We start from the raw sequence: 57,671 nt of genomic DNA, 5'->3' as shown, positions 1-57,671 counted from the left end.
GGACTCGGGGTAAACGGATCTTCCAGATGATATCGACGAATGAACCGGAAGACAGGTCATGGATGTCTCCGATTTGAATGCTGGTGATGTGGTAGAGCAGAATCCGGTAGGATTGTGAGAAGGGGATGGCCACCTGTCCAAAGGAAACGGCTGCGCCAACAGACAATACAGCAATAATCAGCAGGACAGCAATTATTGCCATAAAACCGGAACGGGAATGAATCATGGATTGCTTAGGTTTTGGTTCTGATGGTGGTACTAGAGCAGTTTGCATGGCACGCAACATTCTCCTTAATGTGTTTAATTTTAACTATATTTCATAATGAGAATGATTGTCAATGATAATTATTCTCATTGACAGACTATCCAACCTTCTATATTCTTACGAGTGTAATCCAGTGAGCAAACTTACATAACGAAAAGGGGTTTGGAATGATGAAGAATGTATTTAGTAAATATGTGCCGCTGACAGCGGTTTTGTTAATGGCAGTTATGATAGCAGCCTGTTCGTCGAACACGCAGAATCAGAATGAAGCTGCAAACTCAACAGCGGGTGCGGACAGTAATACACAGGCAGAGGAAGCTGCTCCAAGCAGCAAGACGGTATATCCACTCACGGTTGAGAACTTTACGAACAACGGCGAAGGAACGGAATGGAAGGCCAAATCGCAAATTTTTGACAAGGCTCCTGAAAAGGTAGTGGCCAATACTCAGGGAGCTGCTGAGCTGCTGATCAAGCTGGGACTGACCGACAAAATGGTAGGGGTAGCCGCACTATACGGTGAGGGAGATCCGGCTGTGGCAGAGGAATTTAAGAAGATTCCGGTAATCTCCAAAGAATATGCCAGTAAAGAGCTGGTTGTTGGTGCAAGTCCTGATCTGGTGCTGGGACGAAGTGATCTGTATGCGGATGCGGATTGGGGTGTCGGGACTGTAGAAGGGCTAAACGAGTTGGGCATTAAGACGTTCGTACAGAACACCAGCGTCAAGGGAGCTACACTTGAAAGTCTGTACAAAGATATTGAACAGCTCGGCCAGATCTTTGACGTACAGGAGAAGGCATCTGCCTATATTGAGGAATTGAACAAGCGCGCACAAACACTTAAGGATGCTACAGCAGCCAGTGGAGAGAAGACCTTTGCGTATGTTTCGGATGGCGGAGAGGGGGCAATCGCGATTTACAGTGGGAATACAGACACTTTTGCGGGCGATGTGCTTGGTCTACTTGGACTCAAAAACAGCTTCGGCACGGTTACAGGTGACATCAGCAAGGAGCAGCTAATCGCGACCAACCCAGATGTTCTGTTGCTCTCATCGTATACCGGAGGACCTGATTCGGAGCAGACACTGGGGGCTTTCTACGCAGATGCTTCACTACAAAGTCTGAATGCTATCAAGAACAAAACGATTTACGTGATCGATTTCAACCAGTTCTGGGGGTACAGCTACTCCATATTTGACGGAGCGGACAAGCTGGCATCTGAACTGGTTACTAAACCATAAGACGAGTAGAGGGGAACGTTAACAGAAGAAGCAGATTGAGGGTCACTTGGGTGATCAATCAATCTGCTTTTATACTTTCTCATCATATAGATCCCAGCACTACTCCCAGGCATTTGTGTTTGATTGCTCGGGTGTATATAGTACTCTATAATAAAAGGGCTTACAGGTGTAGGGAATACACTAATCCAATGAACGGAAGCTGGTGATGGGGTATGGAGGACAAATATTGTGCATTCCTACGTGGGATTAATGTAAACGGAATAAATATTAAAATGGATGCCTTGAAAGAGGCTTTTATCAAGATGGGTTTTAGAGACGCTAAAACTATACTTGCCACAGGCAATGTGATTTTCACTATAGCTGAAGGGATAAATGGAGGACAGGATTCTAAGTCTTTTATTGAAGAAGAGCTGAGTAAGTATTTTTCTTATGAGGCCCATGTGATTATCCGCAGCAGCAGAGACATTCAGGATATAGTTATTGCCGCGCAAACCATGGATGTTGCGGAGGAATGCCACAATTACCTCTTGCTGTGTGATGATAAGGAAATGGTTTTGGATTTAAAAGAGCTTTTTGATTCCATGCCCCAAACGCCACAGGAGCAACTAAGGGTACTAGAATGCGGAGTCTTTTGGACGGTTCCAAAAGGCTCTACACTCAGTTCTGATTTTGGTTCCAAAGTATTGGGGAACAAAAAATATAAAAGTAAACTGACTTCAAGAAACATCAATACCATTCAGAAAATCCATAAACTCATGCTGGATTAGCGTTGATCAAGGTCAACCAGTTCAGAGCTGACCTCCCATAAGCGTGCTGCCAATTTTGGATCATAGGTCATTGATTTTGATTTTTTTTTTCGGTTTTTGAAATATTTTCCGGTTACACCTTGAACATCTGGTGATAAAGCTAAGTAAACGGATGTATCCGCTGCCGCCTCCGGTGTTTTTAACAAGGGTTGAAAGAGACGAGTTATAAATTGTGCCAACCCTCCTTCCGTATATACGCTAATATTGGTCTTAGTCTCGCCGGGATTGAGGCAATTCGCTGTAACCTTGGTATCTTTCAAACGACGAGCCAGTTCATAGGTGAACAAAATATTAGCGAGTTTGGATTGCGCATAAGCTTTGAAAAAACGATATTTTTTAGAAAAGTGCAAATCATTGAAAAAAATCTTACCATATACATGATACATGGCCAAGAGAGGATACCGTTACGATTCGTCCGGCTTTACTTCTTTGGAGTGATTCCAACAATAAGTTGGTTAATAAAAATGGGGCCAGATGATTGACGCCAAATTGCATTTCAAAGCCTTCCTTTGTCAAAAGCCGCTCCCGTGTGATCACTCCTGCATTATTAATCAGGACATCTAACCGATCGTATTTTTCATTGTACAGTTGTGCAAATCTCTTAATATTATCCAACCCGGAAAAATCGCAAATATGCAAATCCACATGCGGATTTCCGCTTTCCCTCATAATGTCTTTTCTTGCCAGTTCCCCTCTGTTCCGATCCCGACAGACCATCACGACATGTGCGTTTTGCTTCGCTAAAGTAAGGGCGGTTGCTTTACCTAATCCGGAATTTGCTCCAGTGACCATAACAATTACCCTTTGATCTGAATGATCCATGCTGCACTCACCTCTCGTATTTTATTGAACATCAATGTTGATTATTTCTCTAGTTGAATCATATAATAGGGGTAAAATGAACTCAATAATCAGAATTGTGGAGAGTTGTACTGTAATGAATACAAATTCGGAAAGATGTTGATTATCTTCAAAAAAATTATGGGGAGTAGAATAGATGTCGGAAAAAATAGACCGTCGAAAGGTAAGAACGAAGAAGCTTTTGCGTAAAGCCTTGATTGAGGTGATGGAGAGAAAGGGCGCCGAGCGGATAACGGTCAGTGATTTAACGAAGGAAGCGGATATCAACCGGGGGACCTTTTATTTGCATTATATGGATTCCATGGATATGCTCAAACAGGTTAAGGAAGAGATCTGGGAAGGTCTGAGACAGCGGATGGACAAGCTCGATTCTCATGAATATCTTCAATATGCTGAAAAAAGAGAGCCCTATCCCGCCATGGTGAAGGTTGTAGAGTATTTTGGAGAAAACGCTGATTTCTTTCGAGTTATTCTAGGCCCGAAAGGTGACCCATCCTTTGCTATTCGAATCAAGGAATTCCTGAAAACTCAGCATTTATCCAAGGTACTCCAGATAGACTTGGATATATCGAATACGATTATTCCATATGACTATATGGTCACCTCCATTGCTTCAGCAAATCTTAGCATCCTGCAGCATTGGATTGAAACCGGCAGGCAACAACCCCCAAGTGCAATTGCTTTAATGATTACGCATATCGTAGGCAACGCGGCGTTTCAATTGCTTGATACCTGAACGGGTTTGTCCCAGGAGAATTTGGCAGAGGTTATGGGTGTATCACGGCAAGCCGTATCAAAGTGGGAATCGGGGCAATCCTATCCTGAAATGGATAAGTTGATTGGGTTAAGCGAGTTGTTTCAAGTAAGTGTGGATCATCTGGTCAAGGACGTTCCCAACAATATTGGAATAGCTGACCCTACTGTAAGCCTCACATCGTAGATTTGAAATCCATGTTTCGTTATGAATACAAAAGCAAGAGAATCTTGTTCGGTGTTCCGTTGATTTATGTTAATATCGGACGTGGCTTTTACGTAGCCAGAGGAATTCTGGCCATTGGCAATGTTGCTGTTGGTGCCTTGTCAATCGGAGTCGTTGCTTTGGGGAATCAACAATATTCCGGTAAACAATACCGTTTCACCGCGCACCTGCTGATAATATAAGGGGAGAAGGAGCAAGGCTCCGTTCATGACCATGCCGGCAAGAAAGACCGTAACATTTGAAGCGAAAAAAGTGCGCGATTTGAACAAACGCAGGTCAAGCAGGGGTGCTTTTGTGGTACGTAAGGCGTGGAAGATAAACGCGGCCATGAGGGCCAGACCAACCACCAGCGAAACTACCACTCTACTACTATTTAAACCGCCATATTTGCTGATCTGGGCAATGCCATAAATGAGTAGGGCGAAGGCAGGAGACAGCAGCAGGAGGCCAGTAACGTCGAGAGACTGTTTACTCGTTGCAGCTTTATCCGCCGGGAATCGCCGCACGGGCAAAGACAAATAAAACAGCGAGAACCGAAGACAAGTTGGCAACGGCGACGATGGAGATTTTGAAAAACGCTGAGAAGCGCGGAGAGGTAAGCCTGGAGAAAATGAATCCCCAAGTGATTTCACTTCCCTTTGACTTACTGATGTATAAATTACTTACTACCCATGAGCCGATATCTGATTATACGGTCATAGGGATTGTTGATGACATTTTTTTACCACTTGTCCTTATGTAACTTATTAACTAAAATAGCTTATGTCACCTTAAGTGTTGGGTGGTATGATAGTAAACGGAGGGATTTATTATGAATAAAGAGATAGTAAATGACGAAGAGAGTAGTACCCCAGTTGAAATGACTGAAGAGAAGATGGCTGAACTAGTAAATAATGTTTACCATAACGGCCTCGCAGCTATGAAATTGCATTTTCAATATGTTGAGGGACAAGTATTGAACTTGGAGGCCTATGGTCCGGTTTTTATTTATCATGTAAAGGCTGATTCAGATGATGTATATTCCTGCGGGTTTTTTCTGCGCGAGTTGCTCACAAGATTCCAGTCAGGCAATGATCCTACAGTTTGGATGGCTTCGTTCTTCGTTGATCTGATGAAGAACAAGGGAGGTCAACCCCTTCCAAAACCAGTTGCCAGTGAAGAGGAAGCCAAAGCGATGATAGACAATGTGTTAGTTCCGCAATGTATAGCTGCAATTCGTGAAGAATTTGCCCCAGAGCAAATACATGCGGATCTAGCTTTGAATCAAGAACACGGACCTGTCCTCGAAGCTGGATTTCCAGCGATAACGGAAGGGAATAACGTGTGTGCTGTTCCTTTACATCTATTGTTGACACATCTGCAGTTGAATCGCGATCCTGCGGAGCTTTTGATTCAAGGTATGTACAATATCCGTAAAGAACATGGAATCGAATAAATACGAATTAGGAGGAACCGAAAAGTGGAACTTGGTGTAAGCACCTTTGTCGAGACAACACCTGATGTGGAGACGGGTGAGACGATGAGTCACGCAACGCGATTACGTGAAGTGGTGGAAGAAATCGTGCTCGCTGATCAGGTAGGACTGGATGTATTCGGCGTGGGTGAACATCATCGGCATGATTTCGGTGCTTCCTCTCCAGCGGTTTTATTGGCTGCAGCTGCATCACAGACGACTAGAATACGGTTGACCAGTGCGGTAATGATCCTATCGTCAGCCGATCCAGTGCGTGTATTTCAGGATTTCGCTACGCTAGACGGAATTTCGAACGGACGTGCAGAGATCATGGTAGGTCGTGGTTCGTTTACAGAGTCGTTTCCGTTATTCGGATATGATCTAAAAGACTATGAAGAGTTGTTCGAGGAGAAATTGGCTTTGTTGTTAAAAATCCAGGAGTCGGAGAAAGTAACTTGGAGTGGTAAACACAGACCTGCAATACATAATCTTGGCGTTTATCCACGCTCTGTGCAAACTCCCTTACCGGTATGGATTGCTAGTGCCGGGAGTCCGGCGTCTGCGGTCCGTGCGGGGGCCTTAGGATTGCCTTTTGCTCTTGCTATTATCGGAAATGTGAATCCATCCCATTATGAGTCGCAGGTGCGTCTCTACAAGGAATCAGCGCTTAAGGCCGGTTATGATGTTTCACAGCTGCCCATAGCGTCGCACTCCCATGGTTTTATAGCAGAGAATAAACAAACGGCTGAAGAGAAGTTTTTCCCTTCAACTCATGCTAGAACGAATGTGCGGGCATTGGAGAAAGGTCTGCCTCCCTATCATCGCTCAGACTATGATGCAGCTTGCAGCTTTGATGGTGCCTTGTATGTAGGAGATCCAGAGACGGTGGCTAACAAAATCATTCATTTGCGCAAGCATGTGGGAATTACGAGATTCTTACTGCACGTGCCACATGGCACGATGCCTCATGCGGATGTTATGCAGGCGATTAGACTTCTCGGAACAGAAGTAGCCCCTCGGGTGCGAGAAGAAGTAGCCCGTTGGGAAAAAAATAATCAATAATCACAAAACGACCCCGAGCTTTCCACAGCTCGGGGTCGTTCTATAATTCCCTTTATTTAATGGAGGCTTCGTAGATGTCCTGAGTAGATTTTGCGAGCATTGCATTGAATTCGTCGTCCGTAAGTTGGTCGGTCAATCCCTGTGATAAGGCGCGTGAGAAACTGGCGATTAGGCCGTGATTATGAGCCAGCTTTTCATTGGCTTCTGCTTGAGTATAGCCTCCTGATAAAGCGACGACCCGTACTACATGTGGTTCCCCAATTAAATCACTGTAGAAATTGTCTTCTGTCGGTATGGACAGCTTGAGCATAACTTTTACGTCTTTGCCAAGGGCAGATAACTGAGTGGAAAGCTCGTCTCTTAATAGCTTTTCCGATTGTTCCTTGTCTGCGCTGAGGATATCCACTTCTGGTTCGATAATCGGTACCAGACCATACCCAGCGATTTGTTTAGCGATGGCAAACTGTTGCTCAACGATTTTTTTGATGCCAATAGGGTTGGCTTCTTTAATTAGCGAACGCATCTTGGTACCAAAGATGTTTCTCTTAACCGCCTGCTTCAAAAGGTCGTCCAGACCGGGAATGGGTTTCATCAGTTGAACCCCGTCTTCAAGTTCGGCCAGCCCTTGATCGATTTTTAGAAAAGGCACGATGCCTTTCTCTTCCCACAGATAATCGGCGGTTAATCGACCATCTATGAAACGATCCATCGTGTTCTCAAATAAGATGGAACCCAGAATATGCTTGGAATTGAAGGCAGGACTCTTGATAATACGTGTTCTCATGCCGTGCACTAATCCATACATCTCTTCCTCATTGGAATAACGATCTTCCTTAATGCCATACTGCAGTAAAGCTTTTGGAGTGCTTCCACCGCTTTGATCCAAAGCAGCGATAAAGCCCTTTCCTGTGCGGATTCGTTCCAATTGTTCCATATTCATGAATGTTGTTCCTTTCTCTATTGTGAACTGGAGTATAATCTGTATCTTTTTATTATAGCACCATTGCAAGCAAGCATACATTCGCTCAACAGCGTACTTATGTAATCTCAGATATAGAATGGACAATAGGAGATGTTGTAAATAATATAGTCCAATAGTAGCAAACAGATGTCTGTTTTTAGTTAAGAGGGTTTAGTAACGGTTAAGCATATCCCACATGGCATGACGCTGTGCACGATTATGAGGATTGACTCGGCTTGCATCAGCCATTGTGTTGCATTCTCCCTTTGTTCTGGAGTAACTGGGACACCAAGGGCGCCAGATAATTGGTCCACGGCTCCGTAGGCACCATGTTTAGTTCCTAATTCCTCCGCTCGATAAGATTGCATTATACGACAAACGTTCCAAAAGCAAGCTGGGTTTTTAATTCTTTTGTTTAGGGAGTATCTCAAGAATATTATTTGAAAAATAGACAAAATTTAGGCTATGAGCAGAATCGAAACCGGTTTATAATAGGTATGCAATGAATGGTAGCGCTATCATTTGAATCATGAAAAGGAGAGGAAGATGATGTTGAAAAGAGGAAAAGTGCTAAGTTTACTTATGTTGTTTACACTTTTAATTTCTCTGATCCCCCCTGCGAGTTCAAGTGCAGCTTCAAGCTGGAATCTGGCATGGAGCGACGAATTCGATGGGACTTCTCTGAATACTGGAAATTGGTCTGCTGAAATCGGAACCGGCAGCGGTGGCTGGGGAAACAATGAGCTGCAGTACTATACCAATCGTACGCAGAACCTGCAGGTTACGGGTGGGAATCTCGTGATTACCGCGCAAAAAGAATCCTATGGTGGTATGAATTATACCTCTGCACGGATCAAGACACAGGGATTAAAGAGCTTTACATATGGGAAAATCGAAGCAAGAATCAAGCTGCCTTCGGGGCAAGGACTATGGCCGGCATTCTGGATGCTGGGAACGAATATTAATCCGCTCGGTTGGCCTTTCTGCGGGGAAACGGACATCATGGAACGCGTAAATAACAACGCTTTTGTCAATGGGACTGTGCACTGGGATGCTAATGGCCATGCCGAATACGGGCAGGTATCTGCAAATCTTGATTTTTCCCAATATCATGTGTACAGCATTGAGTGGGATGCGAATTATATAAAATGGTTTGTAGATGGTACGCAGTTTAACGCTTTCTATATTGAGAACGGAACCGGAAATACGGAGGAATTTCAGAAGCCATTCTTCATTCTGCTGAATCTTGCCGTGGGTGGAAATTGGCCTGGAAGTCCTAACAGCTCAACTGCTTTTCCGGCGCAAATGTTGGTTGACTATGTACGGGTGTATCAGGCTTCTGCGGCCACCAGTATCGTCAGCGGTGGTATTTACACCTTAACCGATAAAGCTAGCGGAAAGGTAATGGATGTAGCAGATGTATCTACAGCGAGCGGGGCAAAAATGCAGCAGTGGACTAATTACACAGCGAGTAATCAGCAGTTCAAGGTGGAGAGCACGGGAGACGGATACTACAAACTAACGGCAATACACAGTGGAAAAGTGCTGGATGTGCCAAACTCATCAACATCCACAGGAGTACAATTGCAGCAGTGGGATGACAATGGAACTAGTGCCCAAAGGTGGAGCATCGTGGACGCAGGTGGGGGCTACTACAAACTTATTTCTAAAGTGAGTGGATTGGCTATGGACGTATCTGGATCTTCTGCGGCAGATGGCGCGGCAGTACAGCAATGGACCGACAACGGAACGGATGCACAGAAGTGGTTATTTACCAAAGTTAACTAATGGGTTAATGAATCAGCCGTCTGGATTGAGGATTCTTCCAATCCAGACGGCTTTTGCTTTTGATTCTTGAATTAAATTTGAGCGGCTCCGCCATCTACGAACAATTCTGTTCCAGTAATATAACTGCTTTCATTAGAGGCCAAGAACATTACAGCATCTGCGATTTCTTCAGCTGTTCCTATTCTGCCTAAGGGAGTTGTAGCCTTCATATTTTCCAGAACGTTGTCGAGCTCTGCTCCAAATAAGTCATCATAAGCGGGTGTCAGAATGTTTCCAGGGCTCACAACATTCAACCTAATTTGAGAACCTTTCAGATCTAGCGCCCAACTGCGAATTAACTGTCTAATGGCTGCTTTTGTCGCGCTGTAGACGCTGAATGCGGGCATGCCCCTTGAACCTGCCGTGGACCCAGTTAGGATAATCGAACCTCCATTGTTTGGGAACAAAGGTAATGCCTTTTGAACCGTAAAGATCGTTCCTTTTACGTTAACGTCGAAGGTTTGGTAATATTGCTCTTCCGTAATCTCCCCCAGTGGGAGTAATGATCCCAGTCCAGCATTAGCAAACAGAATGTCCAGGTGACCTTTCTCTTGCTTCACAGCTTCGTAGAGCTTATCCAAATCCGCCAAATTCGACACGTCGCCTTGAATACCCGTTACATTCTCACCAATCAGTTTCACTGCTGCATCTAGCTCGCTTTGTCTGCGTCCGGTAATAAAGACATGTGCCCCTTCTTTTACAAATTGCTGTGCTGCTGCAAGACCGATCCCGCTAGTACCTCCTGTTACCACTGCTACTTTACCCGTAAACTTTCCCATGGTATGACTCTCCTTTTAAAAAAATATTTTGATTCCTTCTTATAAGTGTTATTATGTATCATAAGTAATTTTAATGTAAGTACCCACTTATTTGTTACATAGTAACCAAAAAGAGATAATTGTATATGAAAGGGGTTCTATAACATGAAAGTTTATTATTGTAACTTAGAAGTGACCCTGGAGGTCATCGGGGGGAAGTGGAAAGGGCTAGTTCTCTACTACCTGATCAAAGGTCCGAAACGAACGAGCGAATTAAAGCGACTGGTGCATAGTATCACACAAAAAATGCTTATCCAAACGCTCAGAGAATTGGAGGCTAGTGGACTTATTAGCCGGAAAATGTTCAATCAGGTCCCTCCAAAGGTTGAATATTCAACTACAGAGTTAGGCCAATCGCTTGAACCCATTCTAAGATCACTTTGTGAATGGGGCGACGATTATGCGGAGCAAACTTTCGCTGAAGGCGAAGTGCAAATTCTGATATCTGATCAGTAATATGGGATGTGATGGAATGATAGGGAAGTTGATTGGCAAAGGAAATACAGCTGAAGTTATTGCAGTAGGCGATGGCAAGGTGGTTAAGCTTTTTAATAGGGGTTATCCATTAGATAGTGTGTGTAAAGAGTTTGAAAATTCAAAATTACTTCATGGTTTAGAACTTCCAACCGTCAAAAGCTATGAAATGGTTACATACGAAGGAAGAAATGGCATCCTATATGACAGGATAGATGGGGAGTCTATGCTGGATATCCTACTGCATACCGAGGATTATGAAAAATACGCAAATACTTTAGCCAAATTGCAAAAACAGATGCTGGCCTGCAAATTGGGCGGCGCCGTTAGTTTAAAGTTTATTTTAAAGAGAAATATTGAATATACGGATCATTTAAGTATGCCAAACAAAGCAAAGCTTATTAATATGCTTGATAGCTTGCCGGATGGCGACTGTTTTTGCCATGGGGATTTTCACTTCGGCAATGTTATTATCGAGCAAGAACAGAATTATATCATTGACTACATGAATGTTTGTCGTGGGCATGAATATGGAGATATTGCCAGAACCGTATACTTAATCGAAATGACGCCTGTGCCAGCAGCCCAAATTCATAATACCGAACGTATTCTTTTTATGAAAAAACAGGCAACTGATATTTATCTGCAGGAAATAGGTGTTAATCGAGAGTGTTTGTCCGAGTGGTTATTAGTAACCGCTGCTGCCAGACTTTCAGAATTAAGCAATGAGCAAACAGATGAGAAAAATTCGGTGTTGGAGTATCTATCGAAACAAGGATTATAGTCAAAGGATTTTTCAATAAAGAAATACAATAGCATCAACTAAGATGAAACGGCTTCGTCGTCCTTTTAGGGATGGCATCCATTTCTACGAGAAATATAAGGATAAGTTATTGCGTGAAGCATATAAATTCTTATATTTGAGCAAAAAAACCGTTTTACACGGCAGATTTCTGTCGCGCAAAACGGTTTTTCAATCTGTTCCTATTTGTTCTACTTCTATTACATAAACATTTTGCTGGCTTCCAAGTGCTCTGCACTTTTGGCATCCCCTACGGTTTTGGGTTTCTTAAGCAGAACCCCTAAGACCACACCTACAATGGCGATGTACACCAGTACTTCAAATGTACCTGAGAAAGAATTCGTCCATGTTTCAATAGTAGGTATGCCATCGGCAGGCATGAATCCTTTCATGTTACTGGTGAGGATCGTCATCAGACCCGCAATAGCGAATGAACTCATTACTTGTTGAGCGGCATTGGTGAGTGAAGTGACCCGACCTACCAGGTTTTGCGGTGAAGCTTGAATCAGATGCGTATTCAGAGGCATTAGGGAAAGTCCCATTCCAGCACCCAGTAAAGAAAGTGGGAGGATTAGAGAGGATATTCCATCCGCTGCGGAGACTTGAGTAAGCATAAAGGTTGCGGCTGTAACAAAGGCCATACCAGCCATGACTAAAGGGCGAGCGCCGATTCTATCGAATAATGCGCCACTGATGGGCATGAATATACCTGCAGCTATCGCTTGTGGCAACATGATTAAACCGGTATCAAAGGCACTGTAGTTCTGAGCTTGTTGAAGGAACAGAGGGACAATGAACATGGAGCCAAACAGGGCAATTTGAGAAATCCATTGGATGACAATTCCTTTGCTGAAATCCATGGATTTAAAGACACGCAGCTCCAGAATCGGTTGTTTATGGCGTAGCTCAACAATGATAAATAATACTAAGGCCACGAATCCAACACCTAATCCAGTAACTGTTTTGGTAGAGGTCCAGCCATTAATACCTTCGCTAACCCCATAGGATAAACCGGCAAAAGCGATCGGAGCTAAGATCATCCCCCAGATATCAAGGGCTGTAACAGGCTGACGTTTAATGTTGGGGAGAAAACGAATACCAATGATAACGGCAAGGATACCAATTGGGATGTTAATGATGAAAATCCACTGCCATGCCGCATAATCGACTAACCATCCAGCTAATAGCGGACCAAGAGCAGGGGCGAGCAGGACAGGAATACCCATAATACCCATTACGGCACCGACTTTATGGGGTGGAGCAAGCTGATAAACAAATGCGAAAGCAATGGGCATTACCATTCCGCCGCCAACACCTTGAATAATGCGGTAAATAATTAATTGTGTGGGGTCAGTTGCTATGGAGCAGAGCAAGGAACCGAGAGTGAAGAATCCGACAGAGAACAAGAAAATTTGCTTGGCGCCAAATCGGTCGGATAACCATCCGGCAAGTGGAATCACTGCTGCGTTGGCAAGAACATAACCGGTGACCGTCCACTGCAAAGTGGTTAAGGAAGAATTAAATGCGCTTGAGAGCTTAGGAAGCGCTACATTTACAGCTGATCCATCCAGAACTACCATGAACAATCCCAGAATAATGGTGATTAGGGGGACTAATATGGCTGTAATTGATTCGGGCCGTTCTTTAGATAAATCTTTTGCTGTTCCAGCTGACATACTCAACCCCCTAGTTTTTTTTGAAATAAATTGTAAATAGCTTGTCACGTATAGTCCATATCGCTCACTTGACCCTATTAGTCTTCAAGGGTACAATACGGCTATATCAAGCAACATTTACATTTAGTTCGTTAAGTGGACATTTGTCCGTTTCGTGATTCTGATAATACCGGACAAATGTCCACTTGTCAATTGTATAGGCAGCAACTTTTGGAAAAGGGGTTTTGTTCCATGAAAATTCGGAAGGAACGTAAAGATGCGATCGAACATCGCCGTCTTATTTTACTAAATGCACAGACCCTTTTTATTGAACATGGTGTTGAGGGTGTAACGATGAATCAGATTGCTAAAACGGCTGGAATTGGACAAGGGACGCTCTATCGACGTTATGCGCATAAGGGTGAGATTTGTCAGGATTTAATGAAAGATAGCAGTGATGAGATATGTAATACGATTCAAAGCTATTTGGACCAGAATAAGGATCTCCCGCTAAAAGATCGTATTACAAAAGCACTCGAAATCTCTTTTGATTTCATTGAAAGTTATTCCCCTTTGCTGGTGTCTATCCAGGCTCCAACCTGTGAAGGGCGGCAATCGCTCTATTATCATTCACCTTTATATAGTTTCATGCATGACGTCTTTTGTAATTTGCTCAATGAAACTGAATCTGCTACCAAAGAATTATCTAAGGATACGAACTTTATTGCGGATATGATACTCGCCTCTATGAACCCCGAGCTATTTCTATTTATGAGAAGCGAGCGCGGTTTAACAAAAGAGGAGATTAAGGATAGGCTGGTAAGCGTATACATTGATCCGTTGTTGGTGTAACCATAGAAAGACCCGTAAGAAGATCGCTTGTTTCAAAGCGTCTATCTTACGGGTCTTTTTTCTCGGCTACTTCATATTATGAAATTTCAAACGGTTTCTAAGTATGTAAATAAAGAACATGATGTTACCCACTAAGTACCTCTTCCATAAACGTTTGGGTTCTAGGGCTATATGGAATAACCATTCCAGTCGCAGGATTCTGACCCACTTAGGTGCCCTTCTTATGCGCCCAGATGCAAAATCCAGATAGGCTCCTATCGCGAGAATGATTCTGGCCTCTATCTTATGACTTTGCTCTGTGACCCACTTCTCCTGCAAAGGAATCCCCATTCCAACTAAAAGGATATCCGTTCCAGATTGATTGATTTCTTGGATGACACGATCTGAATCTTTGAAATAACCGTCTTGCGTACCAGAGATGTTCAGACCTGACGGTGGAGGAGGAGCCCTTGCCCGAGAAGCCCTGATTCTCAGAGCCTCCTGGGATTGTATTTGTTATGGCGGGCATCGATTATTTGCAGCATGCGCTCATGAAAGAACAATTAGCGTTATATCGAGTCGTTACTCAAGATGCACATCGTTTTCCGGGACTTGGCAGCATTTACCGGGAAGAGGTATTGCAAAGACGGAATGATATTTTTACCTGTTATCTGATCCGCTGGGCGGAAGTGGAACACTGGGAGATCAAGGACACTCGGCGTGCAGCAGTAACGTTTGCTGCATTGCAGCTTGCGGATATTTTTGAAGATGCGCTTCATGGTCTGCATACACCGGACAGCTCCGAAATCAGTGCACGCGCGACCTTTGCAGCGGACAATATGCTGATTCTTCTTAAGGCGGGGGTACTGTAAATACGAATTGACTGAAGATATTTCTGGAAGCAAAGGTTCGGTTGAATGATGATAAACATTGACTAAATGACATAAATGATATAACGTATACATTAATTGAAGAAGGTTAGGAGAACAACATTATGTATAATGACAGACAGCCACTATATGTACAAATCCAGGAGCATTTTAAGAATCTCATCCTAAATAATGAATTGAAGGAAAATGATAAGATTCCTTCGGAAAAAGAAGTAATGGAACAATTCTCTGTCAGCCGGATTACGGTTGCCAATGCGCTTATGCAATTGGCGAAAGACGGTTGGATATATCGTGTTCCCGGAAGGGGCAGTTTTGTCAGCGAAGAAATTCAAGGAATTGTAGCCAATCATAAGGCCGTGCTTGAATCTGAATTTCGGTTGCAGATTGTGCCAGCCGATAAATCCTACACATCATTGGGATCAACTGCTGTATCTGTCAACAAGACAGAGAACACCGTCATTTCACTTGCAAGTGGTGGAAGGAAAATAATTGGTCTAATCATGCCAGGTCTGGTCGATTATTTCTCCATCCGGTTGATCCAGGGGATCAATAATATATTGGAGGAAAGCCAATACAGCCTGTACATTATTCAAAGCTTCAATTCGATTGAACGGGAAGAAGAAGCTATTCTCGACCTTATTAAGAATGGTGCTGTAGGCTTGATTATTTTTCCTTGTGATACAGAAACCTATAATGAAGAGATTCTGTCTCTTAAACAAATCAAGTTTCCTTTTGTCCTGATTGACCGGTATTTTCCTGGAGTGGAAACCAATATTGTGCGCAGCGATGGCATGATCGGTGGAAAGCTTGCTGTGGACTACCTGTGGGATCTCGGTCACCGTGATATTGCCATCTGCTCCGATTCTCCACTTCCAATCACTACAGTAGAGGACCGAATTAATGGCTATATGGATGGTTTGAAGAAGAAGGAGGCGCTGATCAATCCGGCGCTGATCCTGACAGACTTTCACGTGGAGTATAAGGGGATTAATGCGGAGCATCCGCTCTATCGATTTATCAAAAATCGGATGGCCACCGCCTTTATTACTCTAAACGGCAGACTAGGATTGCATATCCGGTCTATTTGTAGAGAACTTGGACTCCGGGTTCCAGAGGATATCTCCATCCTCACCTTCGATGATCCCTCTCCGGGTCTGAACGAGTCAGGAGCTTTGACCTACATCTCTCAATCCGAAGGGATTATGGGCGAAGAGGCGGTCAATATATTGTTGAATATGCTGGAGGAACCGCAGAACTTGGACCATAAATATCACAAGGTGATTTTAAAGCCGGAGTTGATAGAAGGCGAGTCGACAGCTGTATGCGTAGTATAATGTAAACCCAATAAATCCATAAAAGCACTTTCCTGAAGAACTCAGAAAGTGCTTTTTTATTTGCATTAAATGATATATCAAACATCTTGACATAAATGATATAGTGATATATATTTGTGGTACAAATACATAGATCCGGAAGGTGTGTGATTATAAATAAAGGAATATGGCGTTTTAATTATAGCAATGGGGGTACTGGAATATGGATAAAACGGCTCAGATCTTGGGGAAATCTTCTTTCAAACGGGTGATGAGAAGGCATAGGGATGCTGTCATTGCAGCGGTCATCCTTACACCGATGTTATTGTTTTGGTTGATTCTTTCCGGGGTTCCGACGATATTCGGATTTTTTCTGGGTTTCTTTAATTGGGTAGGTTTAAACGATACTCCGGACTTTATCTGGTTTGATAATTTTATTCGTTTCTTTAAGGACCCGGTATACACTGGTGCATTATGGAGATCAATTTGGTTGGGAGGATTAGTGACAGCGGTTACATTAATATCAGGCTTTGGAGCAGCTATTCTGATGAATATGCCGTTGATCGGCAAAGGCTTTTATCGGTCGCTTTGGTATATTCCAGCAGTTACTTCGACTGTGGCAACCACTCAGGTATTTAATATTTTACTCGATACCAATAACGGGGTCATTAATAATTTTTTGAAATCGATTGGAAAAGAACCGATCATTTGGCAATACTCTGCCGGGTGGGGGATTTTCTGGATTGTAGTCTACTCAGCATGGAAAGGTGTCGGGGGAGCAGCGCTTATCTGGCTTGCCGGACTGCAATCGGTGGATCAGACGTTATATGAAGCGGCGGATATCGATGGCGCAGGCCGATGGGCAAAATTGAAATTTGTCACAATGCCTGGACTGAAGCCAATTGCCACCTACATTGTCATTACCAGTTTGATTGGAGCCATACAAATCTACGAACAGGTACTTTTTATTACCAACGGTGGGCCTTATGGGCAGACAGAGGTGCTTGTATTCCGGATTTATCGTGACGGCTTCTGGGATTTCAACCTGGGAATGGCAGGAGCATCGTCGCTGATCATGGCGGTAATCGTCATCGTAGCTACGGTATTTTATTATAAATGGTCAACCGGATCGGACAAACGAATGACTATTCCCAATAAACCAATCAAGAGGGGGCGATAAGCCATGTCCGAACCGCTGCGCATCAAGATTAAAAACCAATTCACTCCGGTTCATCTGATCAGTCACATCGTCCTCCTTGGTGTAGGTCTGGTGCTGCTTTATCCTCTTATCTTTATGGTACTGGCAGGTTTCTTTAGCAAAACTGAATTCACATCAACGGTGCTGGGAGTATTCCCGATTCCTAAAGCACCAACTTTAGCTAACTATAAAGCATTGGTTATGGGGTCGATTGATACGGCGGTGACGGTTTACTTCCGGAATTCAATTATCCGCACCGCTTACAATACGTTCTGGGCACTAATCACCTCATTCTTGGCAGGTTATGTATTTGCACGCCTTAAATTTAAAGGAAAAGAAACTTTATTCTTGATCATGCTGGCGACTCAAATGATTCCGACGACCCTGGCTATTATTCCAACCTATCTCGAATATGCAAGATTCCCCTTCGCCGGAGGAAACCGTATATTTACTGGCGGGACTGGTATTTTAAACACGTGGTGGATTTATTTAATCGGCGGGCCGGCTATTAATATCATGGGCACATTCCTGGTGAAGCAATCACTGGAGAAGGTTCCGATCGAGTTAGATGAAGCAGCGCGAATGGATGGAGCAGGTACCTTCAGACTGATTTTTCAAATCTTATTCCCTTTACAGCTTCCTATTATGGCATTTATAGCAATCACTACTGCCTTGGGTACCTGGAATGACTTTATCACACCTTTCTTTTATACTTCAAGCGACAGCTTGCAAACGCTTCCGGCAGCGATAACAAAATTGTCCTCTGTTGGAGCCAGTCCCGGTGCTGTTATCAATTATCCATTAATTATCACGTTAAGCCTAGGTGTCACCCTACCTGCACTGTTGATCTTCTTCTTTTTTCAAAAGTATATCGTTCAAGGGTTAGCTAGTACAGGGATAAAGGGATAAACTAATATGACATATTAAATATATATAAATATATTGAATATATTTAGTCTTCGTGATATTGTCTACATGTAAAACATTTTTCATATTGGAGGGGTTAAAGGATGCAAGCGAGAAAAATAACGAACGCTGCACTAGTAATCATGATGACGATTGGGTTGGTGGCCTGTTCTTCAGGAAACAATGAGGCGGCAAACATCAATCAGGAGAAACCTCAAACAACGGATAATGGAGCTGCAACAGAAACTCCCAAGACGGAGGAAGGTGTTACCCTTACGGTTTTAAATGAAGGCGCTGTCGCTGTTGGCGTCGGCATCGTGTCTGATTTGCTCGGAGTGAAGAAGAAAGCGTTAATTGCAGACGAAACTCTAAGTCCTCGTCCTGTAGATGCTGATTTTACGTATACGGAAGGCAGTAAGGTGAATTCAAATGTGTTTCCTTATCTGTATCAGAACATCATCAACGACAAGATGAAGAGTAAGAATATTACGTTGAAGACAGAGGACTGGGGCTGGGGTGAGCCGCTGATTCAGAAGCAGACTGCAGGCTTCCTTGCCAAAAATATGCCCGATATTATCGTTGGAGAAACCCAAATGCCAGGTTTTGCACAGCAAGGTTTGCTTGAGCCCTTCCCGGCGGATATGGAGCAATACATCCGCGAGAATATCGCTCCTGCTGCCTGGAAACCTATGGAGTATGACGGTAAAATTTACGGCTTCGCCTCCCAACCTGGCGTAAACAGCTTGTTCTGGAACAAGAAGCTGGTGAAGGAAGCCGGCTTGGACCCAGAGAAGGCTCCTGCTACATGGGATGAGCTGGCTGCTAATCTGGAGAAGGTAACTGAAGCCGGCAAAGGTAAATTCTATGGCGGCGGTGTGTACGGTGGACCGAACGCTGGCGGATATTTACGGTATGGTACGTTGCTGGTCATCAATGTCGGTGGGTTCGCAGATGCTCAAGGTAATCCTACATTCAACAGCGAGGCTAACCTTGAGACGATTGCCTATATGAAACAGCTGAACGGCTATCATCCGGCTGGATTAATGATGAACACCAATGAAGGCACTTACTTTGATGCTTTTAAGAAAGGGCAAATTGCTTATCTGATCGACGGACCGTGGCGTGCTATCGAAAGTTCGACGCTTGGCATCGACTATGGCATGGCTCCAATTCCACTGTCTTCTGATGGCAACGCAGGCAATATTACAATTGGAGCGGCCTTCCACTCCGTACCTAAGGATGCTAAGAACAAAGATGCTGCATTTGAATATATTCGGGCGATGTACAGTGAGGAAGTTCAGACGCTTATCGCGGATACAGGTGTAAGATCCCCAGTTCTGAAGACGATTGCGGAATCGGATGATTATAAAACGAAACATCCGGAGATGTATCAGCATTTCTTAGCTATGGCCGGAAACGTACAAGGTCTGCCAACATTCTCAAAGGAGAGCTCCAAAGTTTGGCAAATATTCGGTGATGCCGTAACGAAATCGGTCATGACAAATGGTGATATCAAAGCTATTATGGACGATGCTCAGAAAAAGGCGGAAGCCATAACGAAATAAAATGCTTCTATGGGATGGATGAGGAGGACTGCCCTTGGTGAGTCCTCTTTATTTCACAGATGGAAAGAGCGGTCAATGGATGATAGTCTTCGTTATCCTTGTGCCAGGTATATATGCTGAAGGAGAGATAGAGAATGCCGTATGAAACCAATGCTATTTTCTTGAAAAAGGCTAAGTTTGCGATGTCGCAATTGGAACAATCTATTTATGAGCCGATAGCTTTATTGTCAGTAACGGCCTGGGTAACCCCGGAGCCCGTCGCTTATACGGAGCGGACATCCGGACAACAAATAAAGTTGGAGCCGGGAGATAAGTGGGGAGACTTGTGGGACTGTGCGTGGTTTCACTTTGAAGGAAAGGTCCCCGAAGCACAGGCTGGCCGCAAAATTGTCCTCCTGATCGATGTGAATGGAGAGCTTTGCCTAGTGGATCACGAAGGGACTCCTTGCCAGGGGCTAACCAACATCAACTCGCAATTCGATTACATCCTGGGGCTTCCCGGCAAAAGAGTCGTAGATATCAGCCCGTCTGCAGAGGGTGGGGAAGTTATTAACCTATGGGCAGATGGAGGCTGCAATGATCTATTCGGCAATTATCGCAGCGGCAGATTAAAGGAAGCTGTTATTGCTGTTTGTTATGAGGAAACACGAAGTCTGTACTATGACTTTGAAGTGTTGATCGATTTAGCTGAGCAGTTGCCGGAAACCAGCGCCAGAAAGACGCAAATCTATCAATGCTTATATGATGCAGCGAATCAATTGACAGAGATGAATACGGATAATGTTCGCCGTGCAAGCGAGCGAATAAACGGGGAACTGAGTAAACGCGGGGGAGATCCCTCCGTGACGATAAGTGCAATCGGACATGCCCATATGGACCTTGCCTGGTTGTGGCCAATTCGGGAAACGATTCGCAAGGGTGCGCGTACGTTCTCGACAGCGCTGTACAATATGGAAAAGTATCCAGATTACAGGTTTGGAGCAAGCCAACCGCAGCTTTATCAATGGATGAAGGAAAGTTATCCATTGCTGTACGACAAGATAAAGGAACGCATACGAGAAGGCCGCTGGGAACCTCAGGGTGCAATGTGGGTTGAACCGGACACAAATATCTCTGGTGGCGAAGCACTTGTGCGGCAAATCTTATATGGAAAACGCTTTTTTCAACAGGAATTTGGTCAGGAAATGAAAGTACTGTGGCTGCCAGACGTTTTTGGCTATTCGGGGAGCCTTCCTCAGTTGTTAAAAAAGTCGGGGGTTGATTATATGATGACCCAGAAATTGTCATGGAGTGAATATAATACACACCCGCATCACAGCTTTATCTGGGAAGGAATTGACGGTACTCAGGTGTTGACACATCTTCCTCCGGAGGATACCTATAACAGTCCTGCTGCGCCAAGGTCACTCGTTAAGATTGAGAACAGCTACTTAGACAGGAATGTGTCCGCGTATGCCCTTATGCTATTTGGTATCGGCGACGGGGGAGGCGGTCCTGGTGAAGAGCATTTGGAGCGATTGGCTCGTGTGAAGAATCTATCCGGTGTCCCACCGGTAATTCAAGAGCCGTCTATCGACTTTTTCCACCGGCTGGATCAAGAGGCCTCACGCTTCCAGACGTATAAGGGAGAACTGTACCTGGAGAAGCATCAGGGGACGTTAACCACACAAGGGCGCAATAAATGGTATAACCGGAAGATGGAAAAAGCCCTCAGGGAGCTGGAGTATGCAGCATCGCTGCTATGGGCCGTCCACGGAGGTTCCTATCCCGCAGCAAGGCTTGAAGAGATCTGGAAGGAAGTCTTACTCTACCAGTTCCATGATATTTTGCCGGGTTCCTCGATTACGAGAGTGTATGACGAGTCGCTTGAGCGTTATGCCTTACTGCTCGCAGAGGTTCGCACGATGGCGAAAGATACCTTTGAAGAAATTGCTAGCCTGTCAGGAGGGTCCAAGCAACCCTTCATCTTTAATTCGCTGCCCTGGGAACGGCAGGAGTGGGTGGAATGGAACGGCAAATGGCATTTAGCCAGCGTCCCTGCAATGAGTTATAGATCCCTTGAAGATTCTGTTCATGTGATGTCTGTTGCAGGGTTGATGGCGAGCGAGCACGAGCTGGAGAATGAAAAGCTGAAGGTCATCTTCGACGAGAACGGCAGTATTGTCTCTGTGTACGATAAGCTGCTGAGTCGAGAGGCCATTCGCCCAGGAACCCAAGCAAATGTCTTTATGATTTACCATGATAATGGGGATGCATGGGACTTTCCGCATGATTACCGCGAGACGGTTGCCGGAGCCATGAGGCTGGTGAGAAGTACAGCCCATGTAGTGGGGCCAACGGCAGTTGTCGAGCAAGAGTATCACTATGGTGAATCTATACTCGTGCAGAAGATTGTTTTGACTATGGGCGGTTCGACGATTGAGTTCGAAACCGAGGTGGACTGGCGGGAATCGGGCAAAATGCTGCGTGTATCCTTTCCTACCAGCGTATCCAGCGATCAAGTCAATTGTGAAATCCAATTTGGCTATATAAAGCGGCCAACCACTCGTAATACCTTGATCGAATTTGCCAAGGATGAGATTTGCGCACATCAATATATCGACCTTTCACAGCCGGATTATGGTGTAGCATTGCTGAATGACTGCAAATACGGATATAGCGTTCTGCACAATGTTCTTGATCTAAATTTGCTCAGAAGTCCTGCTTATCCAGACCCCACTGCAGATAGAGCACAGCACAAATTTACTTATGCTTTGTATCCGCATGCGGGAAATTTCATTCAGGCAATCGTATACCGAAAAGGTTATGAACTAAATACTCCTTTGACTATAGTTGAAGCGCATCAGACAGAGGCGACGAAATGTGAACCTATACAGTTGATTCAAATCGACCATCCTTATGTAATGGTGGAATCCGTAAAAAAAGCGGAGGACAGCAATCATTTGATCATTCGTCTGTACGAAACGGCCGGGACGGAGGCGCGAGGGGTCATTTCCTTCGGTCTGGAGTGCCTTTCCATTGAGGAAGCAGATTTGATGGAGAACCCGATCGGGGTCCTGCAGAGTAACGATTCTCAGGCGGAATTACATTTTACACCTTTTGAGATTAAGACCATTCGTGTTCAGCTACATCATCTTGTTAATGCGTAAGGGGGATGGAAGCAATGAAGAGAAGGAGTCGGGAGGAAGAGCATACCGGGTTTCAGGAAGGCAGCGCTTATGGAGAGGATTACGATCTGCAGACAGATTTTGTGATGGTTTACGGAATTAATTCATCAATGCCAGATCGGATTCAACAATGGAAAGCACAGGGCTATCAGGTCCACTTGATGACAGGAGTATCCTGGGGTGGCTATCAGGATTACTTGAATGGCCAATTTGATGGCCGGTCCCACTGGGACGAAGCGCAAAGATATAAGGATGGTGAGAATATCATCCATGGAACCTCGGTTGACATCCCATACATGGTACCTACGGTTGCTTACTCTGATTATTTGATCCAACAGATTCGTCCTGCTGTAGATGCGGGAGTGGATGCCATTCATCTGGAGGAGCCGGAATTTTGGGTGGAAGGTGGGTACTCTGAGGCCTTTAAACGGGAATGGCGCAATTATTATAACGAGCCATGGATTCCACCGCACGAATCAGAGAATGCCCAGTATCATGCCTCCAAGCTCAAAGCCTATTTGTACGCAAGATGTCTGGATCGACTTTGTTCAGCACTCAAGGAATATTCGCTGGTTCGCTATGATCGACCCCTGCGGTTTTTTGTGCCGACACACAGCTTGATTAATTATACGCAGTGGAGAATTGTCAGTCCGGAATCGCGGCTGCTTGATCTGCCCTCCATCAATGGGTATATCGCCCAAATATGGACCGGAACCTCCCGCACAGCCAACGTTTATGAAGGCGTTCGCGCGGAGAGAACCTTTGAAACTGCCTTCCTGGAATATGGAATCATGCAGGAGTTGGTACGTGGAACCGATCGCCGAATGTGGTTCCTACACGACCCTATTGAAGATGATCCCAAACATACTTGGGAGGACTACAGAGTGAATTATTTCAAGACGCTGACGGCATCCCTGCTGCATCCCGGTGTATCTCATTATGAGGTTGCCCCTTGGCCCAAACGGATCTTCGAGGGGCAATATCCGGGTGCAGACGGTTCCGGCAAGGAAGGGATTCCTGTCGACTACGCGACCGTGCTGCTAACTCTGATACATGCGCTTGGCAATATGGATCAACCGGATATTCACGTCATTGGCAACGATGTCAAAGTAGGCGTCCTATTGGCGGATTCGGCCATGTATCAACGTATGCGTACAGGGGTAGAAACCGCTGGCAGCATGTTAAAGTATGACGGGACGAACGAGGTTGAGCTGACGGATGAATATGCGCTTGATTTACTGAACTTTTCATCTTTTTATGGATTAACGCTTCCGTTAGTCAAACATGGCCTGCCAGTAAGACCAGTACAGCTCGATAATGTTAGACGGTTCCCAAGTTATCTGGATGAGTATCGCTTGTTGATTCTGAGTTATGAGTTTATGAAGCCGGAGTACCCCGATCTTCACAGTGCACTGGCACAATGGGTTAGGGATGGTGGGGCCTTGATCTATGTCGGTGATGACAGTGATCCGTATCATCAGGTTAAGGAATGGTGGAACCAAGGCAAACGTCACTATCAATCCCCGCGCGAGCATCTCTTTGAATGTCTGGGACTATCTCCTGATTCTCCAGGAGGCATGACGGCGATTGGCAAGGGATTGCTGCTGTATTTACCGGTTCGACCGGAAAGTTTTGCGGAGAGTGCAGTTGCGGGAAACAGATTCCGTGATGGGGTGCGGAAAGCGATGGCTGGCTTAAATGATCCTCGAATAAGCTGGACACCTGCCAATTACTTCATGCTGCGGCGAGGCCCTTATGTCATAGCATCAGTAATGAAAGAGTCCATCCATGAGCATTCTCTGGACTTAAAGGGTTGTTATGTGAATCTGTTTGATTCCGAGTTGCCAATTGTACGCCATGTCACGATAGAGCCGGGTCAACAGGGCCTCTTGTATGACCTCGAATATGAGCATGCGGGTAACCATGGAATTATCGCAGCTTCATCGAGAACAGAGGGCTTCACAGAGGATTCGCGAGAAATCGTATTCTTCGTCAAAGGGCCGCAAGCTGTACGTGCAGCAGCGAGAATCTACTGTTCAGCTAAACCGGTGAGTGCAACGATCCATGTTAACGGGCAGGAAGCCGCACTTCCTTTTGTGTGGGATGCGGAGACCCAAACCCTGCTTATCCGTTACGAGCATCAGGCAGGGAGCGTACGTATTCAGATTAACAAACAATGATTGGAGATGGATCAGGATGAAGATGAAGAGTACAATACGCCCTCCAGCAATACCTTTGGTGACGGTTGATCCGTATTTTAGCGTATGGTCGATGGCTGACAGTTTGAGTGACGACTTTACAAGACATTGGACCGGTAAACGAAATGCAATGACGGGATTAGTGATCATTGACGGGAATCCCTATCGATTTGCCGGCCGGGTAGAGCCGAATGCGGAGAACTACTACACCGAACCGCAGGCAATGAAGCAGCAAAATGTTCAACTAACCTCTCTCTCCAGCACCTATGAATATGAAGAAGCGGGGATTCGCTTGCAGGTGCGCTTTACCACGCCGCTACTGATGGATAACCTGGAGCTCTTATCAAGACCGGCCTCATATGTGCAGCTTTCCGTCTGTGCGGTGGATGGCAAACCTCATAACGTGCATATTTACTTCGATGTCACCGCAGAATGGTGCGTCGATTCCAGTGAGCAGCGGGTTCTTTGGCAGCGGCATGAGGAGGGCCAACTGGCTATCCTTGAGGTGAGTCATGAGGAACAAGCTTACTTAAACCGTTCCGGGGACGATTTGCGTATGGATTGGGGTCAGTTCTATCTGGCTGTTGAACAATCCCCTGAAACGCGAACCTATCTGGATTCGGCTGAAATCAGAAAGCAATTTGTGCGTAATGGTGAGATTGTCCCCGTCCATAAAGGGGGTATGCCGCAAGCTGTTCGCGATCATCAGCCTGTCTTGGCCTGTACTTGGGATTGCGGGGAAGTGGGTGCTGCCGAGGTTTCAAATCTGTTCGTGCTGGCTTATGATGATGTTTATGCCATTGAGTATTTCGGTGATAAGCTGAAGGCCTACTGGAAAAAGAGCGGAATGACTGCCCTCGGGATGATCGCCGCTGCGTTCGGAGAGTATCCTGAACTCATGCAGCGGTGTACGGAATTCGACCAAAAGCTGTGGACCGATGGTGTGCTTGCAGGCGGAGAGAAATACGCAGAGCTGCTGGTGCTGGCTTATCGGCAGGCTATTGCTGCACACAAGCTGGTGGCAGATCGTGAGGGTAAGCTCCTGTTTATGTCCAAGGAATGCTATAGCAATGGCTGTATTGCTACAGTTGATGTGAGTTATCCCTCGATTCCGTTGTTCCTGCTCTATAATCCCGAACTAGTTAAAGCCATGATGAGACCGATCTTTAAATACGCGCGCAGTGAGGCTTGGCCGTTCGAATTTGCGCCACATGATGTCGGCCAGTATCCAATTGCCAATGGTCAGGTTTATGCGGAGAATGCCAGAGAAGGGCAGATGCCGGTAGAGGAATGCGGCAACATGTTGATTATGGCAGCCGCGGTCTGTTTGACGGATGGTCATGCCGATTTCGCAGCAGAACACGGGGAGCTTTTGTCCAGTTGGGCCGATTATTTGCTGGAGTACGGGCTCGATCCTGAGAATCAATTATGCACAGATGACTTTGCCGGACACTTGGCCCGAAACGCCAATTTATCGGTAAAGGCTATTATGGGCGTAGCGAGCTATGCCATTCTTAAGGGAATGATGGGACATTCTGCTGAAGCTGAACGCTATAAGAAAGCGGCTAAAGAGATGGCGATTAAATGGGAGGAACTTGCTAGTGATCAGGATCATTATAAGCTTGCTTTCGGCCAGGATGGCACGTGGAGCCTGAAGTATAATCTGATCTGGGATATCCTCTTTGACACACATATATTTGATGAAACCATCATTCAAAAAGAAGTCTCCTGGTACTTAAAGAAGCAGGATAAATACGGGATTCCGATGGATAGCAGAGCAGCCTATACCAAGGCGGATTGGCTCGTTTGGGCGGCCTCGCTAGCCTCCGAGCGGGAGGATTTCGTCAGCTTGATTGAACCCTTATGGGACGCATTAAATGAAACGCTGGACCGCGTGCCCTTTTCGGATTGGTATGACACGAATACAGCCCGGCAGATTAATTTTCAGCATCGCAGCGTTGTAGGCGGAATCTATATCAAACTCCTGAAGGACAAGTGGGCGAAGGCTGGCAAGAAGGCTTTTTAAACAAAAGGCTTTACATGCTTGGCAATTAGGAGCAAGTATGCTGTTATGCCCGAATTATTGGACAATACGGCAGCTCGCTCCTTCTGGATATAAACCGTTGCACATGATTTGTTCTTCTTCAAGCATTATGATAACGCTTACAAGACTATTTTAGGAGGTAAGTAAATGAAATCAAAGAAAACGGGTCTAATGTTACTCATTGTCATTATGTTAGTCGCGACCGTGAATTTGACGGTATCCGTACCTTTTGCGAAAGCAGCGATTAGTTGGCCTTCAGGACAGGTTCTCCCTTCGTTTCCGACTCCTGCAGCTACACTTGATGTAATGGATACAATAACGGAATTCAAATATCAGTCAAATGGTACAGAAGTATCGCATTCGACCGGTCATCTAGACGGAAATAATTGGATTGTACAAACCGGTATTGATCCTGGGAATAATTTTATGATCTATGGACCCTATGAAACAGATATTCCCACAGGAACCAATTCGGCATTCTTTGAATTGGCCGTTGATAACAATACCGCCAATAACGACGCGATCGTGAGGATTGATGTAAGAGATAATACTTCCGGACAGACTTTGGCTGCCAGAGATATAACAAGGCAGGAGTGGACTGGTACTTACACCATGCAGACTTTTAATCTCACATTCAACAATCCTACAGCAGGGCATGCTCTCGAATTTAGGGTGTTCTGGTATGGAGGGTCCTTTGTCCGGGCGGGTGCCGTGGGTACAAATCCGAAGTCAATGGAAGATGATGCTGTTCTTTTCTCTACCCTAAAAGGCTTGGTTAATAAAACCCAACCCCGAATTTACACCTATGACAATGCTGTTCGGGGGGAGGATGGGAAATATAATTGGTTAAATACACTAGGTTTAGGATACACGGATGTGACAGACAACTATAGTCTCATTACCAAATATAGAAATGAGATCAACGGTATCGTGATCTACGATGAAGCGGTCCCGGACACCGTTAATTTAGCTACAACGATTGCTTCTCTGAATGGGGGTATTGTAGCTGCGCCTTCATTGGTATCCAAGTTAACCACTGCACCTTACAACCTGCCCATACTGAACGATTTGCGCGGAATGTTTACGACTAAAGTTCAAGTGTATGAGTATTTATATAATAATTATTGGTCACAGGTGTCTCATAAGGTCATTGTCGGATTGAACCCGCAAATCAAAGGGTTCCTACGTGATTATGCCACTTCCGTAGGGGCTGCCGCGATATGGCTTAATCCGAGTGTGCCTGCAGAAGATGCCGTGTTAAGACAGTTTCTTTCTTCTATGCCGCACGATGGAACCGGAACGTATATGGGCTGGTGGCCGGATGAAGGCGTAGGCGTAACTAGAACATCAGAGTATGGGGTTACTACGATTGCAAGCGACTTCGCTTCCAATTTGACTGTTTTTGGTGGGACTTCGAGAGCTGTCAATGTGAAGCCACTTGCTAATAAGCCGGTGTTACGAAACAAAATATATATCTCATTGATATTAAGCGATGGAGATAATCTACAGTATTTAGAGCATCGTTTTAAAACAAGCTGGCTGTGGGATAATCCTCTCAGGGGTACGATTCCGGTAGGTTGGACAGTATCACCTGCTATGCTGGATGCCATGCCCGGAGTATTGAACTACCTATACAATTCGGCTACGCCGAATGACAACTTGATAGGCGGGCCAACAGGGGTTGGATATACGTATCCGAATTTTTGGGAAAATCAAGCCTATCTTGATAACTATGTTGCACTTAGTAATGACTATTCCAACCGTTCAGGTCTAAAAGTAATTACAGTTTGGAACACAATCGTTGGCGGAATTAACACAAATGTCGGGAATAGCTTTGCCACGAATGCACCTTCACTCTTGGGATTGACAGGCATGAAGTCAGGTGGCCAGATTACGCAATATAATAATATTTTGCCAGCACAGGCACTTAACGCTACTTATTGTTATTCAGAAGCTACTGTAATTTCCGAAATAAGTGGCGCGGTCGCAGGGTGGAATGGGACGGCTCCAAAATTTGTATCGATCCAAGCAAATCCATGGGACGTATCCTACCAGATGTTAGTAAATGCAGTGAATCATTTTAACAGCAATACCGACATTGTTTTCGTAACACCGGATAACTACTTCCAGCTTATGAGGGAAAATAACAACTTGCCTGTCGATCCGTCAACGGTTGTCAAAACTTATGAAGCAGAGAATACCAGCTATGCCACAACACCATTTAGCCATGATGTAGGCCGGGTAGACGGCGATTCATGGTCGGCCAATGTAGCCCAAGACAATGCAGGATTTATGCTGTGGGGTCCATATGTTACCACATTCCCGGCAGGTCCACTTACGACTACCTTCAAAATGAAGATTGATTCCATTGTGGGTGCTAACGATAAAGTAATTAGACTTGATGTAAGAGATGGTACAACGGGGCAGGATTTGGCAGCCTTTGATATCTACAGAAACCAGTTCAAAGCTAATGATTCTTACCAGGATTTCAGCTTGAGCTACACTAACGTCGCTGGCCATCCGTTGGAATTCAGAGCAGGCTACAAGGATAATGCAAAGATTAGTATTGATAAGGTTACGACAACAACCAGCCTAGGTAAATATGAAGCTGAAGGCACGGTCTTAGGATATGGCGCAGGACGTGCGGTTGGGGACGGCTGGGAAGCTAATCCTACCCAAGACAATGCAAGTCATATGGTATATGGACCTTATGATTCTAATGTGCCGATCGGTAATCGAAGCGTTACTTTCAAGTTGAAGGTAGATAACAACACCTTAAATAACCTGCAGGTGGCTTCCATTGATGTATGGGATGCGACAGCAGGGGTATCTGTGGCTTCGCAGAATATATTAAGACAGCAGTTTACATCAGCGAACCAGTACCAGAATTTCACGCTGTCATTTAACCAAACCACTCTCAACCATCAATTAGAATACAGAGTCTATTACAATGATGTTGCTACTATAACCGTAGATAAGATAACGGTTAACTAAGCCGATTGTTGAGAAATAACTGGCTTGTAATCATACAACCATGGAGGTACGAAATGATAGATACACAGGGACTGGAGAACCTATTCCAGAATCCGAGCATGACTTACAGACCCCAACCATTCTGGTTCCTAAACCATGATTACAAGCCGGAATTGCTGCGATCACAATTGCAGGAAATGTCCGAGAAGGGTGTTGGTGGAGTTGTACTTCACTCTAGGCACGGCAAGACCGAAGAGTACTTCTCCGATGCTTACTTTGACATGTTGGAGACTTGTATCGAGGAATGCATCAAGCTTGGTATGCAGACCTGGCTATATGATGAGGATAATTGGCCAAGTGGGACATTTGGAGGCAAGCTGACCCAGCAATTTCCTGAATACAGGATGCGTTACTTGCGGGTGGAGGAGAAGAGATACTCCTCAGCGGATGGACAACAGGAGTGTTTAATAGACTTTGCTTTGGAAGACGGTCACTCATTGATTTCTATTCTGGCTTACCGGATCAAACAGCAGGATGGAGACACTGTTATTTTGCAGGATAATCCGCAAGATTTGACCCCTTTGTACGATGGGTCTTGGCAACCGAAAGAAGAAGGAGATTTTGTGATTCTCGTGTTTTGGGAATGCGAAGTTGCTGAAAAGGTAACGTTTGCCCGCGGTTATTATTTGGATACGATGAATCCGGAAGCCGTGAACAAATTTATCGAACTTGGCTATGGACCATTCGATCGATTGTCCGCACATTTCGGCAAGAATATTCAGGGCGTTTTTACGGATGAGCCCGGGCTCATGATTCACGATGGATTTGGTGGAGTGGAAGCGATTAAGACGAGTGTAGAGCATTTGGATAGAAACTTGCCAGGGATGATTCTTGCATGGACACGGAACCTTCCGGAACGTTTCGAGCAGCACTGCGGTTATTCGCTTACCTCCAATCTTGGCTCCCTGCTCTATCAGGTGGAAGAGACAAGTCATAAAGTACGTGAGGATTATTATGCGGCTCTTACGTATTGGTATATCGATGCGTATCATCGGGGATTGCACTCATGGTGCGAAGCTCGTGGGTTAGCCTATATCGGCCATACGCTGGAAGAGCCCATCTGGGGCCAGGCGCGTTCGCAGGGCAATCAGACGCAGGTGCTGCGGGAGTTTGATTATCCGGGTGTCGATTATTTACAAGCAGGCATTGGGACCAAAGAGAACCCTTATCGTATTTTGTCCGTCAAATGTGCGTCCTCAGTCGCCCATCTTGAAGGTAAGGAGCGCGTTATTTGCGAGGCGTTTGGAGCAAGCGACCACGGGTATTCGATGCGGCAACGGCGGCTTGATGCCAATTTCATGGCTTTTCTAGGTGTTAACTTGTTTATTCCCCATGCATTTTATTATTCATTCGAAGGCTATCGCAAGACGGACTTTCCACAGACGGAATTTTATCATGCGCCCCATTGGGAGCATTATCATGTTTTTGCGGATTATATTGCCAGACTCAGCTTGATGGGAAGCCTAGGCCATCATAATGCCCATATTTTGCTGCTCAGTCCTGTGCATACGGTCTATCAGGAAATGTTCGAGAATGGAATGGCTGAGCTTGCACCCACCTCGGATGTGCTGCACGCCCTGCTGTCCGATCGTTTAATTCGCAACCAGCTTGATTACGATTACTTGGATGATAGTCAGCTCACCGAGAGTCTTGTTGCACAGGGGAATTTAACATTTGCCAAGTCACGGGAGAGGTATAGAGCTGTTATTTTGCCTGGTATGAAGGTGATGTCTGTTGCATCGGCAGCCAAGCTGAATGAATTCGTTCAAGGAGGAGGTCTGCTGGTTGCTATCGGAGAGGTGCCTTCGCACAGCTTTAACCAGGCAGACGACCCGGTACTGAAGGAGTATTTGAAGCCGCTGTTCCCGCATTCAGGGGGATTGGAATGGCATGAGTATGGACAAGGAAAAACGCTGTTCCTGTCCGAACTCAAGGTGACTGCTGATGATGCTCGATATTTGTGTGAACAGTTGAGCTTGTTCCCGGGTGTCGATCAATTCGCCAGTCGCTGGTTCATACCGGAGGCGGAGAAAGAACGGGTAATCGTGTCATGCCGTTTGATAGAGGAGAAACTATACTACTGGGTGATGAATTGGTCAGAGGTTTCGGCGGAAATCCAATGTCTGGTCAAACCGCTGGAAAGAGTAGAGGAGTGGAAGCTGGAAAACGGCGAGCGCATTCTGCTTGCGCAGAGGGAGTCGAATGAATTTCGTCTAGAACCAGGGGAACTGCGGATTGTTAGCGTTGTTGAATCTGATTCCCAGAAAGTGCTGGAACCATTCTACTCCATAGAGAAGACAATTGAGCTGCCCGCAGCTTGGGAGTTTGAGCTAGAAGATCCCAACGTGAAAATCCTGGATCGCTGGGAAGTTATATTCAATGACCGCGAATCGCGTATGAACGCTGTAATGCCTGGTCAAACCAACACCTATCGGACCCGGATCATGATCAATGCTTCAGCAGTAGGCAAAGAGATGAGTTTGGTGACCGACGATATCGATCAGTATGTGCCTTCTCATATCGGGTTTTTGTCCAGGCGCCGCAGTGTAGAGATTTATATAAATGGGCATCGCCTGCCGGCGCTTGAGCCAGCAGGCTGGCAGGATCATTTTTATAAAAGTGTGAATTTGACGCCTTATGTGCATTCGGGTGAAAATGTGATCGAGCTGCTAACCATTTCACTCCTGGAGCCGATGATTCGGGTAGCGTCTCCTTTGTTTCTGATTGGAGATTTCGCTCTAAATGAAGAGGGAGTTGTGATCTCCAGTCATCAACCCATAACCGGTTATTGGAGTGAGCAAGGATATCCTCATTTATCGGGCAAGGCAGATTATATGCAGAGCTTTATGATGAGTGACATTAAGGTTGACGAAGCGCAGCAGTTCGAACTGGAACTTGAGAATGTAAGGGAATCAGCATCGGTACTAATCAATGGACAATTCGTAGGAACGCGCCTCTGGCCGCCTTATCGCTGGGACATTACCAAGGCCTTGCGCCCGGGCTCAAATGAAATTCGGATTCAAGTCGCTAACACGCTTGCGAATCTATATGGGAAAGAGGTTTTACCGTCAGGATTGTCTGGAAAAGGATGGATTCATGTAAAGACGCTGACTGTGAAGTGATGTATTGGTGGATATAGTATAGGGGGGCCACGAGCCTCTCTTTTTTTTGTATAAACGTCCTCCGTTGTGGATGAAGAAAAATGTTTTTTTATGAAAATAATGTCACATTGTTGTTATGTTTTCAGAATGAACTGCAAATGTAACTATAGTTGACACAAAAACCCAAATAACTTAGGATGGTAATAATTTAATTCTAGAAGACTAAGTTTTCAGCAAGATACAGTAGGTTATTCCTCAAAATATCTTATTGGAGTGAGTTGTAATGGAGATTATACGTACCGAAAACAAGCTCAGGGAAAAAGTATTGTTCTCCAGACATTATCCAATCTACCTTGGGGACACGATCGGTGTCACCTCCCACTACCAGAGGCTGCATTCCCATGACGCACTGGAAATCAACATGATCAAGTCTGGAACCGGCTATTACATGATTAATGGGGAGCGTTACGATTTCAAAGAAGGGGATATTCTGCTGATCAATTCGAACGATCTTCATTGCGCTTATGAGACAGATAACCTGGTCATGCAGGTCATTACTTTTGATCCTTCCTGGTTTATAGGCAGTCTGCGCTGCGACCCGGACATCCTGTGTCCTTTTAAGGAAATGGGAGTGTACTTTAACAACCTGCTTGATCGCAACCATCCGAAGATAGAATCTCTTCGTTCGCTGCTGCTGCTTGTGCAAGAGGAGCACGAGGCGGAACGGCGTTCGTATACCTCCATCGTTTATGCCCACCTGCTGCAATTCCTCGTTTATGTCAACCGATTCTTTCGACTGAACAACCCGAAGACCAACAAAAGCACAATCCCCGCCCCACAGCTTGAAAAGATGCGGATTGTCACCGAAATTATGGAAATCCGCTTTGCTTATCCCTGGACGCTGGAAGAACTGGCTGCCCTGATCTATTTAAGCCCCTCGCGCTTCAGTGATATTTTCCGCCGCACGGTCGGAATGTCTCCACTCATGTATCTTATTCATCTGCGTTTGGAGAACGCCTATACGCTTTTGGAGTCATCGGACCGTAAAATCGTCGATATTTCCATGGACTGTGGGTTTCGCTCATTATCCAATTTCAACCGGCTGTTCAAGCGCCATATTGGAACTGAGCCGAGAAATATCCGAAGTAAAGCAAATACATCTTGCAGTAAGATAGTGTTAGTTATTGAGCGATTAAGCGGAGAGATCGAGGTGGAGTAGTGTTAATGTGAAGTTAGATAATATAACTTCATAGGTTATTCCAACTCACATAATATGAGGAAGGGAGGATAAGATGCAAAAAGTCGCTTATCAGGTCGAACGGGAGCAGAAGATTCGCACAGATTCGCTGATGAAACGTTTCATTATGCAGTGGGATCTTCAGCTAATGGTGCTGCCTGCATTGCTCTTTATCATCGTGTTTAGCTATATCCCGATGTATGGCGTGCTGATGGCATTTCAGGATTACAACCTCTTTAAAGGTTTCGCAGGCAGTCCGTGGGTCGGGTTCAAACATTTTGAAATGTTCTTTAAGGCCCCGGAATTCTGGACTATTATCCGTAATACGATTGTCATTAGTCTGCTCAAGCTTCTGATTGGCTTTCCGGCCCCGATTATACTGGCACTTATGCTGAACGAGATCAAAAGCCGGGTGTTTAAGCGCACGGTTCAGACTATCAGTTATTTGCCGCATTTCTTATCTTGGGTGATCGTCTCCGGTTTCGTAATGTCCATGCTCTCTACGGAGAACGGCAGCGTCAATATGCTGCTGCAAAAGCTGAGCTTGATTCAGGATCCAGTTAATTTTCTGTCCCTTCCAAAGTACTTCTGGTCGATTCTCGTTACTACTGGTGTGTGGAAGGAAATCGGCTTCTCTTCGATCGTATACCTGGCGGCTATTGCCGGTGTAGATCCCCATATGCATGAAGCAGCAGCAATAGACGGTGCTAGCAGGTTGAGACAAATGTTCTCGATCACTCTTCCCTCCATTCTGCCGGTAATCATTATCTTCCTTATTCTAGCTGTAGGCAATCTGCTCAGTGCTGGGTTTGAAGACATCTTGCTGCTCGGTTCAAACCCCGTGCTGCGCGACGTTGGTGATGTAATCGATACGTATGTATATCGAATTGGTATACAGAACAACCGTTATTCTTACGCCACAGCGGCGGGACTCTTTAAGTCACTGATCGGGGTGTTCCTGCTGGTGGGTGCGAATTATGCGGCCCGCAAGTCTGGCAACAGCCTATGGTAAGCATGAATGGAGGCGAGCTTAAATGAAATCCTCTACCGGCGATAAAATTTTGCTATCGTCAATATACACTCTGCTGGCCCTCCTGGCATTTCTCTCCTTTTATCCATTCTGGAATGCCGCTGTTATTTCCTTTAACAACGGAACAGATACAATGAAGGGCGGCATTACTTTTTGGCCCAGACAATTTTCGCTGGAAAACTACAGGGTAGTTTTTGAAGACAACCGTCTGATTAACGGGTTTATCATTTCCGTATTGAGAACGGTCATAGGGACTATTTCTTCTATTGCCGTTACCGCTATTTTTGCATACGGAATGAGCAAGTCAGAACTGATCGGCCGCAAGCCCTATATGGTGCTCTGCGTAATTACGATGTACTTTAGTGGAGGTTTGATTCCTACCTTTCTCCTGATTCGTGAGCTCCATATGTTCAATACATTCTGGGTCATGGTCATCCCAGGTTTGATCAGTGTATGGAATATGATCATATTCCGAACCTTTTTCAAAGGCATCCCGGCAGGATTAGAAGAATCGTCCAAAATCGACGGTTGCTCTAACTGGGGAGTGCTGTTTCGGATCATTCTGCCTCTGTCGGGTCCTGTTGTAGCCACACTGGCACTGTTCACCGCTGTTTCTCACTGGAACGATTGGTTTACGCCCAGTATCTACATCAGTGATAGCACATTGATGCCCATCCAGACCAAATTGCAGCAAATCCTCAACTCGAATATTATGAGCGAACAGATGGCTCAAATGGATTCGGCGGCTCAGGGGCGAATGAACAGAATGAAAGCCGTAACGAGCAAATCGTTGTCAATGGCGACAATGATGGTTGCTACTCTCCCGATCCTGTGTGTATATCCCTTCGTGCAGAAATATTTTGTCAAAGGTGTAATGGTCGGGTCTCTGAAAGAATAGCAGGCATGAGGCGAACGCTTTAACGTTGAACCGGAAAATCGAAGGGGGAATTTTGAAATGAAATCTGCTAAAAAAATGGCCTTTTCCTTAGCTACTGTTCTCACACTTACCATCGGCTTGACGGGATGCTTGAATGAAAATGTTCCATCAGGCTCCAATACTACGGCCAAACCGGCCGGTACGGATGCACCATCGACCAACACTGCCGCGGATGGGGTTTATGTTCTTGGAGAACAACCTTTGGAATTTTCATTCTACGGTCATTATGACTGGTATACTATGCCGAATTGGGGCGAGGATCCTTCATCCAAATGGATTAAGGAAAACAAGAAGGTCAATGTCCTTCCAATCAGCTCAGGCGGCAACGCGAAGCAGAAGCTCAGCACAATGATCGTATCAGGTGAAATGCCGGATGTAATCTGGATGGAACGCGGAGCGGATGTTGAACAGCTGCGGCAGGCTGGGGCACTTGTTCCTTTCGATGATTATTTGGACAAATACCCAAACCTAAAAAAGTGGGCGGGAGAAGAAACGTTGAATATGCTGCGGTCCGAAGACGGCAAGTTATATCAATTCCCGAACTGGTATACTACTCAGCCCAATGGGAACACCGGATATTTGGTAAATAAGAAAATTTATAATGAGCTTGGTGCTCCGAGTCTGGAAACAACGGAAGATCTATACCAATATCTGCTGCAGGTAAAACAGACTTATCCTGATGTCGTACCGTTGGAAGTCGGCCAGGGGGCAGAAGGCATTGACGTTATATCATCGGCATTCGCTGAAAATCGCCCTTATCAATACAGCTCCCTTAGCATGATGGCTATCCCCAATGGAAATGAACTGACATCGGTGTTTACTGATCCTGTTTTCCGTGAGTCTCTGGTCTATGCTAACAGACTGTTCAAAGAACGGTTGATTAGTCAGGATGCATTTACACAGAAGCTGGAACAGGTTGAACAGAAGATTATTACGGGCAGAGCGGCTGTATATGCGGCATCCAGTCCAACTGAATTTGGTGCAATCGGCAATTCGCTGTTAAAGGCAGAGGATCCGGAAGCAGGCTACATTATGGTCTGGCCGATTCATAAGGAAGGGCTCGACAAGAATAAGATTTTCCCCGGCTCCTATAATCAGTTGGGCTGGAACGTTAGTGTAATCACCACGGCGGCTAAGGATCCGGAAGCTGTATTCGCTTTCCTCGATTGGTTTACTGGACCTGTTGGTCAGCGGACCGTTATGTGGGGACCTGAAGGCTTGTATTGGGACGGAACGGATGATGAAGGAGCTCCCCTTTTCACCGATGCTTTCACCTCAGATACTAAGGGACGCGATGAGTTGATGAACTCCACAGTCAACCTGCAATGGAACGGCAATACAGTATATGTGGACAATTCCAAAATGAAGTTTGAGTCAACGCTGCCTGATGAACTGAAGAGCTGGGAGACGAAGTGGCAGTCGGAGATTACCTGGAAAACGCAGTATGATACGACGCAATTTGTAAACCTGGCGCCGCCTGGAGATTCCCAGGAAGGGATTATCTCGCAAAGCGTGGGCGAGATTTATGAAAAAGCCAGAGCCCAGGCTGTCCTTAATGCAGGCAGTGAAGCGGAAGTTCTAGCTATTCTGGACAAGGCAGAGCAGGATGCTCAAAAGGTAGGGTATGCGGAGCTGCTGGCGTTCAAGACGACAAAATGGCAGGAAAACCTGAGTAAACTGCAGTAATGCAGCGTGTAACCACGAAAAAATAATGCCATCAACACTACAACACTGAGCGTGTCGGTTCCGGTTTGGAATAGAATTTGATATTCCGGGTCCAACACGTGATACGGGAGCGGAAGAATTTGAACTACTATTTGGGCGTGGACGGTGGAGGCAGCAAGACATTAGCGGTCATATCAGACCAGAAAGGAAACATTATAGGTGGTGCGACGAGCGGATGCGGCAACCATCAGACCGGAGCCGTGAATGCCGAACAAAATATCCGGCAGGCGGTGGATAAAGCACTGCGTTCGGCGAATTTGACCAAAGAGCAGATCACCTATTCCGTATTCGGGCTGGCGGGAGCTGACCGGGAGGCCGATTATCAGATTTTGCGGCCGATGATATTAGGCCTTGGGATGCAGCGGTATCACATTGTCTGTGATACGATCATCGGTCTGCGCGCCGGAACGCGGCAGTCCCACGGCGTGGTGGTGATCTGCGGGACAGGAACCAACTGTTACGGAATCAACAGAATCGGGCAGGAGCTGCAGGTTGGCGGCTTCGGTTATTCCTTCGGCGATTTCGGCGGTGGAGGCGATCTTGCAGTGGAGGTGTTCCGCTCGGTTATACGTGCTTGGGAAGGGCGAGAACAACCAACGAGGTTATCTCAAGCTACGCTAACGCTGCTGGGATTCGCGTCGACAGAAGAAATGTTCCATCATTATTTGGATCATGGTTTGCGCGTTCCAAATAGAATCGCCAAACTGCTGTTTGAAGTAGCTGAACACGATGGAATCGCGAGAGATATTTTGCGCAGGCAGGGTCGGGAGCTGGGTATTGCTGCAAGTGCGGTTATCCGTAAATTAGGCATGCAGCAGGACAACTTTGATCTGGTGATGGCTGGAAGCATTCTGACCAGAGGGGAGAGCCGTTATATTGTCCCTTTTATCGAAGCGGAGATTACCGGATTGGCTCCAGGCTGTAGACTGACGGTGCTTACTCTTGAGCCTGTGGCGGGCGCGTTGTTCATGGCGATGGAACGTAGCGGCGGTTCTGTGGAAGAAACGGTTTATGAAGCGTTAGACCATCAATTATCTGTAAAGGCGGCGAATGCGGTATGGATCAAAGACTGAAAGTGGCCGTGATTGGCGGAGGTTCCTCTTACACTCCGGAGTTGATTGAAGGCATAATCCAGAATTATTCTACATTTCCCGTAAGTGAGATCGTACTGGTCGACATTCAGGAAGGACTTCGCAAGCTGACGATTGTTGGACAGCTTGCGAAGCGAATGGTCGCTAAATCGGGGCTGCCGATCGAAGTGAAGCTGACACTTGACCGCCGTTCGGCACTGGCGGGAGCGGACTTTGTCTCGACTCAGATGCGCATCGGCATGCTGGAAGCCCGCGGGTGGGATGAGACAATCCCGTTGAAATACGGCATGATTGGACAGGAGACGACAGGTCCCGGAGGCATGATGAAGGCGCTGCGCACGATTCCGGTATTACTGGAGATAGCCAAGGATATGGAAGAGTTGTGTCCGGATGCCTGGCTGCTTAATTTCACAAATCCGGCAGGTATGGTGACCGAGGCGATCACTAAGCATTCTAAGATTAAGTCGATCGGTCTGTGCAATTCGCCGATTGCTGCTTATAAATGGCTGTCGTCATTGTACGAGGTTCCGGCGGACCGTATCTACTGCGAATTTGCGGGTCTGAATCATCTGCACTTTATCAGCAAGATCACCATTGACGGGGAATCCAAGCTTCCGGAGCTGCTGGCCAACAGGGATGGGTATTCGGCTCGCAATGTGCCGCAGTATGAATGGAACGCTAGTCTGCTGCGTTCGCTTGGGGCGATTCCTTCGTATTATTTAAAATATTTCTATCTGCACAGAGAGATACTGGCAGAGCAGCAGGTAGCGGCAGCCAAAGGTGAAACCCGGGCGGAAATCGTGAAACGGCTTGAAGATGAGCTGTTCGAGCTGTATCAGGATGTGAATCTGGCTGAGAAGCCGAAGCAGCTTGAACAACGCGGCGGAGCTTATTACTCGGAAGCCGCTGTCCGGCTAATGAATTCGCTGTATAACAATTCGGGGGACATTCAGACGCTCAATGTGGCAAATCAGGGAATTCTGGATTTCTTGCCGGATGATGCCTGCATCGAGGTGAACTGTAAAGTACTGAAGGATGGGCCAGTTCCGATGCCGGTAACATGGATACCCCCGGCGGTCAAAGGGCTAATTCATGCCGTCAAAACCTATGAGCAGCTTGCGATTGAAGCGGCTGTCAGCGGCAGCAGGGATACTGCACTGACAGCATTGGCCCATCATCCTCTGGTACCGTCTGTCAATGATGCGGAAGCCATGTTGAATGAAATGCTGGAGAAGAATAAGGCTTATCTGCCGCAATTCTTTCAGCATATTGCACAGTAAGCAGAGGAAGAAGATGAACACTCCATGAAACAGACAGCTATATCAGCCTTGACACTTGAGCAAAAGGCGGCGCGTTTATGCGTCGCCGGTCTTCCTGTCCTGAGGATGGATTCGGAATTTGAAGAAAGGCTGCTCCGTCAACCCTTTGGTGGAATCGGCTTGTTTCCGCATAACATTGAAGATGAAGAACAGCTTCGCGAGCTTGTCGGGGGTATAATGGATTCAACCCATAAGCAGGGATTGCCTGCGCCTTATATGATATCCATCGATGAAGAAGGGGGCAGCCTCTCCAATCTGAAACGATTTTTTCCACAGTTGCCGAGCAATCGTGCGGTTGGATTGACCATGGACCCCGGGGCTGCTTATCAGCAGGGGAAGTTGATCGGCAGCCAGCTTTCTGCGCTGGGTATTCCAATGGATTGGGCGCCTGTACTGGACGTTAATACGAATATTGCCAATCCCGTCGTCGGGATCAGGTCTTTCGGTGAAGAGCCTGCGCAGGTTGCTGAATTCGGGGCCGCTTATATCCGCGGCATGCATGACGCCGGCGTCGCCGTAACGTGCAAGCATTTTCCCGGTCATGGGCAGGTTGACGGGGATTCCCATATTGAGCTGCCCTTTTGCGGACTGACACTGGAAGAGCTGCGGCGAGGGCCTCTGCTGCCGTTTAAGGCAGCAATTTCGGCGGATACAGATGTCATCATGATGGCACATATCGTATTTCCGTCCATTCTCGAAGCGGAAGATTTACCTGCTTCGTTAAGTCCGTTCTTCATCACCCGGCTGCTGCGGGAAGAGATGGGTTATGAGGGAGTCATCTGTACGGACGATGTGGAAATGGGGGCGATCCGTAATACCTACGAACCAGAATTCATTGGTGAAATGGCGATCAAAGCCGGGAATGACCTGATACTCATGTGCCACACTCCGGATTTTCAGACACGTGTTATTCAGGGGATTGTGAACGCAGTTTCCGAAGGGCGGATTCCGGAGTCGAAGCTCAATGAATCACTGGTGCGGATCGAACGGCTGCATGAGCGGATGCGGTTTTACCGCCATGAGGCTTCTCCTATACCGCAGGCAGAGTGGGAGATTCAAACCGCCGGGTTAACCCGCCGCACGTTGATGCTGGAAAGCGATCCGCAGAAGTTGCTGCCACTGCAAAGAGGCAAACGCTATGGATTACTGTTGCCGCAGCCTGAGCGATTGACGATGGCGGATAATTCGCACACCGGAGTTATCCAACTGAAGATGCGGCTGGAGTCCAGAGGATTGGAAGTTTCGGAAGTGGTAATTCCAAGCAATCCCGATCCGGAGGATATTGCATATGCGATTGCGCGAATGGAAGATTGCGATGTCGTCATCCAGTTAACCTTGAACGCGCATATCTTTATCGGTCAGCTCGCACTAGCCGAAGCAGTGGCGAAGAGTAAACCGCTGATTGCGGCAGTTCTGCGTAATCCATACGATGCGCAGCGGCTTCCGAAGACGGCCGCCCAGATTCTAGTCTGTTCTACATCAGAATACTCGCTGGAAGCTTTGGCCGATCTGCTGACAGAGTGTACAGAATAGTACAAAGGGGTTGACTAGCTAATGAGTGCTGCATCAGAACAAAGCGGAGAAATCCGGAAGAAGGTCGGGCAGATGTTTATGTGCGGGTTCATGGAAACCCATCCAAACGAAAATATACTCAAGCTGATTACAGATTATAACCTGGGTGGGATCATCTATTTCCGGCGAAACATTGGCACGCCCGAAGAAGTGTATGAATGCTCGGCGAGCCTGCAGCGGGCTGCGGCAGAACCGCTGCTGATTGCGATTGATCAGGAGGGCGGGATGGTCGCCCGAATAGAGGACGGGATCACTTTGATGCCAGGCAATATGGCGCTCGGAGCGACCCGTGATCTAGAAGGTGTCCGTGAGAGTGCGAGAATTGTCGGCTCGGAGCTGCGTCATCTGGGAATCAATATGAACTTTGCGCCGTGTGTAGATATTAATAACAACCCAGCTAATCCAGTAATCGGTGTCAGGTCGTACGGAGAATCCCCAGAGCTTGTCGGGGACATGGGAGCGGCTGCCGCGGACGGCTATCAACAGGCTGGGGTGGCCGCGACGATTAAACATTTCCCCGGACATGGGGATACGGATACTGACTCGCATCTGGGACTTCCGTTTATCCGTCATAACCGGCAGCGGCTGGAAAAAATTGAACTTGCGCCTTTCCGCCACATCATCGAAACAGGTGTGGATGCCATTATGACTGCGCATGTCGTCTTCCCGGCTTACGAGGAGCAGGAAATTCCCGCGACCTTGTCCGAAAGCATTCTCACCGGCCTTTTACGGGAGGATATGGGCTTTGAAGGCGTCATTGTGACGGACTGCCTGGAGATGAACGCAATCTCAAAGACCGTTGGCGTCGGGCGGGGAGCGGTAATGGCTGTACAGGCGGGGGCCGACCTGATCCTCGTCAGCCACCAGTTCGACTGGCAGGTCGAAGCTATCGAAGCGGTAATTGCAGCAGTAGAGCGGGGTGACATTACTGAATCCCGGATTGACCACTCGATCCGGCGATTGCGGGATCTCAAAGCGAAACGCGGCATTCATAAGGGGGAACCTCAAACCTTCGTGTCGATTCAAGATCATCTGGGCACAAAAGCTTCTTATGAAGTCGCGCAGGAACTGAGTGAACACAGTATTACCCTAGTGAAGGACGAAGGACAACTGCCACTGGCAGCAACTGAACGTACCTATGTAATCTGGCCGGAGGTCCACACCCCTCATGAGGTGGTAGAGGCGCTGCAAGAGAAGATGACGCTGGGCCGGGTATTGCTGGATTTGATGACCGCAGTTGAAGAGAGAATCATCGACGTCGATCCTTCCGAAGAGGAGATTGGACTTGTGCTTGCCGAGAGTCTCGCATACAACCAAGTGGTGGCAGTGACGTACAATGCCGGATTCTCTTCCGGCCAGCAGCGGATTCTTGAAGAGCTCACCCAAAGAGCAGGGGTTAAGTTGATAGTCGTGGCGGCCCGTGATCCGTTTGATTATTCAGCTGTCCCCGAAATCCGCACGTATCTTGCTTGCTATGAGAACAAACCATTAGCAATGCAGTCCGTTGCCAAAGTACTGACCGGTCAACTTCAGGCTCGCGGTGTGCTCCCGGTAACTGTGGGTGGCTACGCTTATGGCACGGGAATCACTGTTTGATTATTTCTCGAAGAAACGGATGCGGTCCATAAAAGGACGGCAAAGCTGTTTCTTCTTTTTCTATCTGGTTCTCTTTATAATATTTTCGATACAGTGCAGGTGTTATCTCCTCGAATTTCTTAAAGGTCTTAATAAAATAACCAGGCTCATTAAAGCCAAGTTCATCACTGATTTGCGCAATCGGCATATCGGTTACTTCTAACAGCTGTTTTGCCCATTTAACCTTGAGCCGGGCCAAATAACTCGAGAAGTTCTCCCCGGTTTCTTTGGCAAACAGTCTGCTAAAGTAGCTGGGACTTATATGACATAGCGTAGCCATATGTGTTAATGAAATATTTTCACTTTTGTGATTGTAAATATAGTCACCGGCCGGTTTCAAAACGGAGTTTGTCCAAACATTGGAATCATTTGAGTTTTTTAGAAAGGCCTCTGCAATAGCATTGGTCATTTCTTTTTTTATAGATTCAATATTTTTTATCGTGTAGCCAGGCAGTATGGTGGAAATATTTATGCCTTCATCGTTTCCTGCAGCTTTTTCGAACATTTCAACAAGCAGATTTTTGTTAAGTGCTTCCTCAATAATATAATTGCAGAGCAGAAATAACATATTGGAGATTTTGATGACTTCTTCATAAGTCATGGTAGGGATATTATCATAATATTCCTTCAAGTTATTCGCCTTAATATGATGTGATGATTTGTTCATCGAGGTTACAATTTGCTCCAGGTCCTTGCCGTTTTCTGGATCTGAAAGCTTTACTTGTCCTGCCATAACTGCACCGATGTATTTATCATCAATGGTGATCGGAATCGCAATATCCACGATATTAAAATGGCACAGATAAACGTAAGGCGCATTTAAGCGAACCGCTTCTAGACCCCCACGAGAATCACACTTTTGACAATAAGGCAGCAACTCAGGGTCCTTGCGTACATTTTGACAGAAGGCCTGGCAGCTGCTGTGACTTGTCACTGGGTTGCCTTTATAATCAACGGTGAGAATAGCGAGTTTGGTAACGGTTGCTAGAGAGTCCTGAAGGCGCTTCCATTTATTCAGATCTAATATTTTATTTATACGTAATGATTCCTGTATCATAAAATTACACCTCCGCAGCAAGAATGAAGTATGAATAGCTTTAAGTTGAGCTAAAATGAGGAGAATGGTGAAAATTTGAGAACCGAGCACAAAAAATTACAACTGAAAATTATAATTATTAGCTATTAAATTCCACTTTAAAGAGTCAATACCTGCTATATACTTTAATAAATGAATAATTAAATTTCATGAAAACGGGAGGATATGAACATTATGAGAAAAGCATTCATTAGTCCGTCAAAATATGTGCAAGGCGAGGACGAGTTATTAAATCTGGGGTATTTTGTAAAATCATTTGGATCATCTGCCCTGTTAATTGCCCATCCGGACGATGTGTCGCGTGTAAAGGATAAGCTGGAGGCGACAGCTGAAAGATTTGCAGTTACCTTTATTGGGAGCGATTTCAATGGGGAATGTTCGCGTCAGGAAGTAGCCAGATTGCAGGGAATTGCCAAGGAAAAAGGTTGCAGCTGTATTATTGGCTTAGGCGGAGGCAAAGCGATTGATGCGGCCAAATGTGTAGCTGAGGGTGAGGCTCTGATCATTTGTCCAACGATTGCTGCCACAGATGCACCAACGAGTCATTCGGCCGTGTTGTATACGCCGGAGGGGGCTTTTGATGATTATGCGTATTTCAAGCAAAGTCCAAGTGTTGTTCTAGTGGATACGACGGTTATTGCTAATGCGCCAACACGCTTCCTCGTATCAGGAATGGGCGATGCCTTATCTACTTATTTTGAAGCAAGAGCGACTGCCAAATCCTTCTCCAGAGTGAATGCCAGTCTTCCAATGGGTTCAAGAGAAGGGTTCACTGCTCCGGCTGTGGGCACTCATGCGGCACTTGCGCTGGCGACTTTATGTTATGAAATGCTCCTGAAGGATGGAGCCAAAGCAAAAACTGCCTGTGATTGTAATATGGTTACACAAGCCTTAGAGAATATAATCGAGACGAATATTTTATTATCCGGGCTTGGCTTTGAAAGCGCTGGCTTGGGTGGGGCACATGCGATCCATGATGGCTTAACGATCCTCGAAGGGACACATGCCTTTTATCATGGTGAAAAAGTTGCCTTTGGGACGATCGCCCAATTGGTGCTGGAGAACGCCCCGACTGCGGAGCTGCATCAGGTACTGGATTTTTGTCTGGAGGTAGGATTGCCGGTGTGTCTGGCCGATATCGGCGTAGAGCATATTACTATGGAGGAACTGCTCCAAGTAGCTGAAAAGGCCTGCATTCCGGAAGAATCTATTCATGCTATGCCATTCCCTGTCACCGTAAAGGAAGTTGCAGCGGCGCTTGCAACGGCAGACCGAATGGGCAAAGACTATAAAGCGCGCCGGGAGGCCAAGTAAATGAAGAAGATCATCAATAAAACGGAAGATATAGTGATTGAAATGTGTAACGGTATGGTTATGGCTCATCCGGAGCTGGAATTTGTGAAGAAGTATAAGATTATCAAGAAAAAAGAAATCAATCAGAACAAGGTTAGCCTGATCAGTGGTGGTGGCAGCGGTCATGAGCCTGCACATGCAGGCTATGTTGGCAAAGGGATGCTGGATGCAGCTGTATGTGGAGATATATTCGCTTCGCCGTCCCAAATTCAAGTGTATCAAGCCCTTAAAGCAACTGCTGGTAACAAAGGTGCTCTGATGATTATTAAGAACTACACCGGGGACATGATGAACTTTAGAAATGCTGCCTTTATGGCAGAAGAAGATGGGCTGCAAGTGGATTATGTTGTAGTGAATGATGACATCTCAGTGCAAGATAGTTTATATACAGTAGGGCGCAGAGGAGTTGCGGGAACCGTATTGGTCCATAAAATTGCCGGGGCTGCAGCAGAAGAAGGACAGAGTTTGCAGCAGGTGAAAGCTGCAGCAGAGAAAGCAGCTGCAAATGTGCGCAGTATCGGTTTCGCTTTAACTTCAAGTACGGTTCCTGCGAAGGGCACGCCGACGTTCGAGCTTGCTGAAGATGAAATTGAATATGGCGTGGGTATTCATGGGGAGCCAGGGATTCGGCGGGAAAAAATGGCCACAGCCAATGTGTTAGCCAAGCGAATGTTGGAAGCACTTTTAGCAGACTTAAAGATCGATAGCAGTAAGTCTGCCGAGATTGCATTATTAATTAACGGTTTTGGTGGAACGCCTTTACAAGAGCTGTATCTATTAAATAACGCAGTTGCGCGAGAGTTGGCACAACACAAAAGCATTAAGGTATGTGTAACATTCGTCGGGAACTACATGACAAGTATTGATATGGCTGGGGCGTCCGTAACCCTTATGAAATTGGATGAAGAACTGAAAGCGCTGCTGTTCAAAGAAAGTGATACACCTGCCTTCAAAGTTTCAGGACCTACAGATAGTGTCCAGTATGTTGGAATCACCGATGCGGGTACAGAAGAAACTTCTATTTCCTATGAAACTGAAACACCAGCAGAATATTCCGAAATGAAGGGCAATACGATCACGCTGGACAATATGGTTTATCTGGTAGATAAGATGAGCGAAATTATTATCAAGAATGAAGTTCCTTTCTGCGAGCTGGATTCCCAGGCCGGTGATGGTGATTTTGGGATGAGCATTGCCAAAGGCTTCCGGCAGTTGAAACGAGAGTGGAAGCAGATTCTGACGGATGGCCAGATGGACATTGGAAGCTTTTTGAATGCATGTTCATTGGTGATTATGGAGTATTGTGGAGGGGCGTCTGGTCCAATCTGGGGTTCCGCGTTCCGGTCTGCGAGCAAGGCTGTTGCTGGAAAAAAAGAATTAACCATAGCTGAATTTGCTGATATGATGCAGGCAAGTGTACAAGGCATCCAATCTACGGGTGAACGTTCGTTTGGACGGGGAGCTGTGGTCGGAGATAAAACACTGATTGATGCTCTGGTGCCTTGTGCAGATTCCTGGTCGAAGAGCAGTCAGACTGGAGATGACTTCAAATCCGCATTTGCGAAAGGTGCTGATGCAGCCATTGAAGGAGCTAAGAAAACAGAAGATTTCGCGGCAAGAATGGGACGTGCAGGCACCGTTGGAGACAGAAGTCTTGGTTATCCGGATGCCGGAGCATATGCGCTGGGCGTTATTTTCAAAGAGCTTTCCGAACAAATGAAATAAATATATAGCGGTTGTGGAAAAGGTTTCAGCGTTACGATACTTAGCGCTGATTTACCTGCGATAAGAGATGATAACGCTTTCATATAGGATGTGCTGATCGATATAACTATGACAAAGGAGAAATCTATAATGAGGAAAATGGGTTCGTTTTTAAAAAAACCACAGGGCTTGCTGGCCCTATCTTTAGTGTTAATCATCATTGGCAGCCTTTTTGCTAGTATGTTTAACACCTCATTTTATTCAGTGAATGTTAAAGAAATTACATTTAAGGCGGACCACGGTACACTCTCCGGGTTGCTCTATATGCCCAAAGGAGCAGGTGCAGATGATCCCCGACCGGTGATCATCACGACACATGGATATCTGAATACCAAAGAAATGCAGGATGCTCCTGCGATTGAAATGTCCAGAAGAGGTTATATCGTCTTGGCATTGGATATGTATGATCACGGTGATTCCCGCTGGGACAATGACATACCGGTGAAAGATCTATTCGGTACCTTTTGGATCTATTCCCAATTTGACGCATCGAAGTACATTTTCCAACAGGATTACACCAAAAAGGATGATAGCGGTAATGCATATGTCGCTGTCAGCGGCCATTCCATGGGCGGCTTCTCCTCCTTGCTGGCTATGTATATGGACGAACTAAACTCTTTGCAGACTGGCCAGCGCATGATTTATGCAGGAATTTCAGCAGGCGCCGATTTCTCTTACTCTACGGCAGTTGCTCCTCAGGACCAGCTTCAAGCGGCATTTGGCAGCCGTACAGTCGGGATGATTGCCGGTAAATATGATGAGTTCTTCTTCAATAAGTCTGACGGTGAGAAAAGTGCTGCCGAGAAGAAAGTGCAAGGTACAGTTACGAGTAAGGATTTCGCGTCAACCCTCTCAGGCAAGATGTTCCTCGGTCTTTCTGCGGATAAACAGGCAGCTGAGAGCAGCAAGTTCTACACGGTGCAATCTGGCGAGTTAAGTCTCGACGATTCTGTGGTACGTCAATCACAGGCGGGTGAGCGCATCCTGTTTACACCTAACCAAACTCACCCATGGAACCACTTTTCCAAAACTACAACAGCCCATTTTATTGATTTCTACGCCCAAGCATTTAAAGGTGTGACTTCTCCAAATCAGACAAATGTTGATCTTGGTTCAGGCCATCAAATCTGGTGGTTAAAAGAAGCCGGCAACTTTATTGCCTTAATCGGTTTCTTCCTAATCATAGTTCCACTTATCAGCTTGCTGCTGAAAGCTCCATTCTTGAAGCGCTCAGTCACGGCATCCATTGCAACCGTAAGTGCGCCATCAACCGGTAAGCAGAGAATCGTATACTGGGCAGCTATCGTATTCAGTACCTTAATCCCGGCCATTTTGTTCCCAACACTGATGGATAAACAAGCGAATGGAATGAATGTCCTTAGCACGATTGCCGTTATTTTGCTAGTTGCTTGTGTAGTGGCAGCAGTAGTAGGTTTTAGTCTGGCGAACACCCAAAAGGCAACCCCTGAACTCCGTTCCAATATGAAGAATATTGGTTATGGAAGTGCGCTGCTGGCAGTAGTTGCAATGCTGATGTGGCTGATCTTTAACAATGCAAATCATATTCTCTCAACAAGTTCTTTCTTTAATGAACCGACAACGAACCAGGTAGCTTATTGGGCGATTGTTTCCGGACTAATTATTGCATTCCTAACATTTGCTTTCTACTTTTTCTCGAAAAAGCCGGCAGGTACGAAATTCAGTGACTATGGAATCAATCTTAATATAGTTACAATTATCTCCAGCTTATGTACAGCACTTGCTGCAGTATTTTTGGGCTATCTGCTGCTGTTCACGGTACAGGCGGTATTTGGCACAGACTTCCGAATCTGGACCTTCGCCGTACGAACCTTTCAAATAGAGCATTTGATTACCGCGCTGCGGTATATGCCATTTTTCCAAATTTACTACTTTGTCAGTGTTGTGGCGCTGAATGCGAATACACGAGGTCGAAAAGGAGATTATATCCTGTCCATTATTCTGAATGTGGGTGGGCTTATCCTTTGGATGGCAGCTCAATACGGTAAGGATTTTATTACGGGTGTTGCGCTTTACCCAGGGCAAGCCTTAAATGGTATATTGCTGTTCGCATTGGTACCATGCCTCGTATTGGCGGCAATATATGCCCGTAAGATTTTTGATAAAACCAACAATGTGTGGCTAGCCTCTTTCTTGAACACTCTATTGTTCACAATCATTACCGCAGCTAACACTGCAATGTTCTGGAATCTTATTTAATCTTGAGAAGCCACTAGAGAGCAACACAGATTGTCAGTGAGATAATGAAGCACCCGCAGAGATGATCTGCGGGTATTTACCGTTAAATGGCTGCCATACATACAAAAATCGAGTGGATAATAAGGAAGGATATAAGGAAACCGATAGGCTGATCCATTGAAGTGCGGTTATTCGTCTCATAGCCGAGGGGAAAACCAATCAGGAGATCGCTGCGGAATTTATAATACTGTAGTTCGGTCTTTTTAGAACATTTAATTTTACCCACTCGAGATTAGCGGGCATGTAAGGACAGGACATGGAATAACCTATTGTATATTGTCTACTGAATGGCTCTTATCATTCCAGCTACTTTAGAGAGACGGGGTTGATCATGGGTCTTTACTTGTTCTTCGTCATTGGCTGCCTTTCGGGTATAGTACTGTTTCGCAGAAAGCTCATTCCCCTGGGTGCGGAAGTGAATCCAGGCAATGAGAAATTGTCTATCATTATTCCGGCAAGAAATGAAGCGAAGAATCTGTCCAATATACTGGACTCTCTCCGGGCTCAAACGGTTAAGCCTTATGAAATCATTGTCGTTGATGATTGTTCGGAGGATCGAACCAAAGAAATTGCCGCAAGCTATGGGGTTACAGTAATTGAGAACCCAGCTTTACCTGTGGGCTGGACGGGGAAAACTTGGGCGGTATGGAACGGATTCCTGAATTCTTCGGGCGACACGATCGCTTTTCTGGATGCGGATATTCGCCTGTCTACGCAGGCGCTGGAATCTCTGCTGAAAGCACGGGCTAAAGCTGGTGGCGTGATTTCAGTTGTTCCGTTTCATCAAACGGAGAAATTTTACGAGCGCTTGGCGTTAATTCCTAATATCTTGGGTGTGTTTGCCTTCACCTCGTTGTTTGAACATAACAATCCAAGTAAAGGCCTATACGGGTCCTGCATTATCACCTCCAGAACTGATTATGAAACAATCAATGGACATAGCAGCATACGCTCCGAACTATTGGATGACCTGAATTTGGGTGCTCGCTATCGGGAGGCGGGTATCCCTGTCACCAACTTTATCGGACGCGGTCTGGTCTCCTTCCGCATGTATCCGCAAGGCCTGAAGAGTGAATTACAGGGCTTTGGCAAGGGAGCGGTATTAAGCACAGCTAAATTAAGCATCTGGACAATTATGCTGGTAGCGCTATGGTTTCTGGGGCTAATTGCTTCGTTAGGTGCGATTTTTCTCTGGAATACATCTTGGGCATTTCCATTGATCTTTGGATACATGCTCTATGTGTTTCACATCTATTATTTGGTCAGAGATGTGGGTTATTTCGGGAAAATTATGCCATTCCTCCACATTTTCTCTACACTCTTTTTCCTGGCCGTTCTTCTTTATTCAGCGTACCAGGTCCTATTTCTGGGGCATGTGTCGTGGAAAGGCAGGGCGATTGAAGTAGGGGGCCAAAGAGACAAATGATTATTTTGCTGACTCTTGTGGAGTTTCTGTGCGGATCTCTTATGTTCTCGTATTGGCTGGGCCGACTTGCCCGTAAAGATCTAAAGACGGTAGGGGATGGCAACCCCGGTGCGTTCAACCTGTGGAGTGCTGCAGGATATAAACTGGGCCTAGCCGGTGTCCTGCTTGATTTCATGAAGGGGTATCTGCCCCTCGCCCTGTTCATCGAGAGCGGGATGATGCAAGGATATGGGATAGTGCTTATTTCAGCAGCGCCTATTGTTGGGCATGCTTTCTCACCGTTTATGAAATTTAAAGGGGGAAAAGCAATTGCCGTCACCTTTGGTGTCTGGAGTGCCCTAACCCGGTTTGAGGTATCCCTTGTTTATGCAATCATCTTGGCTATATTGCTCGCCATATCTACTATAATCAAGAAAGGCAAGCCAGTTTCGACGGAAGCCAATGCGTTTCAGGCTGTATTCGGGATGCTGCTTGTATCTGTATATTTGTACCTCAGGAATTTCTCCACGCCGTATTTCTGCTTTTGGTTCCTAAATTTACTAATATTGAGCTATACAAATAAAAGTAAAATTGCGGTTTATTGTAAAAGAAAAAACTAGCATGGATCTTATCACACCGTTTTTCAGCTTTTGAGCTGGATAGGGTGTTTTTTTCCTAGAGACTTTACGGTCAGGAGCTGCTCCTGAGACAAGCTAATGAGATGAGTATGAGATTGCGCTCCCATAGAACTTTTCACAGTCCAGTAACGATAACCTTCCTACCCGTAGGGAGGTTTTTCGATATGTGAATATACGATTGTTACGCGCATTATACTTTTGTCCGTCCACTTAAAATTCAATCTGACGACTCTCCGCTTTTGTGAGTACCAGCGAGGTTCACTCTCCGTTCATATGTTTATGATATGCTTTCAATTAAATAGCGAGAGTTAGTTATCAATAATACACTGAATGTTGGAGGATTATCATGTCATCATCTATAAGGAAAATATTATGCACAAAGATTTTACTGGCGTTACTGGTTGCTACGGTTGGGGCGAGTTTGTTAGGGGCTCAAACGTCCGCATCGGCAGCACCTCCAACAGCTACATTACTATCCGTTAAACCGGAGGGACCAGCGGCGGATTTGAACGACCCCGCTCAGCTATCAGCATTCATTGATGGGATCATGGAAGGGCATATGGACAATTTCAAAATTCCAGGCGCGGTCATCTCAATCGTCAAGGATGGGAAAATCCTGCTCTCTAAGGGTTATGGACACTCCAACGTCGAAGAAGCCACACTAGTCGATCCCGAGACCAGCCTATTTCGGATCGCTTCGACAACGAAGCTGTTTACTTGGACGGCAGTGATGCAATTGGTCGAGCAGGGTAGAATCGATCTTGATACTGACGTCAATACCTATTTGGAAACAGTGATCATACCAAAAACCTATCCGCAGCCGATTACTATGCGTCATCTCATGACCCATACCGCTGGGTTCGAAGAGGGGGGCGTCGGTTATCAAATTACTACGGATCCTAAGAAGCTGCCGGTTTCGATTTCTGAAACTCTTGCCAAACATATGCCAGCTCGGGTCATGCCTCCAGGCGAGATGATGTCCTATTCGAACTATGGCGCTTCGTTGGCGGGATTAATCGTCGAGGAAGTTAGCGGAATTGCGTATAATGACTATATCCAGAAAAACATTTTCGATCCGCTCGATATGAAATATGCCACGGTTCAGGAGCCTGTTCCAGCGTCTTTAGAGCCCTACGCAGTGCTCGGATATGCCAGAGAGAACGGCCAATTCGCAACCAGGCCGCCTACGTTCGAAGGAGGATTTCGCCCCGCGGGATCAGGATCCGTCTCAGCAGATGATATGGCTCATTTCATGATCGCCCATCTTCAGGACGGACGTTATGGAGACCAACAAATTCTCGAACCCAAAACTGCCCAATTAATGCATTCGCCGGCTTTTGTATTTAACAAGCATTTACCGGCAATGGACCTTGGCTTTTCCGATCTGAACATGAACGGTCTCCGCGTTATTTCCCATGGGGGCTCCGACGAGCTATTCAATACGGAGGTTTATCTTGTACCCGATAAGCAAATCGGAATTTTCGTTTCCTATAGCGGTGGTGACGGTGGAGCAGCAGCGACAGGATTGGCGCGAGCCTTTTTCGATCGTTACTTTCCTCTGCAGGAAGTCAAGCTGTCTCCTGCCTCCGCTGTTCTTGGGAATTCCTTGCAAAAATACGCAGGTTCCTATCAATTTACACGCCGTAACCACAGTGATATAGATAAGTTTTTCAATTTCCTGGTCAAGCTTAACATTACGGTTTCCGATAACCGACTATCTATTGGAAGTGGAGCGGATCAACAAGTTTATGCTCCAATAGGACCAGATTTATTCCAAGAAGTCGGAGGCACCCATAAGATGGGATTCCGCACCGATGCATCGGGAAAGGTCACTTATCTGTTTCTTGATGAACTTAATCCCATGCCGCTTGAGCCCACGCCTCTGATCGATCAACCCAAGTTCTGGCTTCCTTTGCTGGGAATATCGGCAGTTCTGTTTATCACTGTATTGACGGGGTTCGCTTATCGCAGACGTGAAATCAAAGTGATGCCCAAAGCGCAGAGGTGGGCAGTTCGGGTGTCGGTGGCTACCGCTGCTTGGGCGCTAATGACGTCGGTCGCGACGTTCGTCGTGGTGTTGAACATGGGATTGATTGATCGGCTTAGCCGCATTACACAATCGTTAAATCTCTACTTGTTCATGCCCATCATACTTGTGGGATTGACCGTGGTGATACTGGCTTTAAGCGTAATGGCATGGAAAAACAAGTATTGGACCGTGCTGAAGCGTGTGCATTACACGCTTGTGTCGCTATCGGCAGTTGTAATGAGTTTGTTTTTTTATCATTGGAATCTATTGGGATGGCATTTTGGTTGAAGCAACAATCCGCCCATTCGGGAGGAACACGATAGAGATTGGAGGAGTGTATTCTCATGGCCAAAATCCTTATTGCGGATGACGATGCGCTCATTCGCGAGCTGATCACCTTATTTTTGCGAAAAGAAGGATTCGAGATATTGGAGGCAAGCGACGGTGCGGAAGCGCTAGCGATTGTGGAAAATTCTCAAGTGGATTTGGTTATCCTCGACATTATGATGCCCCAATTAGACGGCTGGGAGTTGTGCAGGGAGATCAGGAGCGTAGATTCCAATATCCCTCTCTTGATGGTCACGGCCAAGGGAGAATCGGGGCATAAGGTGAAGGGGTTTGAGCTTGGAACAGACGATTATTTAACGAAGCCATTCGATCCGCTCGAGCTTGTGATGAGAGTGAAAGCGTTGCTGAAACGTTATATGATTGTCTCTTCACAAACCATACAGCTGGGCGGCATCGTACTGAATCGCCGTGGCTTTCAAGTTATACGTGGAGATGAAACGCTTAATCTGCCGTTAAAAGAGTTCGAGCTACTGTTCAAGCTGGCTAGCCAGCCCGGGCAAATTTACACCCGGGAACAGTTGATCTCGCATATTTGGGGGAAAAGCTACGAAGGTGATGACCGAACCGTCGATGTTCATATTAAGCGGTTAAGGGAAAGGTTTGCCGGTGATTCGCAACATTTTCAAATTGAAACGGCCCGTAGTCTGGGGTACAGGTTAGTGATTACATGATTAAAACCTTATACGTCCGTATTATTTTCACGTTTCTGGTAGTCATTATCTTCAGCTTAGTGTCCTCTTTCTTTATTGCGCACTTTCTATTCCAGAAAGAAATAAACCATATAGGACAGAACGACATGATTGCAGTAGGAGAGGATATTATAAGTCTCTATAAACAAACAAGACCTGATGAAGTAGATACGTTCATAAAACGAATGGTGAAGATATCCTCCTATCCGATTCATATGTATAACGCTTCCGGCAAGGTAAAGATATATGGTTTACCCAAAACGAATATTGTCAAAATAGCGCCAGAAGTGGTTCGTCAGGTGCTGGGGGGACAATCTTATACGTCTCCCGCTAAGGTAGAACAAACTTTCATAGGTCTTCCCTTTTTATTTGACGGGGAGCCGCATGCCATGTTTATGCAGTTCTCCCCACAGAACGAAAATGTCCTTAATCGGATGATGCTGCTCATGTTACTGTTTGGCCTGCTGATTGGAAGCCTATGCATTCTCATTGCGGCCCGGTATTTGGTGAAACCGATCCAAGCCTTGACGCAAGCGACCAAACGACTTGCAAAGGGCGATTTCGACGTGGAGATAAAAACGAAACACGTTGACGAAATGGGAGCCCTAACTCGTAGCTTTAATGAGATGGCGAGCGAGCTTAAACAGCTGGAGCAGATGAGGCAAGATTTCGTTTCGAACATCTCTCACGAAATTCAAACCCCGCTAACGTCTATTTCTGGTTTTGCTCTGGCCATGAAAAACAGCAACTTGGTAGCGGAGAACGAGCGTAATTATTATCTAGATATCGTTATCGCGGAGAGCGGAAGACTATCCAGACTTAGTGATAATCTGCTGAAGCTCGCTTCGCTAGATTCGGAGCATCATCCATTCGAGGAGATTACATATAACCTCGACGAGCAAATCAGGCTAATAGTTGTTACTTGCGAGCCCCAATGGTCGGCCAAGGGCATTCGCATCGAGTTAGAATGGGCTGAGGCAGTCAAAATAACGGCAGATCGGGACCAGCTTAACCAAGTATGGATGAATTTACTCGGCAACGGCATCAAGTTTACCCCTGTGGGTGGGCATATCGAAATACGTATTACCCATTCGGTGAATGAAATTTTCGTCGCCATAACCGACTCGGGAATCGGAATAGCACCGGAGCAGCTCGATCATGTTTTCGAACGGTTTTACAAAACAGATCTGTCGCGGAACCGTAACATTGGCGGTAATGGTCTAGGACTTGCCATTGCCAAGAAAATCGTGAGTCTTCATCATGGAAACATCGAGATGAAAAGTCAGGTAGGCCAAGGTACGACAGTGGTTGTTCATTTACCTATTCGATAACGGAAATTAAATATTGGCAGAACGGGATTGAAACGGGAAGAGAATAACTGAATAAGGCCGTTAATTCACCGTTTGGTGTTTGGCGGTTTTTTCCTATGCGATATAATCCGTAATAGGCGTCACCCTTTTTCACGGCTATTTTCGGACTATTTTATAACAGTGTCCAGCTGTATTTACTTTCAACTCCTACCCAGCTACACCGGCTTCGCGATACCGGAAGAACGATATTGCTGATCAAGGGGGAAGAGGGATTTATTAATTTGCAGGTCAAAATCAAGCTGATGTCAGAGATACCTGATGTCAGCTTTTTTAGTGCGCCCAGCATGGGCGCTATCTCTAGGGTTAAAGTCCCGAATGACGAAAGAAGGAGTTTCCAGTCACCGATTTTGAGTATTTGGGATATACCCCATAGACTGAATAATCGCAGACTGGTCAAATGGGCAATGTGTAAATGCGAGAGGTTCACGTACAGTTCCGATTGTATATCATTTGTCGTTTATTAGGATTGAAGAGAATACATAATTTCCACACATTCTTACGTTAGGATGGAAAAATGGAATGGGTGTTTTTAATTGTTCTTATTCTTGCTGTTATTCCATTCATTCTGGGCTTTATTGTTCCAGTTCTGTTGTTCGCATCGATATTGGCTAATAAGAAGCTTCTTCAAGTACTCAGTAAGGACTTTCTGATCTCTCCAAAAGTATTGAAAAGAATCATAGCAATCGTGACAATTCTAATGGGACTGTTA

Annotated in this window: 46 protein-coding genes (1 of these 46 running past the window's edge); 37 read left to right on the top strand and 9 right to left on the bottom strand. The window is 45.9% G+C overall.

The features are described from left to right. On the bottom strand, window positions 1–274 hold the 5' end (the start) of the coding sequence (locus GJB61_RS17120) for a FecCD family ABC transporter permease (protein ID WP_154120079.1). 839 nt of this gene lie to the left of the window's left edge; 274 of the gene's 1,113 nt are visible here — the first part of the coding sequence; it begins with the start codon at window positions 272–274; its stop codon lies off the left edge, out of view. A 158-nt stretch (window positions 275–432) separates the two neighbouring features. Here GJB61_RS17120 and GJB61_RS17115 point away from each other — a divergent pair, with 158 nt between their 5' ends. Both GJB61_RS17115 and GJB61_RS17110 read left to right on the top strand, forming a co-directional pair. Further along, window positions 433–1,503: an ABC transporter substrate-binding protein gene (locus GJB61_RS17115; RefSeq protein WP_229521916.1), complete on the top strand. Its 1,071-nt coding sequence runs from the start codon at window positions 433–435 to the stop codon at window positions 1,501–1,503. Window positions 1,504–1,715: 212 nt separating this feature from the next. After that, on the top strand, window positions 1,716–2,270 hold the full coding sequence (locus GJB61_RS17110) for a DUF1697 domain-containing protein (protein WP_154120077.1): 555 nt from the start codon (window positions 1,716–1,718) through the stop codon (window positions 2,268–2,270). Here GJB61_RS17110 and GJB61_RS32210 read toward each other — a convergent pair. Together GJB61_RS32210 and GJB61_RS32205 are read right to left on the bottom strand one after the other, a co-directional pair. Beyond that, window positions 2,267–2,695, bottom strand: coding sequence for an SDR family NAD(P)-dependent oxidoreductase (locus GJB61_RS32210; protein WP_267490823.1), 429 nt, complete (start codon window positions 2,693–2,695; stop codon window positions 2,267–2,269). The two genes, GJB61_RS17110 and GJB61_RS32210, sit on opposite strands and share 4 nt — an antisense overlap. Then, window positions 2,676–3,131 carry an SDR family NAD(P)-dependent oxidoreductase gene (locus tag GJB61_RS32205; protein ID WP_267490819.1) on the bottom strand — a complete coding sequence of 152 codons (456 nt, stop codon included), beginning with the start codon at window positions 3,129–3,131 and terminating at the stop codon, window positions 2,676–2,678. Before GJB61_RS32205 ends, GJB61_RS32210 begins: the two co-directional genes overlap by 20 nt. Window positions 3,132–3,306: 175 nt before the next feature. Between GJB61_RS32205 and GJB61_RS17100 the strand changes: the two genes are divergently transcribed. Next, window positions 3,307–3,906 carry a TetR/AcrR family transcriptional regulator gene (locus tag GJB61_RS17100; RefSeq protein ID WP_154120075.1) on the top strand — a complete coding sequence of 200 codons (600 nt, stop codon included), beginning with the start codon at window positions 3,307–3,309 and terminating at the stop codon, window positions 3,904–3,906. Window positions 3,907–3,912: 6 nt separating this feature from the next. After that, a complete protein-coding gene (locus tag GJB61_RS17095; RefSeq protein ID WP_229521915.1) occupies window positions 3,913–4,110 on the top strand; it encodes a helix-turn-helix domain-containing protein in 198 nt (65 codons plus the stop codon). Between the two features lie 140 nt (window positions 4,111–4,250). Here the strand turns inward: GJB61_RS17095 and GJB61_RS31770 are convergent, their stop codons facing one another. Beyond that, window positions 4,251–4,781, bottom strand: a complete 531-nt coding sequence (locus tag GJB61_RS31770; protein ID WP_229521961.1) for an efflux MFS transporter permease — start codon at window positions 4,779–4,781, stop codon at window positions 4,251–4,253. A 179-nt stretch (window positions 4,782–4,960) separates the two neighbouring features. Between GJB61_RS31770 and GJB61_RS17080 the strand changes: the two genes are divergently transcribed. Together GJB61_RS17080 and GJB61_RS17075 are read left to right on the top strand one after the other, a co-directional pair. Then, a complete protein-coding gene (locus GJB61_RS17080) occupies window positions 4,961–5,584 on the top strand; it encodes a hypothetical protein (protein WP_154120071.1) in 624 nt (207 codons plus the stop codon). Window positions 5,585–5,608: 24 nt separating this feature from the next. Then, on the top strand, window positions 5,609–6,664 hold the full coding sequence (locus GJB61_RS17075; protein WP_338115900.1) for an LLM class flavin-dependent oxidoreductase: 1,056 nt from the start codon (window positions 5,609–5,611) through the stop codon (window positions 6,662–6,664). A 52-nt stretch (window positions 6,665–6,716) separates the two neighbouring features. On the opposite strand, the gene GJB61_RS17070 is transcribed toward GJB61_RS17075, so the two are convergent. Beyond that, window positions 6,717–7,604 carry a fructose bisphosphate aldolase gene (locus GJB61_RS17070; protein WP_154120069.1) on the bottom strand — a complete coding sequence of 296 codons (888 nt, stop codon included), beginning with the start codon at window positions 7,602–7,604 and terminating at the stop codon, window positions 6,717–6,719. A 570-nt stretch (window positions 7,605–8,174) separates the two neighbouring features. On the opposite strand from GJB61_RS17070, the gene GJB61_RS17065 reads away from it, so the two are divergent. Continuing rightward, window positions 8,175–9,413 (top strand): RICIN domain-containing protein, encoded by a 1,239-nt coding sequence (locus tag GJB61_RS17065; RefSeq protein ID WP_154120362.1) that lies wholly within the window; start codon window positions 8,175–8,177, stop codon window positions 9,411–9,413. A 71-nt stretch (window positions 9,414–9,484) separates the two neighbouring features. Here the strand turns inward: GJB61_RS17065 and GJB61_RS17060 are convergent, their stop codons facing one another. After that, window positions 9,485–10,231 carry an SDR family NAD(P)-dependent oxidoreductase gene (locus GJB61_RS17060; RefSeq protein WP_154120067.1) on the bottom strand — a complete coding sequence of 249 codons (747 nt, stop codon included), beginning with the start codon at window positions 10,229–10,231 and terminating at the stop codon, window positions 9,485–9,487. Between the two features lie 144 nt (window positions 10,232–10,375). Here GJB61_RS17060 and GJB61_RS17055 point away from each other — a divergent pair, with 144 nt between their 5' ends. Beyond that, complete coding sequence (locus GJB61_RS17055; protein WP_154120065.1) at window positions 10,376–10,726, top strand: winged helix-turn-helix transcriptional regulator; 351 nt, start codon at window positions 10,376–10,378, stop codon at window positions 10,724–10,726. A 16-nt stretch (window positions 10,727–10,742) separates the two neighbouring features. Continuing rightward, window positions 10,743–11,528: an aminoglycoside phosphotransferase family protein gene (locus tag GJB61_RS17050; RefSeq protein WP_195724368.1), complete on the top strand. Its 786-nt coding sequence runs from the start codon at window positions 10,743–10,745 to the stop codon at window positions 11,526–11,528. Window positions 11,529–11,746: 218 nt separating this feature from the next. On the opposite strand, the gene GJB61_RS17045 is transcribed toward GJB61_RS17050, so the two are convergent. Continuing rightward, a complete protein-coding gene (locus GJB61_RS17045) occupies window positions 11,747–13,222 on the bottom strand; it encodes an MDR family MFS transporter (RefSeq protein WP_154120061.1) in 1,476 nt (491 codons plus the stop codon). Window positions 13,223–13,453: 231 nt separating this feature from the next. Here GJB61_RS17045 and GJB61_RS17040 point away from each other — a divergent pair, with 231 nt between their 5' ends. Continuing rightward, a complete protein-coding gene (locus GJB61_RS17040) occupies window positions 13,454–14,053 on the top strand; it encodes a TetR/AcrR family transcriptional regulator (RefSeq protein ID WP_195724367.1) in 600 nt (199 codons plus the stop codon). 66 nt (window positions 14,054–14,119) lie between these two features. On the opposite strand, the gene GJB61_RS32595 is transcribed toward GJB61_RS17040, so the two are convergent. After that, window positions 14,120–14,473 (bottom strand): WecB/TagA/CpsF family glycosyltransferase, encoded by a 354-nt coding sequence (locus tag GJB61_RS32595; protein ID WP_420819755.1) that lies wholly within the window; start codon window positions 14,471–14,473, stop codon window positions 14,120–14,122. A 77-nt stretch (window positions 14,474–14,550) separates the two neighbouring features. Between GJB61_RS32595 and GJB61_RS17030 the strand changes: the two genes are divergently transcribed. From GJB61_RS17030 to nagZ (GJB61_RS16945), 18 genes are all read left to right on the top strand, one after another. Then, window positions 14,551–14,904 carry a TetR/AcrR family transcriptional regulator C-terminal domain-containing protein gene (locus GJB61_RS17030; protein ID WP_154120057.1) on the top strand — a complete coding sequence of 118 codons (354 nt, stop codon included), beginning with the start codon at window positions 14,551–14,553 and terminating at the stop codon, window positions 14,902–14,904. A gap of 122 nt (window positions 14,905–15,026) precedes the next feature. After that, window positions 15,027–16,256 (top strand): GntR family transcriptional regulator, encoded by a 1,230-nt coding sequence (locus tag GJB61_RS17025; protein WP_154120055.1) that lies wholly within the window; start codon window positions 15,027–15,029, stop codon window positions 16,254–16,256. Window positions 16,257–16,458: 202 nt separating this feature from the next. After that, window positions 16,459–17,415, top strand: a complete 957-nt coding sequence (locus GJB61_RS17020) for a carbohydrate ABC transporter permease (protein WP_154120053.1) — start codon at window positions 16,459–16,461, stop codon at window positions 17,413–17,415. Window positions 17,416–17,418: 3 nt separating this feature from the next. After that, on the top strand, window positions 17,419–18,342 hold the full coding sequence (locus GJB61_RS17015; RefSeq protein ID WP_154120052.1) for a carbohydrate ABC transporter permease: 924 nt from the start codon (window positions 17,419–17,421) through the stop codon (window positions 18,340–18,342). A gap of 101 nt (window positions 18,343–18,443) precedes the next feature. Beyond that, window positions 18,444–19,904, top strand: a complete 1,461-nt coding sequence (locus GJB61_RS17010) for an extracellular solute-binding protein (protein WP_154120051.1) — start codon at window positions 18,444–18,446, stop codon at window positions 19,902–19,904. 134 nt (window positions 19,905–20,038) lie between these two features. Next, window positions 20,039–23,053, top strand: a complete 3,015-nt coding sequence (locus GJB61_RS17005; protein ID WP_154120050.1) for an alpha-mannosidase — start codon at window positions 20,039–20,041, stop codon at window positions 23,051–23,053. 14 nt (window positions 23,054–23,067) lie between these two features. Next, window positions 23,068–25,251, top strand: coding sequence for a hypothetical protein (locus GJB61_RS17000; protein WP_154120049.1), 2,184 nt, complete (start codon window positions 23,068–23,070; stop codon window positions 25,249–25,251). A 22-nt stretch (window positions 25,252–25,273) separates the two neighbouring features. Beyond that, window positions 25,274–27,295 carry a glutaminase family protein gene (locus tag GJB61_RS16995; RefSeq protein WP_154120358.1) on the top strand — a complete coding sequence of 674 codons (2,022 nt, stop codon included), beginning with the start codon at window positions 25,274–25,276 and terminating at the stop codon, window positions 27,293–27,295. A 165-nt stretch (window positions 27,296–27,460) separates the two neighbouring features. Further along, the gene (locus GJB61_RS16990) at window positions 27,461–30,307 is read left to right on the top strand and encodes a GxGYxYP domain-containing protein (RefSeq protein ID WP_154120048.1); all 2,847 of its coding nucleotides are present in this window, start codon (window positions 27,461–27,463) and stop codon (window positions 30,305–30,307) included. Window positions 30,308–30,360: 53 nt separating this feature from the next. Then, entirely contained in the window at window positions 30,361–33,468 is a 3,108-nt protein-coding gene (locus GJB61_RS16985) for a glycosyl hydrolase (protein ID WP_154120047.1), read from the top strand. 262 nt (window positions 33,469–33,730) lie between these two features. Then, on the top strand, window positions 33,731–34,666 hold the full coding sequence (locus GJB61_RS16980; protein WP_154120046.1) for an AraC family transcriptional regulator: 936 nt from the start codon (window positions 33,731–33,733) through the stop codon (window positions 34,664–34,666). A 73-nt stretch (window positions 34,667–34,739) separates the two neighbouring features. Then, window positions 34,740–35,696, top strand: a complete 957-nt coding sequence (locus GJB61_RS16975) for an ABC transporter permease (protein ID WP_154120044.1) — start codon at window positions 34,740–34,742, stop codon at window positions 35,694–35,696. A 22-nt stretch (window positions 35,697–35,718) separates the two neighbouring features. Continuing rightward, window positions 35,719–36,612, top strand: a complete 894-nt coding sequence (locus tag GJB61_RS16970) for a carbohydrate ABC transporter permease (protein WP_154120042.1) — start codon at window positions 35,719–35,721, stop codon at window positions 36,610–36,612. A 57-nt stretch (window positions 36,613–36,669) separates the two neighbouring features. Beyond that, window positions 36,670–38,337, top strand: a complete 1,668-nt coding sequence (locus tag GJB61_RS16965) for an extracellular solute-binding protein (RefSeq protein ID WP_154120040.1) — start codon at window positions 36,670–36,672, stop codon at window positions 38,335–38,337. A gap of 119 nt (window positions 38,338–38,456) precedes the next feature. Beyond that, on the top strand, window positions 38,457–39,449 hold the full coding sequence (locus tag GJB61_RS16960) for an N-acetylglucosamine kinase (protein WP_154120038.1): 993 nt from the start codon (window positions 38,457–38,459) through the stop codon (window positions 39,447–39,449). Further along, the gene (locus tag GJB61_RS16955) at window positions 39,434–40,747 is read left to right on the top strand and encodes a 6-phospho-beta-glucosidase (protein ID WP_154120036.1); all 1,314 of its coding nucleotides are present in this window, start codon (window positions 39,434–39,436) and stop codon (window positions 40,745–40,747) included. The genes GJB61_RS16960 and GJB61_RS16955 overlap by 16 nt, the downstream gene beginning before the upstream one ends. 24 nt (window positions 40,748–40,771) lie before the next feature. Next, on the top strand, window positions 40,772–42,319 hold the full coding sequence (gene nagZ, locus GJB61_RS16950; protein ID WP_154120034.1) for a beta-N-acetylhexosaminidase: 1,548 nt from the start codon (window positions 40,772–40,774) through the stop codon (window positions 42,317–42,319). Window positions 42,320–42,340: 21 nt separating this feature from the next. Beyond that, window positions 42,341–43,954, top strand: coding sequence for a beta-N-acetylhexosaminidase (gene nagZ, locus GJB61_RS16945; protein ID WP_154120033.1), 1,614 nt, complete (start codon window positions 42,341–42,343; stop codon window positions 43,952–43,954). Here the strand turns inward: nagZ (GJB61_RS16945) and GJB61_RS16940 are convergent. Then, the gene (locus tag GJB61_RS16940) at window positions 43,944–45,050 is read right to left on the bottom strand and encodes a PocR ligand-binding domain-containing protein (protein ID WP_154120031.1); all 1,107 of its coding nucleotides are present in this window, start codon (window positions 45,048–45,050) and stop codon (window positions 43,944–43,946) included. The genes nagZ (GJB61_RS16945) and GJB61_RS16940 overlap by 11 nt on opposite strands. Before the next feature lie 213 nt (window positions 45,051–45,263). Here GJB61_RS16940 and GJB61_RS16935 point away from each other — a divergent pair, with 213 nt between their 5' ends. The 9 genes from GJB61_RS16935 to GJB61_RS16895 form a co-directional block, all read left to right on the top strand. Continuing rightward, entirely contained in the window at window positions 45,264–46,403 is a 1,140-nt protein-coding gene (locus GJB61_RS16935) for a glycerol dehydrogenase (RefSeq protein WP_154120029.1), read from the top strand. Continuing rightward, the gene (dhaK, locus tag GJB61_RS16930; protein ID WP_154120028.1) at window positions 46,404–48,167 is read left to right on the top strand and encodes a dihydroxyacetone kinase subunit DhaK; all 1,764 of its coding nucleotides are present in this window, start codon (window positions 46,404–46,406) and stop codon (window positions 48,165–48,167) included. 129 nt (window positions 48,168–48,296) lie between these two features. Then, entirely contained in the window at window positions 48,297–50,444 is a 2,148-nt protein-coding gene (locus tag GJB61_RS16925) for an alpha/beta hydrolase family protein (RefSeq protein WP_154120026.1), read from the top strand. A 370-nt stretch (window positions 50,445–50,814) separates the two neighbouring features. After that, window positions 50,815–51,909: a glycosyltransferase gene (locus GJB61_RS16920; protein WP_154120024.1), complete on the top strand. Its 1,095-nt coding sequence runs from the start codon at window positions 50,815–50,817 to the stop codon at window positions 51,907–51,909. Continuing rightward, entirely contained in the window at window positions 51,906–52,508 is a 603-nt protein-coding gene (locus GJB61_RS16915; protein ID WP_154120022.1) for a glycerol-3-phosphate acyltransferase, read from the top strand. The genes GJB61_RS16920 and GJB61_RS16915 overlap by 4 nt, the downstream gene beginning before the upstream one ends. 364 nt (window positions 52,509–52,872) lie before the next feature. After that, complete coding sequence (locus tag GJB61_RS16910) at window positions 52,873–54,843, top strand: serine hydrolase domain-containing protein (RefSeq protein WP_154120020.1); 1,971 nt, start codon at window positions 52,873–52,875, stop codon at window positions 54,841–54,843. Window positions 54,844–54,899: 56 nt separating this feature from the next. Then, window positions 54,900–55,574, top strand: coding sequence for a response regulator transcription factor (locus tag GJB61_RS16905; protein ID WP_154120018.1), 675 nt, complete (start codon window positions 54,900–54,902; stop codon window positions 55,572–55,574). Next, on the top strand, window positions 55,571–56,923 hold the full coding sequence (locus GJB61_RS16900; protein WP_154120016.1) for a HAMP domain-containing sensor histidine kinase: 1,353 nt from the start codon (window positions 55,571–55,573) through the stop codon (window positions 56,921–56,923). Before GJB61_RS16905 ends, GJB61_RS16900 begins: the two co-directional genes overlap by 4 nt. Window positions 56,924–57,476: 553 nt before the next feature. Further along, a partial coding sequence (locus GJB61_RS16895) for a hypothetical protein (protein ID WP_154120015.1) occupies window positions 57,477–57,671 on the top strand: 195 nt, incomplete at its 3' end.

This window comes from Paenibacillus monticola, assembly GCF_009664975.1.
Taxonomy (GTDB): Bacteria; Bacillota; Bacilli; order Paenibacillales; family Paenibacillaceae; genus Paenibacillus_AQ; species Paenibacillus_AQ monticola.
This window is presented reverse-complemented; position numbering and strand designations above follow the sequence as displayed.

Bases quoted from the DNA above. Each gene is read 5' to 3' on its own strand.
- GJB61_RS17115 (WP_229521916.1), top strand. From the start codon at position 433: ATGATGAAGAATGTATTTAGTAAATATGTGCCGCTGACAGCGGTTTTG.
- GJB61_RS17110 (WP_154120077.1), top strand. From the start codon at position 1,716: ATGGAGGACAAATATTGTGCATTCCTACGTGGGATTAATGTAAACGGA.
- GJB61_RS32210 (WP_267490823.1), bottom strand. From the start codon at position 2,695: ATGTATCATGTATATGGTAAGATTTTTTTCAATGATTTGCACTTTTCT.
- GJB61_RS32205 (WP_267490819.1), bottom strand. From the start codon at position 3,131: ATGGATCATTCAGATCAAAGGGTAATTGTTATGGTCACTGGAGCAAAT.
- GJB61_RS17100 (WP_154120075.1), top strand. From the start codon at position 3,307: ATGTCGGAAAAAATAGACCGTCGAAAGGTAAGAACGAAGAAGCTTTTG.
- GJB61_RS17080 (WP_154120071.1), top strand. From the start codon at position 4,961: ATGAATAAAGAGATAGTAAATGACGAAGAGAGTAGTACCCCAGTTGAA.
- GJB61_RS17070 (WP_154120069.1), bottom strand. From the start codon at position 7,604: ATGAATATGGAACAATTGGAACGAATCCGCACAGGAAAGGGCTTTATC.
- GJB61_RS17065 (WP_154120362.1), top strand. From the start codon at position 8,175: ATGTTGAAAAGAGGAAAAGTGCTAAGTTTACTTATGTTGTTTACACTT.
- GJB61_RS17060 (WP_154120067.1), bottom strand. From the start codon at position 10,231: ATGGGAAAGTTTACGGGTAAAGTAGCAGTGGTAACAGGAGGTACTAGC.
- GJB61_RS17055 (WP_154120065.1), top strand. From the start codon at position 10,376: ATGAAAGTTTATTATTGTAACTTAGAAGTGACCCTGGAGGTCATCGGG.
- GJB61_RS17050 (WP_195724368.1), top strand. From the start codon at position 10,743: ATGATAGGGAAGTTGATTGGCAAAGGAAATACAGCTGAAGTTATTGCA.
- GJB61_RS17045 (WP_154120061.1), bottom strand. From the start codon at position 13,222: ATGTCAGCTGGAACAGCAAAAGATTTATCTAAAGAACGGCCCGAATCA.
- GJB61_RS17040 (WP_195724367.1), top strand. From the start codon at position 13,454: ATGAAAATTCGGAAGGAACGTAAAGATGCGATCGAACATCGCCGTCTT.
- GJB61_RS17030 (WP_154120057.1), top strand. From the start codon at position 14,551: ATGGCGGGCATCGATTATTTGCAGCATGCGCTCATGAAAGAACAATTA.
- GJB61_RS17025 (WP_154120055.1), top strand. From the start codon at position 15,027: ATGTATAATGACAGACAGCCACTATATGTACAAATCCAGGAGCATTTT.
- GJB61_RS17020 (WP_154120053.1), top strand. From the start codon at position 16,459: ATGGATAAAACGGCTCAGATCTTGGGGAAATCTTCTTTCAAACGGGTG.
- GJB61_RS17015 (WP_154120052.1), top strand. From the start codon at position 17,419: ATGTCCGAACCGCTGCGCATCAAGATTAAAAACCAATTCACTCCGGTT.
- GJB61_RS17010 (WP_154120051.1), top strand. From the start codon at position 18,444: ATGCAAGCGAGAAAAATAACGAACGCTGCACTAGTAATCATGATGACG.
- GJB61_RS17005 (WP_154120050.1), top strand. From the start codon at position 20,039: ATGCCGTATGAAACCAATGCTATTTTCTTGAAAAAGGCTAAGTTTGCG.
- GJB61_RS17000 (WP_154120049.1), top strand. From the start codon at position 23,068: ATGAAGAGAAGGAGTCGGGAGGAAGAGCATACCGGGTTTCAGGAAGGC.
- GJB61_RS16995 (WP_154120358.1), top strand. From the start codon at position 25,274: ATGAAGAGTACAATACGCCCTCCAGCAATACCTTTGGTGACGGTTGAT.
- GJB61_RS16990 (WP_154120048.1), top strand. From the start codon at position 27,461: ATGAAATCAAAGAAAACGGGTCTAATGTTACTCATTGTCATTATGTTA.
- GJB61_RS16985 (WP_154120047.1), top strand. From the start codon at position 30,361: ATGATAGATACACAGGGACTGGAGAACCTATTCCAGAATCCGAGCATG.
- GJB61_RS16980 (WP_154120046.1), top strand. From the start codon at position 33,731: ATGGAGATTATACGTACCGAAAACAAGCTCAGGGAAAAAGTATTGTTC.
- GJB61_RS16975 (WP_154120044.1), top strand. From the start codon at position 34,740: ATGCAAAAAGTCGCTTATCAGGTCGAACGGGAGCAGAAGATTCGCACA.
- GJB61_RS16970 (WP_154120042.1), top strand. From the start codon at position 35,719: ATGAAATCCTCTACCGGCGATAAAATTTTGCTATCGTCAATATACACT.
- GJB61_RS16965 (WP_154120040.1), top strand. From the start codon at position 36,670: ATGAAATCTGCTAAAAAAATGGCCTTTTCCTTAGCTACTGTTCTCACA.
- GJB61_RS16955 (WP_154120036.1), top strand. From the start codon at position 39,434: ATGGATCAAAGACTGAAAGTGGCCGTGATTGGCGGAGGTTCCTCTTAC.
- nagZ (WP_154120034.1), top strand. From the start codon at position 40,772: ATGAAACAGACAGCTATATCAGCCTTGACACTTGAGCAAAAGGCGGCG.
- nagZ (WP_154120033.1), top strand. From the start codon at position 42,341: ATGAGTGCTGCATCAGAACAAAGCGGAGAAATCCGGAAGAAGGTCGGG.
- GJB61_RS16940 (WP_154120031.1), bottom strand. From the start codon at position 45,050: ATGATACAGGAATCATTACGTATAAATAAAATATTAGATCTGAATAAA.
- GJB61_RS16935 (WP_154120029.1), top strand. From the start codon at position 45,264: ATGAGAAAAGCATTCATTAGTCCGTCAAAATATGTGCAAGGCGAGGAC.
- dhaK (WP_154120028.1), top strand. From the start codon at position 46,404: ATGAAGAAGATCATCAATAAAACGGAAGATATAGTGATTGAAATGTGT.
- GJB61_RS16925 (WP_154120026.1), top strand. From the start codon at position 48,297: ATGAGGAAAATGGGTTCGTTTTTAAAAAAACCACAGGGCTTGCTGGCC.
- GJB61_RS16920 (WP_154120024.1), top strand. From the start codon at position 50,815: ATGGGTCTTTACTTGTTCTTCGTCATTGGCTGCCTTTCGGGTATAGTA.
- GJB61_RS16915 (WP_154120022.1), top strand. From the start codon at position 51,906: ATGATTATTTTGCTGACTCTTGTGGAGTTTCTGTGCGGATCTCTTATG.
- GJB61_RS16910 (WP_154120020.1), top strand. From the start codon at position 52,873: ATGTCATCATCTATAAGGAAAATATTATGCACAAAGATTTTACTGGCG.
- GJB61_RS16905 (WP_154120018.1), top strand. From the start codon at position 54,900: ATGGCCAAAATCCTTATTGCGGATGACGATGCGCTCATTCGCGAGCTG.
- GJB61_RS16900 (WP_154120016.1), top strand. From the start codon at position 55,571: ATGATTAAAACCTTATACGTCCGTATTATTTTCACGTTTCTGGTAGTC.